44 protein-coding genes and 11 pseudogenes (1 of these 55 running past the window's edge) are annotated in these 57,671 nt (G+C 59.2%); 48 read left to right on the top strand and 7 right to left on the bottom strand.

Annotated elements, in window-relative coordinates; translation table 11 throughout:
* From NKJ78_RS25440 to NKJ78_RS25425, 4 genes and pseudogenes are all read left to right on the top strand, one after another.
* Positions 1–1,319, top strand: partial view of a hypothetical protein gene (locus NKJ78_RS25440; RefSeq protein WP_352562694.1) — the 3' portion only. The gene continues 232 nt to the left of window position 1, outside the view; only the last 1,319 of its 1,551 coding nucleotides appear in the window; its start codon lies beyond the left edge, outside the window; it ends in the stop codon at positions 1,317–1,319.
* Positions 1,316–2,218, top strand: a complete 903-nt coding sequence (locus tag NKJ78_RS25435; protein WP_023708849.1) for a terpene synthase family protein — start codon at positions 1,316–1,318, stop codon at positions 2,216–2,218. The genes NKJ78_RS25440 and NKJ78_RS25435 overlap by 4 nt, the downstream gene beginning before the upstream one ends.
* Before the next feature lie 85 nt (positions 2,219–2,303).
* Positions 2,304–3,350 (top strand): type 2 isopentenyl-diphosphate Delta-isomerase, encoded by a 1,047-nt coding sequence (gene fni / locus NKJ78_RS25430; RefSeq protein ID WP_352562723.1) that lies wholly within the window; start codon positions 2,304–2,306, stop codon positions 3,348–3,350.
* A gap of 478 nt (positions 3,351–3,828) precedes the next feature.
* Positions 3,829–3,952 (top strand): annotated as a pseudogene (locus tag NKJ78_RS25425) (IS256 family transposase); the annotation flags it as partial.
* 346 nt (positions 3,953–4,298) lie between these two features.
* On the opposite strand, the gene NKJ78_RS25420 reads toward NKJ78_RS25425, so the two are convergent.
* On the bottom strand, positions 4,299–5,009 hold the full coding sequence (locus NKJ78_RS25420) for a toll/interleukin-1 receptor domain-containing protein (RefSeq protein WP_352562693.1): 711 nt from the start codon (positions 5,007–5,009) through the stop codon (positions 4,299–4,301).
* Between the two features lie 863 nt (positions 5,010–5,872).
* On the opposite strand from NKJ78_RS25420, the pseudogene NKJ78_RS25415 reads away from it, so the two are divergent.
* From NKJ78_RS25415 to NKJ78_RS25360, 12 genes and pseudogenes are all read left to right on the top strand, one after another.
* Positions 5,873–6,740, top strand: a pseudogene (locus NKJ78_RS25415) (IS3 family transposase); the annotation flags it as partial.
* A gap of 211 nt (positions 6,741–6,951) precedes the next feature.
* Positions 6,952–7,278 (top strand): helix-turn-helix domain-containing protein, encoded by a 327-nt coding sequence (locus NKJ78_RS25410; RefSeq protein WP_023690557.1) that lies wholly within the window; start codon positions 6,952–6,954, stop codon positions 7,276–7,278.
* Complete coding sequence (locus NKJ78_RS25405; RefSeq protein ID WP_031196837.1) at positions 7,253–8,509, top strand: type II toxin-antitoxin system HipA family toxin; 1,257 nt, start codon at positions 7,253–7,255, stop codon at positions 8,507–8,509. Before NKJ78_RS25410 ends, NKJ78_RS25405 begins: the two co-directional genes overlap by 26 nt.
* A 474-nt stretch (positions 8,510–8,983) precedes the next feature.
* Positions 8,984–9,877: a nitrogenase iron protein gene (gene nifH / locus NKJ78_RS25400; RefSeq protein ID WP_023706403.1), complete on the top strand. Its 894-nt coding sequence runs from the start codon at positions 8,984–8,986 to the stop codon at positions 9,875–9,877.
* Between the two features lie 98 nt (positions 9,878–9,975).
* Complete coding sequence (gene nifD, locus NKJ78_RS25395) at positions 9,976–11,478, top strand: nitrogenase molybdenum-iron protein alpha chain (protein WP_352562692.1); 1,503 nt, start codon at positions 9,976–9,978, stop codon at positions 11,476–11,478.
* Between the two features lie 124 nt (positions 11,479–11,602).
* The gene (gene nifK, locus NKJ78_RS25390) at positions 11,603–13,144 is read left to right on the top strand and encodes a nitrogenase molybdenum-iron protein subunit beta (protein ID WP_352562691.1); all 1,542 of its coding nucleotides are present in this window, start codon (positions 11,603–11,605) and stop codon (positions 13,142–13,144) included.
* A 56-nt stretch (positions 13,145–13,200) separates the two neighbouring features.
* Positions 13,201–14,691: a nitrogenase iron-molybdenum cofactor biosynthesis protein NifE gene (nifE, locus tag NKJ78_RS25385; protein WP_352562690.1), complete on the top strand. Its 1,491-nt coding sequence runs from the start codon at positions 13,201–13,203 to the stop codon at positions 14,689–14,691.
* Positions 14,692–14,700: 9 nt separating this feature from the next.
* On the top strand, positions 14,701–16,083 hold the full coding sequence (nifN, locus tag NKJ78_RS25380) for a nitrogenase iron-molybdenum cofactor biosynthesis protein NifN (protein ID WP_352562689.1): 1,383 nt from the start codon (positions 14,701–14,703) through the stop codon (positions 16,081–16,083).
* Positions 16,049–16,546, top strand: coding sequence for a nitrogen fixation protein NifX (gene nifX, locus NKJ78_RS25375; RefSeq protein WP_352461208.1), 498 nt, complete (start codon positions 16,049–16,051; stop codon positions 16,544–16,546). Before nifN ends, nifX begins: the two co-directional genes overlap by 35 nt.
* Before the next feature lie 17 nt (positions 16,547–16,563).
* Positions 16,564–17,043 carry a NifX-associated nitrogen fixation protein gene (locus NKJ78_RS25370; protein ID WP_023690550.1) on the top strand — a complete coding sequence of 160 codons (480 nt, stop codon included), beginning with the start codon at positions 16,564–16,566 and terminating at the stop codon, positions 17,041–17,043.
* A complete protein-coding gene (locus NKJ78_RS25365; RefSeq protein WP_352562688.1) occupies positions 17,043–17,876 on the top strand; it encodes a response regulator transcription factor in 834 nt (277 codons plus the stop codon). The genes NKJ78_RS25370 and NKJ78_RS25365 overlap by 1 nt, the downstream gene beginning before the upstream one ends.
* 597 nt (positions 17,877–18,473) lie before the next feature.
* Positions 18,474–18,893, top strand: a complete 420-nt coding sequence (locus NKJ78_RS25360; RefSeq protein WP_352562687.1) for a universal stress protein — start codon at positions 18,474–18,476, stop codon at positions 18,891–18,893.
* A 272-nt stretch (positions 18,894–19,165) separates the two neighbouring features.
* Here NKJ78_RS25360 and NKJ78_RS25355 read toward each other — a convergent pair whose 3' ends face one another.
* A complete protein-coding gene (locus tag NKJ78_RS25355; RefSeq protein WP_352562686.1) occupies positions 19,166–19,342 on the bottom strand; it encodes a hypothetical protein in 177 nt (58 codons plus the stop codon).
* Between the two features lie 763 nt (positions 19,343–20,105).
* Between NKJ78_RS25355 and NKJ78_RS25350 the strand changes: the two genes are divergently transcribed.
* The 7 genes and pseudogenes from NKJ78_RS25350 to NKJ78_RS25320 form a co-directional block, all read left to right on the top strand.
* The gene (locus tag NKJ78_RS25350) at positions 20,106–21,275 is read left to right on the top strand and encodes a TlpA disulfide reductase family protein (protein WP_352562685.1); all 1,170 of its coding nucleotides are present in this window, start codon (positions 20,106–20,108) and stop codon (positions 21,273–21,275) included.
* Between the two features lie 329 nt (positions 21,276–21,604).
* The gene (locus NKJ78_RS25345) at positions 21,605–21,904 is read left to right on the top strand and encodes a hypothetical protein (protein WP_352562684.1); all 300 of its coding nucleotides are present in this window, start codon (positions 21,605–21,607) and stop codon (positions 21,902–21,904) included.
* Positions 21,885–22,070, top strand: a complete 186-nt coding sequence (locus NKJ78_RS25340; RefSeq protein ID WP_352562683.1) for a DUF269 domain-containing protein — start codon at positions 21,885–21,887, stop codon at positions 22,068–22,070. Before NKJ78_RS25345 ends, NKJ78_RS25340 begins: the two co-directional genes overlap by 20 nt.
* Before the next feature lie 25 nt (positions 22,071–22,095).
* Complete coding sequence (locus NKJ78_RS25335) at positions 22,096–22,299, top strand: CCE_0567 family metalloprotein (protein ID WP_352562682.1); 204 nt, start codon at positions 22,096–22,098, stop codon at positions 22,297–22,299.
* Positions 22,296–22,607 (top strand): ferredoxin III, nif-specific, encoded by a 312-nt coding sequence (gene fdxB, locus NKJ78_RS25330; RefSeq protein ID WP_352562681.1) that lies wholly within the window; start codon positions 22,296–22,298, stop codon positions 22,605–22,607. The genes NKJ78_RS25335 and fdxB overlap by 4 nt, the downstream gene beginning before the upstream one ends.
* 58 nt (positions 22,608–22,665) lie before the next feature.
* Positions 22,666–22,956, top strand: coding sequence for an exopolysaccharide production repressor protein (locus NKJ78_RS25325; protein ID WP_352562722.1), 291 nt, complete (start codon positions 22,666–22,668; stop codon positions 22,954–22,956).
* Between the two features lie 315 nt (positions 22,957–23,271).
* Positions 23,272–23,567 (top strand): annotated as a pseudogene (locus NKJ78_RS25320) (pyridoxal-phosphate dependent enzyme); the annotation flags it as partial.
* Between the two features lie 16 nt (positions 23,568–23,583).
* On the opposite strand, the pseudogene NKJ78_RS25315 reads toward NKJ78_RS25320, so the two are convergent.
* The 3 genes and pseudogenes from NKJ78_RS25315 to NKJ78_RS25305 form a co-directional block, all read right to left on the bottom strand.
* Positions 23,584–23,953: pseudogene (locus NKJ78_RS25315) on the bottom strand (transposase); the annotation flags it as partial.
* A 167-nt stretch (positions 23,954–24,120) separates the two neighbouring features.
* Complete coding sequence (locus tag NKJ78_RS25310) at positions 24,121–25,359, bottom strand: ATP-grasp domain-containing protein (RefSeq protein WP_352562680.1); 1,239 nt, start codon at positions 25,357–25,359, stop codon at positions 24,121–24,123.
* Between the two features lie 488 nt (positions 25,360–25,847).
* Positions 25,848–26,084: pseudogene (locus NKJ78_RS25305) on the bottom strand (transposase); the annotation flags it as partial.
* Between the two features lie 608 nt (positions 26,085–26,692).
* Between NKJ78_RS25305 and NKJ78_RS25300 the strand changes: the two are divergent.
* The 14 genes and pseudogenes from NKJ78_RS25300 to NKJ78_RS25235 form a co-directional block, all read left to right on the top strand.
* Entirely contained in the window at positions 26,693–27,412 is a 720-nt protein-coding gene (locus NKJ78_RS25300) for an SET domain-containing protein-lysine N-methyltransferase (RefSeq protein ID WP_352562679.1), read from the top strand.
* Between the two features lie 376 nt (positions 27,413–27,788).
* On the top strand, positions 27,789–29,048 hold the full coding sequence (gene ectB, locus NKJ78_RS25295) for a diaminobutyrate--2-oxoglutarate transaminase (RefSeq protein ID WP_352562678.1): 1,260 nt from the start codon (positions 27,789–27,791) through the stop codon (positions 29,046–29,048).
* A complete protein-coding gene (locus NKJ78_RS25290; protein ID WP_352562677.1) occupies positions 29,038–29,880 on the top strand; it encodes a 2OG-Fe(II)-dependent halogenase WelO5 family protein in 843 nt (280 codons plus the stop codon). Before ectB ends, NKJ78_RS25290 begins: the two co-directional genes overlap by 11 nt.
* A 124-nt stretch (positions 29,881–30,004) precedes the next feature.
* Positions 30,005–31,597, top strand: coding sequence for an ABC transporter substrate-binding protein (locus NKJ78_RS25285; protein ID WP_352562676.1), 1,593 nt, complete (start codon positions 30,005–30,007; stop codon positions 31,595–31,597).
* A 6-nt stretch (positions 31,598–31,603) separates the two neighbouring features.
* On the top strand, positions 31,604–32,542 hold the full coding sequence (locus NKJ78_RS25280; RefSeq protein ID WP_352562675.1) for an ABC transporter permease: 939 nt from the start codon (positions 31,604–31,606) through the stop codon (positions 32,540–32,542).
* Position 32,543: 1 nt separating this feature from the next.
* Positions 32,544–33,425 (top strand): ABC transporter permease, encoded by an 882-nt coding sequence (locus NKJ78_RS25275; protein WP_352562674.1) that lies wholly within the window; start codon positions 32,544–32,546, stop codon positions 33,423–33,425.
* 4 nt (positions 33,426–33,429) lie between these two features.
* Complete coding sequence (locus NKJ78_RS25270; RefSeq protein ID WP_352562721.1) at positions 33,430–34,431, top strand: ABC transporter ATP-binding protein; 1,002 nt, start codon at positions 33,430–33,432, stop codon at positions 34,429–34,431.
* A complete protein-coding gene (locus NKJ78_RS25265) occupies positions 34,428–35,435 on the top strand; it encodes an ABC transporter ATP-binding protein (RefSeq protein ID WP_352562673.1) in 1,008 nt (335 codons plus the stop codon). Before NKJ78_RS25270 ends, NKJ78_RS25265 begins: the two co-directional genes overlap by 4 nt.
* Positions 35,436–36,636: 1,201 nt before the next feature.
* Complete coding sequence (locus NKJ78_RS25260) at positions 36,637–37,797, top strand: M24 family metallopeptidase (protein WP_352562672.1); 1,161 nt, start codon at positions 36,637–36,639, stop codon at positions 37,795–37,797.
* A gap of 56 nt (positions 37,798–37,853) precedes the next feature.
* Positions 37,854–38,660 (top strand): aspartate/glutamate racemase family protein, encoded by an 807-nt coding sequence (locus tag NKJ78_RS25255; RefSeq protein WP_352562671.1) that lies wholly within the window; start codon positions 37,854–37,856, stop codon positions 38,658–38,660.
* Between the two features lie 182 nt (positions 38,661–38,842).
* A complete protein-coding gene (locus NKJ78_RS25250) occupies positions 38,843–39,949 on the top strand; it encodes an ABC transporter substrate-binding protein (protein ID WP_352562670.1) in 1,107 nt (368 codons plus the stop codon).
* 182 nt (positions 39,950–40,131) lie between these two features.
* Positions 40,132–41,952, top strand: a complete 1,821-nt coding sequence (locus NKJ78_RS25245; RefSeq protein ID WP_352562669.1) for an ABC transporter permease subunit — start codon at positions 40,132–40,134, stop codon at positions 41,950–41,952.
* A 43-nt stretch (positions 41,953–41,995) separates the two neighbouring features.
* A complete protein-coding gene (locus NKJ78_RS25240; protein WP_502901630.1) occupies positions 41,996–43,096 on the top strand; it encodes an ABC transporter ATP-binding protein in 1,101 nt (366 codons plus the stop codon).
* Positions 43,097–43,314: 218 nt separating this feature from the next.
* Positions 43,315–43,518, top strand: a pseudogene (locus tag NKJ78_RS25235) (hypothetical protein); the annotation flags it as partial.
* A 602-nt stretch (positions 43,519–44,120) separates the two neighbouring features.
* Here the strand turns inward: NKJ78_RS25235 and NKJ78_RS25230 are convergent.
* Positions 44,121–44,549: pseudogene (locus NKJ78_RS25230) on the bottom strand (transposase); the annotation flags it as partial.
* Between NKJ78_RS25230 and NKJ78_RS30830 the strand changes: the two are divergent.
* From NKJ78_RS30830 to NKJ78_RS25180, 11 genes and pseudogenes are all read left to right on the top strand, one after another.
* Positions 44,515–44,799: pseudogene (locus tag NKJ78_RS30830) on the top strand (helix-turn-helix domain-containing protein); the annotation flags it as partial. The pseudogenes NKJ78_RS25230 and NKJ78_RS30830 sit on opposite strands and share 35 nt — an antisense overlap.
* 17 nt (positions 44,800–44,816) lie before the next feature.
* Positions 44,817–45,659, top strand: a complete 843-nt coding sequence (locus NKJ78_RS25225; RefSeq protein WP_502901632.1) for a DDE-type integrase/transposase/recombinase — start codon at positions 44,817–44,819, stop codon at positions 45,657–45,659.
* 491 nt (positions 45,660–46,150) lie between these two features.
* Positions 46,151–46,891 carry a methyltransferase domain-containing protein gene (locus NKJ78_RS25220; protein ID WP_352562668.1) on the top strand — a complete coding sequence of 247 codons (741 nt, stop codon included), beginning with the start codon at positions 46,151–46,153 and terminating at the stop codon, positions 46,889–46,891.
* A 1,151-nt stretch (positions 46,892–48,042) separates the two neighbouring features.
* Complete coding sequence (locus NKJ78_RS25215; RefSeq protein ID WP_352562667.1) at positions 48,043–48,435, top strand: transposase; 393 nt, start codon at positions 48,043–48,045, stop codon at positions 48,433–48,435.
* Positions 48,419–48,976, top strand: coding sequence for an IS630 family transposase (locus NKJ78_RS25210; protein ID WP_352562666.1), 558 nt, complete (start codon positions 48,419–48,421; stop codon positions 48,974–48,976). The genes NKJ78_RS25215 and NKJ78_RS25210 overlap by 17 nt, the downstream gene beginning before the upstream one ends.
* Before the next feature lie 43 nt (positions 48,977–49,019).
* Positions 49,020–49,160: pseudogene (locus NKJ78_RS25205) on the top strand (transposase); the annotation flags it as partial.
* A 252-nt stretch (positions 49,161–49,412) separates the two neighbouring features.
* Positions 49,413–50,999, top strand: a pseudogene (locus tag NKJ78_RS25200) (ABC transporter substrate-binding protein).
* A 109-nt stretch (positions 51,000–51,108) separates the two neighbouring features.
* Positions 51,109–53,031: a S9 family peptidase gene (locus tag NKJ78_RS25195; protein ID WP_352562665.1), complete on the top strand. Its 1,923-nt coding sequence runs from the start codon at positions 51,109–51,111 to the stop codon at positions 53,029–53,031.
* Positions 53,031–53,993, top strand: coding sequence for an ABC transporter permease (locus tag NKJ78_RS25190; protein WP_352562664.1), 963 nt, complete (start codon positions 53,031–53,033; stop codon positions 53,991–53,993). Before NKJ78_RS25195 ends, NKJ78_RS25190 begins: the two co-directional genes overlap by 1 nt.
* Entirely contained in the window at positions 53,990–54,847 is an 858-nt protein-coding gene (locus NKJ78_RS25185; protein ID WP_352562663.1) for an ABC transporter permease, read from the top strand. The genes NKJ78_RS25190 and NKJ78_RS25185 overlap by 4 nt, the downstream gene beginning before the upstream one ends.
* On the top strand, positions 54,844–56,676 hold the full coding sequence (locus NKJ78_RS25180; protein WP_352562662.1) for a dipeptide ABC transporter ATP-binding protein: 1,833 nt from the start codon (positions 54,844–54,846) through the stop codon (positions 56,674–56,676). Before NKJ78_RS25185 ends, NKJ78_RS25180 begins: the two co-directional genes overlap by 4 nt.
* A 63-nt stretch (positions 56,677–56,739) precedes the next feature.
* Here NKJ78_RS25180 and NKJ78_RS25175 read toward each other — a convergent pair.
* Positions 56,740–57,372: pseudogene (locus NKJ78_RS25175) on the bottom strand (transposase); the annotation flags it as partial.
* Positions 57,373–57,671: the final 299 nt, after the last annotated feature.

Genomic DNA, 57,671 nt, shown 5'->3' with positions numbered 1-57,671 from the left:
CGCTGCTGGCATTGCAGCGTGCCGATCCTCTTCCCGGCGCCGCCGACGCAGTCCAGGCTGCAATCCGGTTCCTCGAGCGCCAGCCCGATCCCTACGCGCATGCGGTGCCGGAAGACGCGCCCATCGGCGCGGAGCTGATCCTGCCGCAGTTGTGCGACGAGGCCGCATCCTTGCTGGGCGCCTTGGCGTTTCCGCGCCACCCGGCGCTGTTGCCGTTGCGGCAAGCACGCCTGGTCAAGCTGGGGGCTGTGGCGACCTTGCCGAGCGGCCATCCGTTGCTGCACTCCTGGGAAGCCTGGGGGGCGTCGCCTGCCACCGCATGCCCGGACGACGACGGCAGCATCGGCATCAGTCCGGCGGCCACCGCCGCGTGGCGTGCGCACGCCGTGACACAGGGAAGAACGGCGCAGGTCGGGCGCACCGACGGGTATCTGCAGGCGGCATCGCGGGCGACGCGCACCGGCATCGAAGGTGTCGTTCCCAACGTCTGGCCGATCAATGTGTTCGAGCCATGCTGGTCGCTGTACACCCTGCATCTGGCCGGTCTGTTCGCGCATCCCGCGCTCGCCGAGGCGGTGCAAGTGATCATCGCGCAGTTCGACGCCCGCCTCGGAGTCCGCGGTCTGGGCCCTGCCTTGCACTTCGCGGCCGATGCGGACGACACCGCCGTTGCGTTGTGCGTCCTTCGCCTTGCAGGCCGCGACCCGGCGGCCGACGCGTTGCACCAGTTCGAAACCGGCGAGCTCTTCGTCACCTTCCCGGGCGAGCGCAATGCCTCGGTGTCGACCAACATCCATGCCCTGCATGCGTTGCGAATGTTAGGAAAACTCGCCGCCGGCACCAGCGCCTACGTCGAGGCCAATCGCAACCCGCACGGTCTATGGGACAACGAAAAATGGCACGTTTCGTGGCTGTATCCCACCGCGCATGCGATTGCTGCGCTCGCGCAAGGCAAGCCCCAGTGGCGCGAGGAGCGCGCGCTGACAGCGCTGCTGCAGGCGCAGCGCGATGACGGCGGCTGGGGCGCCGGTCGCGCGTCCACATTCGAGGAAACCGCCTATGCGCTGTTCGCGTTGCACGTGATGGACGGGAGCGAAGAGCCGGCAGGACGCCGGCGCATCGCGCAGGCGGTGGCGGGTGCGCTGAAGTGGATGCTCGCCCGCCACGCAGCGCACTCACTGCCCCAGACACCGCTGTGGATCGGCAAGGAACTGTATTGCCCCACCCGGGTGGTGCGCGTGGCCGAACTCGCCGGGTTGTGGCTGGCGCTTCGTTGGGGGCGGCGCGTCTCGGCCGAGGGAGCAGGAGCGGGGCCATGATCCCGACCCATCGCGCGCTGCAACAGGTGCTGGAGTGGGGGCGTTCCCTGACCGGGTTCGCCGACGAGCATGGCGTGGAAGCAGTCCGGGGCGGCCAGTACATCCTGCAGCGCATCCAGCCGAGCCTGCGCGACACCAGCGCCCGCACCGGCCGCGATCCGCTGGACGAGACGCTGATCGTGGCGTTCTATCGCGAACTGGCGCTGCTGTTCTGGCTGGACGATTGCAACGACCTTGACCTGATCGCGCCGGAGCAGCTCGCCGCGGTGGAGCAGGCGCTGGGGCAGGGCGTGCCGTGCGCGCTCCCCGGATTCGAGGGCTGTGCCGTGCTGCGCGCTTCGCTCGCCGCGCTCGCCTACGATCGTCGCGACTATGCCCAGCTTCTCGAGGATACCCGGTGCTACTGCGCGGCGCTGCGTGCCGGACACGCGCAGGCGGCAGGGGCGGAGCGATGGTCCTACGCCGAGTACTTGCAGAACGGCGTGGACTCGATCGCCTACACGAACGTGTTCTGTTGCCTGTCGTTGCTGTGGGGGCTGGACATGGCGACCTTGCGCGCGCATCCGGCGTTTCGCCAGGTCCTGCGGCTCATCTCCGCGATAGGGCGCTTGCAGAACGATCTGCATGGACGCGAAAAGGATAGGTCGGCCGGCGAGGGAGCTAACGCGGCGATCCTGCTGCTGCAGCGCTATCCGGCTATGCCTGTGGTGGAGTTCCTCAACGACGAGCTGGCCGGCCATACGCGCATGCTGCACCGGGTGATGGCGCAAGAACGCTTTCCCGCGCCGTGGGGACCGTTGATCGACGCCATGGCGGCCATCCGCGCGCAGTACTACGAGACCTCAACCAGCCGCTACCGCAGCGACGCTGCGGAGGGAGGCCAGCGTGCGCCGGCCTGAACGCGCGGGAAGCGGCGGCTTGCGCGCGCTCCCGTCGGTCCGATCCGACGCAACGCCGTCGCCCGATGCGGCGGATGGAGCGAGCATCAGCGACACCAACCTGAGCCGGCGCAAGGACGACCACCTGGACATCGTGCTGGATAGTCGAACGGCACGGGCCAAGGCCGCCGGCTGGGAGTACATTCGCTTCGAACACTGCGCATTGCCCGAGTTGGATCTGACGCAGATCGACCTCAGCGCCTCGCTGCTGGGCAAGACCATGCGCGCGCCTCTGCTGATCAGCTCCATGACCGGCGGCATGCCACGCGCCGAGGCCATTAACCGGCATCTGAGCGAGGCAGCGCAAGCCTTGGGGATCGCCATGTGCGTCGGTTCGCAGCGCGTGAGCCTGCAATCCCGCAACTCCCAGGGGCTGACGCGCGCGCTGCGCCGCCTCGCCCCAGACGTTCCCTTGCTGGCCAATATCGGCGCCGCGCAACTGCGCCAGCCCGACGGCCTGGACCTTGCCCGCCGGGCGGTGGATGCACTGGAGGCCGATGGACTCATCGTCCATCTCAATCCGCTGCAGGAAGCGGTACAGCCGGAGGGCGACCGCGACTGGCGCGGCGTCCTGGCCCAGATCGCTCGCGCCGCACGTAGCGTCGGCGTGCCGATCGTGGCCAAGGAAGTGGGGTCGGGCCTCTCTCCCTCGGTGGCTTGTGCGCTCGTTCAGGCGGGCGTGGCGGTGATCGATGTCGCCGGCGCCGGCGGCACCAGTTGGGCCGCGGTGGAGGGCGAGCGCGCCCGCGATGCCGCCGACCGCGCAGTGGCGATGGCGTTCGCCGATTGGGGGATTGCGACCCCGGCCAGCGTGCAGGCGGTACGTCGGGCGCTGCCAGCGGTGAAGCTGATCGCGTCGGGCGGGATCAGCGACGGCGTCGACGTGGCCAAGGCTATCCGCCTCGGCGCGGACATCGCCGGGCAGGCAGCCGGCGTGCTGCGCGCGGCTACGGTATCCACCGAGGCAGTTGTCGCGCATTTCGAGATCGTCATCCGCCAGTTGGCCGTCGCCTGCTTCTGCACCGGCTCGGCTGATCTGGGGGCGTTGCGCCAGGCCCGCTTATTGCCCTCGGCCCATCTGCCCGCCGGTTGATGCCGGCGTAGCCCGCAGGTGGCGGCGGGCGCATAGCCTTACTGAGTGAGAAAGTCTCGGAAGCGAGGACGCGCTGGTCACGGGCTTGTTCGGGTGCTGCTTCGTGATCAGGGAAGCGCCCCGCCACGCCCGACTGGACAGCCGAGAGTAAAGCGGTATTCGACGGCTATGTCGATGCTTGATCAGGGTGGTCACGCCGATCGAGCCGAGCCCCTGACAGGGCCGGAACACCAGGTGCGGCGGGAGACCGGCAGGAGCAGATGGCGCAAATCCATTGCAATGAAGGAGTATTCCTGCAAGCAACGGAGAAGGTAAGCCAGCCTCAATCCCTTGTGTTTGCTTGGCGTTATGCAAATTAGGCACCGATCCACATTGCCCCGATAGTGTGCTGAGAGTTCTGCAAATTCGCTGAGAGGGGGCCGTCATGGCAGGCTGGTGATTGTTCACGTCACCTGATTTCCCGCGAAGGAACGCCACCATGACCAAGACTGAAGTTAAGACCGCCAGCGCTTGCCGTCAAAGACATTTTGCTTTCGAACCCGGATGGATTGCACGAAGTTCTCCGTGCGGTGATGCAGGAGGTGCTCGAGGCCGAGATGGAATGCCGGGTGTTGGGCTGGGCTCCGAGAAACTCGTCACAGGCACCACACAGCGATGCTCAACCCCAACGGTACTGCTGCCAATGGCCGTGTTGTGGGTTGCGGATATTGGTCGTGCCGTAGTCGGCCTTGCCCTTGACCAGTTCGAGCGGTGTCGGCATTCCCCAAATCAGGTTGGCGACTTCACGTTGCCCGTCTGCCGCATTGCGGACCACCGGACCGGGCTGGTTGGGGGCTGGTTGGGGTAGATGTCGATGGACGGTTCAGGTTGCCTGAGATGGTCGCGCAGAGCCCTGGTGCACTGGCGTATGGCTTCTTGCGACGTGGTGATGTTGTGCAGATTGCACATCTAGGAAGGAGCAACCCCGTTCTTTTTGGCAAGCATGGAAAGGGCTTTTTCCTTGATATCTGCCGCGACCAAAGTCAGAGCTTCGTCGCGGTCCTTGAAACTTGCGATCGATGTACCCTTGAGGGTCGCCTGAAAAGACCCGAAGAGCTCTTCCTGCCACAGGCAATTTCTCGCGATCACTGGAATAACAACCGTCGTGTTGTTGGCCTCTCTCTCCATCGCGTGAGTTAGCTCAATCTGGTTGCAATAACGCGAGTTGATAAAGTCAACGCTTATCACGAGGATGATAATGTCGGCGCTCTCTAGATTGCCCTTGATGGCGTCCGCCCATTTGTCGCCAGTCTCGATTTCGCCATCGTGCCAAGCCTCGACAAGACCAAGTCGGCTCAGCGGCGTAAGGTGCTTTAGAAGGTCAACCTTGATAGCCGCATCTGCATGCGAGTAGGAGATAAACGCCTTGAGAGGCTTGGGACTGGGGCTAGCCGCATTTTGGGGGAGGGACATAGTCCCACCGGGACCTCCTCTTATCAGTCCATTCTTCCTCAGGCGGTCCTTAGTTGTCGTGTAACGTTCTTCTATCCAACCCAGTTTATTGAAAAGGGCTGCGTTCTTAACGCTCACTTTTCCGCCCCCCGACAATTCTCTAACGGCGTCCATAAACCGGTCTTCTAGAGTTCCAACGCGCTTCCGCGATTTTGCCTTGCTTGCCATTTTATGGAGCCCCCCGAATCTAGGTCGACACTTCCAGCGAAAGTCTTTTGCAGTCAAGTCGACGCTGGAAATTAAGCCGGGAAATCCTCTAATTGGGGAGCCGGCTTGTTGCCAGCAATAAACTCGAACGGTGCGTTGCGTCTTTCTGTTAGCTTGTCGGGTCGGAGGTCTAGCCAGCCTGAGTTAGAGCCTTCTCAAGCGCCGGTCTGGGCACCTCAAGCTGCGCCTTGTCGCCACCCCATAGTCGTCCCCGACGCTGCGAGCCGTCCAAGGGTTGTCAGCTTTGGTGATGCTGACACGGGGCCTAGCCTACGCGCTTACCGTCATCTCAGCCCCTGTCGGTTATGTCCAGGCCAAGGCATCGATATTCCCTCGAATTGCTCTCCCAGGTCGCACCGCTCCTTGGCTCATATCGCATCACCAAAGACTATCTCTGGAACGAGATTGACCGACCCGGGAACGCTCCAGGCCGATCCGAGCTAACCGGTCAATCCAAACAACTTCGAATTACCTTAGCGGGTATTATTCTAAAAATGCCCACGGTGCCCCGGTTACAGGCAGCCCGCGAACGCGGGCGAAAGGGTGGACGCCGTCCGAAACAAACCCAATCAGCGCTCCGAAATCGCTCGACTCAGCTAAATGAAGGCTGTGCGGCATCTGAAGCAGCCCGTCTCTTTCATAGGACCACCGTCGAGCGCATCGGCGCCGAGGTCAAATAGCCGTTGGCTGAATGTTCTTTCAGTTGGCCGTCTGCAGCGACGCATGCACTAGGCCTATTAGGAAGAAAAGCCGGTGGACGGTGGCCACAGCAGCTGTATGAACCGTGCTCGCCGGCGTGCCTTCGGACGTGGCAACCGCATCGGGTCGAGCCGATCTGGAAGGTGCTGCCGATCGCCCCGTCGAGCTGCCACGACCATGTCGCCAAGCGCATCGATCCTTCCCGGCTGTCGGCTCGGGCGAAGCGGGATGAGGCCCTGGCCTTGAAGGATGAGGTCCGACGCGTGTTCGAGGCCAACTTCCGCGTCTACGGCGTTCGCAAGGTCTGGCGGGAGTTACAGCGTGAGGGCTCGACGTCGCCCGCTGCACGGTTGCCCCACTGATGAGGGCCATGGGTCTTGAGGGCATCATCCGCGGCAAGCCGATCCGCACCACGGTGAGCGACAAGGCCGCACCTTGCCCTCTCGATCACGTTAATCGCCAGTTCCATGCCCCGGCGCCGAACATGCTGTGGGTCTCCGACTTGACCTGCGTCGCGACCTGGACGGGCTCTATGTCGCCTTTGTCATCGACACCTATGCGCGAAGGATCGTCGGCTGGCGGGTGAGCCGGACGGCGCATGCCAGCTTCGTTCTGGACGCTCTGGAACAGGCTCTCCATGATCGGCGGCCCGTGCAGGGGGGCAGGCTGATCCATCACAGCGATAGAGGCCGCCCAATACGACTCTATCAGATACACCGAGCGCCTGGCGGAGGCCGGCGTTGAGCCTTCGGTAGGCAGCGTCGGCGACAGCTACGACAATGCTCTCGCCGAAACGCTCAACGGCCTTTACAAGGCCGAGGTGATCCATCGACGCGGACCATGGCGCAACTTCGAAGCCGTCGAGTTCGGTAGCTCGATTGGGTCGATTGGTTCAACAATCGCCGGCTGCTGGAGGCCATCGGCAACATTCCGCCGGCCGAAGCCGAGGAACGCTACTACCCCATTCTGTATGACCCAGCCATGGCCGCGTGACTCAACGAAACGGCCTCCGGAAAACCCGGTGCGGTTCAGTTCTCGAGGAACGACGTTGCCGCGCGGCGCTAAAGAGAGAGGAAGATTGATCTCTTTCAATATCATTTTCTTCACATATGATATGTAAACAGATCATTGAATTGAAACTACTCGCTGGATGAGATACCTTTGCGTACCATCGCGCATTGGAATAGATCGTATAGGTTGCGTTATGGACTCTCAATCGGAAATTCTACGGGAAATCGGTGGGTTTTTCAGGCAGGCGAGGTTGGCCGCTGCGATGACGCAGGAGCAGGTCGCCGATTTGGCGGGTATATCCCGTCCCCGATATCGCGACATCGAAAAGGGAGCCGCAGCCGCGCGTGCGACGACGCTCATGAATATCGCTCGCGCGCTCGGTCTGGAAATGATGCTGGTTCCGCAAGCCATGGTGCCGGCTGTCCAGGCTCTATTGCGTCCGCATGATGATGACGATCGACCCGCCTTTGTTTCTCAACCTGACGATGACGATCATGGCTCCAGTCTTTCGCGCACCTAAGACGATCCCCTCACTGGACGTGCTCTTGAATGCAGTGAAGATCGGCACAATCGTCAGGACGCCGGGCGATTTCAATGCGTTCAACTTCGATGACGCCTACCGCGCGACGGGCGGCTTTCCGGTTCTCAGCCTGTCGTTCCGGGCAGCGACGGGAGGATTGCGGAAAGATCCAAAGCCTCTGGCAAGCGCCTTGCCCGCTTTCTTCGCGAACCTCCTGCCGGAGGAGAAATTGCGGGAGGCGATGGAAAGGCATCACGAAGGCAATGTGCGGCCAGGCAATGATTTCGATCTTTTAGCGGCACTGGGCGCCGATCTGCCGGGAGCCGTACGGGCGTTGCCCAGTGACGGCGCGATAACGGTTTCGAAGGATGGCTCAAAGGATCACCCCAAGGCACGGTTCTCGCTTGCCGGCGTGCAGATGAAGCTGTCGGTCATGAAGAACATTGGAAAAGGCGGCGGCCTTACCTTGCCGATGGACGACGAGCAGGGCCGGTACATTGCCAAGTTCCCTTCGACGGCGTTTCCGGGCGTTTCCGAGAACGAATTCGCCAACCTGGCGCTGGCAGCAGCAATCGGCATGGAGGTTCCTGAATGCGAACTGGTCGAGAAGTCCGATTTTGAGGGCGTTCCCGAAGAATTCAATACGCTGTCGGAGGGCAAGGTCCTTCTCGTCAAACGCTTCGATCGCGGCGCCGGTGGCGAGAGGATACACATCGAGGATTTCGCTCAGGTCTTCAGTGTCTACCCCTCGCGCAAATATGAGGGGGCCGCTTATCACGACATAGCCTTGGCTCTTGGCGTGGCCGTCTCGCCTACGGCGGCTCTCGATTTCGTCCGTCGCCTGGCACTGAGCGTCATCACCGGCAATGGCGACATGCACCTGAAGAATTGGTCTTTGATGTATCCCGGAAACGGCGACAAGCCGGCGCTTGCACCAATCTACGACGTCCTGTCCACTGTGCCATATATTCCCGCCGACGCCATGGCGCTGTCGCTTGGAGGAGAGCGCTCGTTCAAGGCGCTAGCAGCACCGCGATGGAAAGCATTTGCGAACCGCGCAAGGCTTCCGGAGCCGGCAGTCCTAAAGGCAGTGGTCGAGACGGTCAAACTCGTCAACGAGTACTGGTGGCATCTGCCTGAGCGCGACGTTGTCGCAGCGAAAGTGCTCGAGCGGATGGACGAACATGTGAAGGCGATGACGCCGATACTGAACTCCTGCGCCGATAAGTGAGCCGAGTCCCCTCGGGTTGCTGATATAGCGGAACTTTCGATCCGCGGCCCTATGGATGGCTGGATCGAAGGCATGCCAGCGTGGCGCAAGATTCCGCGGAGTGTCCACGATGACACGCGTGAGCAAGCACGTCAGCTCGCCGGAACAGACAGCATCCCGCAATTCACCCAACAGGATCGAGCTGCTGTTCGTCCACTTCAACATAACGACGCGGTTCAAACGAATTCGGTGACTGAGGATCGCGATCCGACGCTTTGTGTCGCCATTGTCGGGTCCGCTACACGGTCTGTTGCGACGATCCTTTCTTTGGCCCTCAGGCTAAACCCCTGAAAAGCAACCATTAAATTATTCTTCGGTTCGATCAGCCAAATTGGCACGAGTCTTGAGATCCTTAGGTGCGAGGCGGCTACAGCTGCCCGACCGGCATTCATGTCGCGGCAGCCGCGATGAATGGAACGAAGGAAGGAAAGCTACATGTCAGGTTTGCGTCAGATCGCCTTTTACGGCAAGGGCGGCATCGGCAAGTCCACCACCTCCCAAAATACGCTCGCCGCCCTTGTCGACCTCGGGCAGAGAATCCTCATCGTCGGCTGCGACCCCAAAGCCGACTCCACCCGCCTGATCCTGAACGCGAAGGCGCAGGATACGGTGCTGCACCTCGCGGCAGAGGAAGGTTCGGTGGAAGACCTGGAACTCGCGGACGTGCTCAAGGTCGGGTACAAAGGCATCAAATGCGTGGAGTCGGGCGGGCCCGAGCCGGGTGTCGGCTGCGCCGGCCGCGGCGTGATCACCTCAATCAACTTCCTCGAGGAGAACGGCGCCTACGACGACGTCGACTATGTCTCCTACGACGTGCTCGGGGATGTGGTGTGTGGCGGTTTCGCGATGCCGATCCGCGAGAACAAGGCCCAGGAAATCTATATCGTCATGTCCGGCGAGATGATGGCGCTCTATGCCGCCAACAACATCGCCAAGGGTATCCTGAAATACGCCCATTCGGGCGGCGTGCGGCTCGGCGGCCTGATCTGCAACGAGCGCCAAACCGACCGCGAACTCGACCTCGCCGAGGCGCTTGCTTCCAGGCTCAATTCCAAACTTATCCACTTCGTGCCGCGCGACAACATCGTCCAGCACGCCGAGCTCAGGAAGATGTCTGTGATCCAGTATGCGCCGGACTCCAAGCAGGCCGGCGAATACAGGGCGCTGGCCGAGAAGATCCATGGGAATTCGGGCCAGGGCACCATCCCGACCCCGATCACCATGGAGGAGCTCGAGGACATGCTGCTCGACTTCGGCATCATGAAGACGGACGAGCAGATGCTTGCCGAGCTTCAGGTCAAGGAAGCGGCTAAGGCGGCCGCACAGTAGCGACAACTGCCGACATGAGGCGCCGCCTGACCTGGTGCGTCTTTCAAAGAACGGCGCCTCGTCGGTGAGGCGTCACCCTGAACCTTGAAAGGGGTCCCATGAGCCTGGAATACGAGAATGACGGTGGCCTCCATGCGAGGCTAATCGAGGAAGTGCTGTCGCAATATCCTGACAAGTCGGCGAAGCGCCGCAAAAAGCACCTCAGCGTCGCAAAAAGCGGCGACGAGGCTGGCGAGGAAAGCGAGGTCCTTTCCGAATGCGAGGTCAAATCGAACATCAAGTCCATCCCCGGCGTGATGACAATTCGCGGCTGCGCCTATGCCGGCTCGAAAGGCGTGGTGTGGGGTCCAGTCAAGGATATGGTCCATATTTCGCACGGCCCGGTAGGCTGCGGGCAATATTCCTGGTCTCAGCGCCGCAACTACTACATCGGCACGACCGGCATTGACACGTTCGTCACCATGCAGTTCACCTCCGATTTCCAGGAGAAGGACATTGTTTTCGGCGGCGACAAGAAGCTCGAACGGATCATCGACGAGATCGAGGAACTGTTTCCGCTGAACAAGGGCATGACTGTGCAATCCGAATGCCCGATTGGCCTGATTGGCGACGACACCGAAGCTGTGTCCCGCAACAAGGCCAAGGAGCACGAAAAGACAATCGTGCCGGTGCGCTGCGAGGGCTTCCGCGGCGTCTCGCAATCCCTCGGCCACCACATCGCCAACGACGCGATCCGCGACTGGGTGTTCGAGAAGAAGGACCTCGAGTTCGAGGCCGGCCCGTACGATGTCAATGTGGTCGGCGACTACAATATCGGCGGCGACGCCTGGGCTTCGCGCATCCTGCTCGAAGAGATGGGTCTGCGCGTGGTCGGCAACTGGTCGGGCGACGCTACCCTGGTCGAAATAGAGCGAGCGCCAAAGGCGAAACTCAATCTCATCCATTGCTACAGGTCGATGAACTACATCTGCCGGCACATGGAGGAAAAGTATGGCATCGCCTGGATGGAGTACAATTTCTTCGGCCCCTCCCAGACCGAAGCCTCTCTGCGCAAGATAGCCAAGCACTTCGGGCCGGAAATCGAGGCCAACGCCGAGGCGGTCATAGCCAAATACCGGCCGCTGGTCGAGGCGGTCATAGCCAAGTACCGGCCGCGCCTCGAAGGCAGGACGGTGATGCTCTATGTCGGCGGGCTGCGCCCCCGTCACGTCGTCACGGCATATGAGGACCTGGGCATGGTGATCGTCGGGACTGGCTACGAATTTGGCCATAACGACGACTATCAGCGTACCGGCCACTACGTGAAGAAGGGCACTCTGATCTACGACGACGTGACTGGTTACGAGCTGGAGAAGTTCATCGAGGGGATCCGTCCTGATCTCGTTGGCTCCGGCATCAAAGAAAAGTACCCGGTCCAGAAGATGGGCATACCGTTCCGTCAAATGCATTCCTGGGATTATTCCGGCCCGTATCACGGCTACGATGGGTTCGCCATCTTCGCGCGCGATATGGATCTGGCCATCAACAACCCGGTCTGGAACCTCTACGACGCCCCCTGGAAGAAAAAAGCCGAGCCGTCGGCGGCGATCGCAGCCGAATGAAACCCTGGCCTCCCGGAAGCCGGGAGGCCATGAACGCCTGTGGCCGCTTGTCCGCGGGAGACCTGAAACTTTCGACGTCCCTGTGCCGCCGTATGGCGGACCAGATGCAAAGAGGTAACCGCCCATGCCGCAGTCGGCTGAAAAAGTTCTCGACCACGCGCCCCTGTTCCGCGAGCCGGAATACAGGCAGATGCTCGCGGAGAAGAGGCTGAATTTCGAATGTCCTCACCCGGACCAGATCGTTACCGACCAAGGCGAATTCACCAAGACGTGGGAATACCGCGAAAAGAACCTTGCTCGCCAAGCCCTGGTCGTGAACCCCGCCAAGGCCTGCCAGCCGCTCGGCGCGGTGTTCGCGGCCGCAGGCTTCGAGCGAACGATGTCCTTCGTCCACGGCAGCCAGGGCTGCGTGGCCTATTACCGCTCGCACCTTTCGCGCCATTTCAAGGAGCCTGCTTCGGCGGTTTCCTCCTCGATGACCGAGGACGCGGCAGTGTTCGGCGGCCTGAAGAACATGGTCGACGGGCTCGCCAACACGTACCAACTTTACAACCCGAAGATGATCGCCGTCTCGACCACTTGTATGGCGGAGGTCATTGGCGACGACCTGCACAGCTTCATCGAGAACGCCAAGGACGAAGGCTCGGTCCCGCGCGACTTCGACGTGCCCTTCGCCCACACGCCGGCCTTTGTCGGCAGCCATGTCGACGGCTATGACGTTGCGGTCAGGGGCATTTTGGAGCATTTCTGGAAAGGCGAGGAGCGAACGGAAGCCGAGGGGACCATCAACGTCATTCCGGGTTTCGACGGCTTCTGTGTTGGCAACAACCGGGAACTCAAGCGCCTGCTCGATCTGATAGGCGTGTCTTATACTTTCATCCAAGACGCCTCTGACCAGTTCGACACGCCGTCCGACGGCGAATACCGCATGTATGACGGCGGCACGAAGATCGCAGACGTGAGGAAGGCACTCAACGCCGAGGCGACACTTTCGCTACAGCATTACAACACCCGAAAAACACTGGAGTATTGCGAGGGGGTAGGGCAGGCGACTGCCTCGTTCCATTACCCGCTCGGAGTTCAGGCGACCGACGACTTCCTGACGGAGGTCTCCGCGATTTCCGGCAAGCAAATCCCCGAAGCACTCCGCCTGGAGCGCGGCCGACTTGTCGACGCCATGGCGGACAGCCAATCCTGGCTGCACGGTAAAAAATACGCCATCTACGGCGATCCGGACTTTGTCTACGCCATGGCCCGCTTCATCATGGAGACGGGCGGCGAGCCGACCCATTGCCTCGCGACCAACGGCACCTCGGCGTGGGAAGCGGAGTTGAAGGAGCTGCTTGCATCATCGCCCTTCGGCAACGGTGCTCAAGTCTGGGCGGGCAAGGACCTCTGGGCGATGCGCTCGCTGCTCTTCACCGAGCCGGTGGACCTGCTGATCGGCAACTCCTATGGCAAGTATCTGGAGCGCGACACGGGCACGCCGCTGATCCGGCTGACGTTTCCGATCTTCGACCGCCACCATCACCATCGGTTTGCGCTCATGGGCTACCAAGGCGGATTGCGCGTCCTGACGACGATCCTCGACAAGATCTTCGACAAGCTCGATCGCGAGACAAGCGAGACGGGCGTGACGGACTACTCGTATGACCTCACCCGCTAAGCATGACGGTCGGCTTTGGCCGGTCGTCTTCCCGAGGGACTTTGGAGACCGACGCAATGTCCTTGCTCAGAGCCAAAATCCAGGATGTCTTCAACGAGCCCGCCTGCGAGCAGAACCGCGGCAAGGATGCCAAGGCGCGCAAGGAGGGCTGTTCGAAGCCACTGACCCCCGGGGCGGCGGCCGGCGGCTGTGCCTTCGATGGCGCCAAGATCGTACTGCAGCCGATCACCGACGTCGCACACCTGGTCCATGGGCCGCTCGCCTGCGAGGGCAATTCCTGGGACAACCGCGGTGCGGCTTCGTCCGGGCCAACGCTGTGGCGCACGAGCTTCACGACCGACCTCACCGAACTCGATGTTGTGATGGGGCGGGGCGAGCGGAAGCTTTTCAAAGCGATCCTCGAGATCAAGGAAGCGTATGGGCCGCCGGCGATCTTCGTTTATCCGACCTGCGTGACGGCGCTGATCGGCGACGACATCGAGGCCGTCTGCAAGCGCGCGGCGGAAAAGTTCGGCTTGGCCGTTGTACCGGTCAATGCGCCGGGCTTCGCCGGCTCCAAGAATCTTGGCAACAAGCTTGCCGGCGAGGCATTGCTCGATCATGTCATCGGCACGGCCGAGCCCGACGATCCCGGCCCTTACGACATCAACATCCTTGGCGAATTCAACCTCTCAGGCGAATTCTGGCTGGTGAAGCCGCTGCTGGATCGGCTCGGGATCCGGGTGCGCGCCTGCATTCCGGGTGACGCGCGTTACTTCGACATTGCCTGCGCGCACCGCGCCCGGGCGGCTATGGTGGTGTGCTCGACCGCGCTCATCAATCTCGCCCGCAAGATGGACGAGCGCTGGGGCATCCCGTTTTTCGAGGGCTCCTTCTACGGCATCACCGATACCTCGGATGCACTCCGGAACATAGCTGAGCTGCTCGTGAAGCAGGGTGCTGATCCGGAGATCCTCGGCCGCACCCAGGTATTGATTGCAGAGGAAGAGGCGATCGCCTGGAAGAAGCTAGCGGCCTACCGGCCGAGGCTCGCAGGCAAGCGCGTGCTGCTCAACACCGGCGGCGTGAAGTCCTGGTCGGTCGTCCATGCGCTGATGGAGATCGGGATCGAGATCGTCGGCACCTCTGTCAAGAAGTCGACCGTCGAAGACAAGGAGCGGATCAAGCAGATCCTCAAGGACGACAACCATATATTCGAGCAGATGGCAGCGCGCGAGCTTTACGCCATGCTCTCCGAACACAAGGCCGATATCCTGCTATCAGGCGGGCGCACGCAATTCGTCGCTCTGAAGGCCAAGACACCCTGGCTCGACATCAACCAGGAGCGCCAACACCCTTACGCCGGCTATGACGGCATGGTGGAACTCGTACGCCAGATCGACCTGGCCATTCAAAACCCCATCTGGTGCCAGGTACGGGAGCCGGCACCATGGGATTGCCAGCCTGCGGTGGGGGAGGAACTGCCGCGCACGAAAAGCGAGAACGTGACCTTGCATGCTGTCCAGGAATTCTCCGGCACGACGGCCGCTGATTTCGGCGAGTGTTGAGGAAAGCCGATGGTCCGCATCCTTCCCCAGACCAAAGCGGCGGCGGTCAATCCGCTGAAGTCATCGCAGCCGCTGGGTGCCGCCTTGGCCTTTCTTGGCGTCGACGGCGCGATGCCATTGTTCCACGGCAGCCAGGGGTGCACCAGCTTCGCGCTCGTGCTCTTCGTGCGACATTTCAAGGAAGCCATTCCCTTGCAGACAACCGCGATGGACGAGGTGGCAACGATCCTCGGCGGGGCAGACCATCTGGAAGAGGCGATCCTCAACCTCAAGGCCCGCACAAAGCCAACGCTGATCGGGGTTTGCACGACCGCGCTGGTGGAAACCCGGGGCGAAGACTGCGCAGGCGATATCGCCAATATCGGGCTGAAGCGCACCAAAGAACTCGCGGGTACGGAGGTGGTGCTGGCCAACACACCAGATTTCGATGGTGCGATCGAAGAGGGCTGGGCCAAAGCCGTCACCGCGATGATCGAAGGGATTACACGGCCCGGCGAGCAGGCGCGGCAATCGAAGAAGATCGTGATCCTGCCAGGCTGGAACCTGACTGTCGCTGACATCGAGCATTTGCGTGAGATGGTTGAAAGCTTTGGACTGCAGCCGGTGATTTTGCCGGACGTCTCCGGCTCGCTCGACGGTACCGTGCCCGCCCATTGGGTCACGACTACTTATGGCGGCACCAGCGTGGAGGATGTCCGCGAGCTTGGCACGGCCGAGCAATGCATCGTCATCGGTGAGCATATGCGCCGCCCGGCGGAGGTGCTGCAGAGGTTGACCGGGGTGTCTTACGTGCTGTTCCGGTCGTTGACTGGATTGAGGGACGCCGATCGGTTCGTATCGCTGCTGTCCGCAGTTTCGGGCGAGGCGGCGCCGGCTGGGGTGCGCCGTCGGCGGGCGCAGTTGCAGGACGCGTTGCTCGACGGACATTTCCACTTTGGAGGCAAGAAAATTGCGATCGCTGCTGAACCAGACCAACTCTACCAACTCGCGAGCTTCTTCATCGGCATGGGCTCCGAAATCGCGGCGGCGGTCACAACGGCCGCTATGTCGAAAACTCTGGAGGAAGTGCCGGCGCAGTCGGTTCAAATCGGCGATCTCGGCGATTTGGAAGCGCTTGGCGCCGGCGCTGATCTTCTCGTTACTCATTCCCACGGCCGCCAGGCGGCGCAGCGCCTCGGCATTCCGCTCATGCGGGTCGGCTTCCCGATCTTCGACCGGCTCGGGGCCCAGCACAAGCTCACAATCCTCTACCAGGGGACCCGCGACCTGATCTTCGAGGTTGCCAACATTTTCGAAGCCAACGGGCGAGCGCCGACGCCTGAGGCGCTTGATCCACTCCGTAAGCGAGAAATCCCAGATGAGCTCCGTCCGTCGCCTCTCGCTCGTCACTGACGAGGTTCACGCACCGACGCCGGAACGCCAGGCGGGCGCATTGCGCGTGGCGATCGCCACGCAGGACATGAAGAACCTCAACGCCCATTTCGGATCGGCCAGGCGCTTTGCTGTCTACGACGTGATGCGCGAGGAGTGGAATCTCGTGGAAGCCGTGGCCTTCGATGACGTTTCCGACGAGAGCGGGAAGCATCGAATCGAGGGCGATGACCGCATCACCCCGAAGGTCGAAGCGCTAAAGGGCTGTCATCTCCTGTTTTGTCTGGCGATCGGCGGACCTTCGGCAGCCAAACTTGTTTCCGCAAAGATCCATCCGATCAAAGTGCCGCAGCCCCAGACCATCCAAGAGGTGCTGTTGCGCACACAGATGATGCTCAGGACGTGTCCTCCCCCTTGGCTGCGCAAGGTGCTGGCGCAGGCAGGTGTCGCTGAACAGAAACCGTCCTTCGAGGACGAGGACTGAAATGAGGAGTGGGCGAAATGTTTGAAGCCGCTGTTAGCCCTGCCGCCACCGAGGACGAGGCGGCCCTTGCCACCCCGTTCGTCAAATGCCTCGTGCGGCTGATTCGTGCCAATGATTCCCACGGGTCATGGGAAGGCAAATCGGACGCCGAGCTGCTGGGCGACTTCATCATCACCAGGGAACAGCGCCGTGCAATTCCAATCATCGGCGATCCCGATCCGGACGTGCTGTGGAGGCTCGACAAGTTCTACACTGCCGTCGGGCTTGCGATTGAGGAACGCTCCGGCCTGATGGCATCGCCGATGATGGAGATAAGCCACGAGGGCTTCGGGCGCGTGCTCTTCACGGCCGGGCGACTGGTCGTTTTGTCCAAGACCCTGCGCGACGTCCATCGGTTCGGCTTCGAGACGTTCTGGAAACTCGCCGCGGCCGGTACTCAACTGGCCGGCGATGCCACCGCAGCCATTGAGGCTTATCCCGAGGTGGCGCGGGCGTGATGGAACCGATTTTCGATCAAAGGGATCATGTCAGGCTCGAGGACATGCGATCGCCAGCCCTCTCAATCGAGGCAGTCGAGGCCGATGTGGTTCTTGGGGTAGCGCTGATGAAGCCACTGGTCCTGATCTGTTCGCAAGATGCGGAGTTGTGTCTGTACTACAGCCACATTCTGGGGGTGGATGGCTTCAGGATTGAACTGGCCAGAAGCGTGGAGGAAGCGCTGGCATTAGCCAGTGAACGGGAGCCGCAGGCCGTGGTGCTGGACTGCCAGCCGGCAAGCTCGTCAGGGTCCACCATCTGTGCCCAGCTCAAGGCGGAGTTCCGGAACAGAGGCCTGCTGGTTATTGCCCTGATCGCGCCCGGCGCCGAAAACCAGCACCTCGATCTATTGAAGGCAGGTATTGACGAGAGCTTTGTGCGGCCCTTCGGGCCGGCGATGCTGCTCGACTGTCTACGGACGAAGCTGGCGCTGCCAAAGCCGGGTTCAAACGGGATCGAAAACGACAGCTGCCTCCGCTGTGGCAGGCTAGAGATGAACGTCGATGCCCGCCGAGTCCGTGGTAACGGCCACGACATCCACCTTGGACCGATCCAGTTCAAGCTGCTGCGGCATTTGCTCGAGACTCCCGGCATGGTGTTCAGCCGATTCGAGTTAAAGAACGCAGCTTGGGGGGAAAAGATCCATGTCGGTGAACGCACCGTCGATGTCCATATCAGCCGGATCAGAAAGGAGCTGGAGAGGACGTCGGCCGGGATCGTCATTCGAACCATCAGGTCCGACGGCTACTCGCTGGAGGAGGCGGACGTTGAGCCTGAAGCTGACGGTGAATAGGCATCGGTGCGCTGCCACTCGCTCGAGTGGCCGGACGGCTGAACAGCGAACCGATGTAGTGCCACCCCCATCTTTATCGTGCTGAGGGCAAGTCTTGCGGCTTCGAAACGCGCCTACAGATACGACATACCTAGAAAGAAGCAGTCAGATGGCCTTCAAAAGCGTACTCAGTGTGACGGGAGTTGACCACTCCGATCAGGATGTCAGGACAGCTGCCGGCTTGTGTGCCGAAGTCGGCGCGTATCTTTCCGTACTGGTGATGTCGCCTCCGCCGCTCGTGATGGTCGCCTCGGCCGCTAGGCGGTGGCATCCCCGAGTGGCCTGGACAACGCGCACACGCCATTGCCGCACTGGAACAACGGTACAGGCAAAGAGATTTTCACAGGACACGGCCAGTTCGGAAAAAACATCCAGGGAAATCCACAAACTGCTGAAACGTGGCGGTGCTATGATGTCGATATTGCGAATGCGATCAGGCCAGCATCGGTGACGCGGTGCGACACCGGGCGCTCTGCAATGATCTGACAATCGTCGGCCGCGCACTTCAACACACTAGCTCTGTTACCAACGGCAGCCCTGTTCGACACCGGAAAGCCGGTGCTTGTCGTGCCGGAGGGCGCTGAGGCGACTCTGTCTCCACGGCATGTGCTGGTCGGCTGGGATTCGCGAGTCGAGGCGTCCCGTTCGATTCGGGAAGCGCTGCATCTGCTATCCAGTGCTGAGGAATCTCGCGTCTCACTAGTGGATCCGGAGGCGACCTGCACCGGAAATGGAACCGAGCCGGGAGCTGATATCGATGCGTATCTCACTCGGCACGGTGCTCGGGTGTCGGTTGACCTGCTGGCGAGCGCCGGAAAATCGGCAGCCGCGGTGCTCGCGCTGCACGCAGTCGACACGTCTGCCGATATGATAGTCATGCGCGCTTGTGGCAATCGCCGGCTGCGTGAGCGGCTCTTCGGCGGTGTCGCGAGATGGATAGTTGGCAAGCCGCCATACCCGCTCTTTTTGGCTCGCTGACTGGTTCTGAGGCAGCAGCGTTGCTTTTCGTTCTACTCACCTGGCCTGATGCGAAGTCGGAAAAGGTGGCGGGAACGCGCAGGTTTCGGGAAGCTCACGAGCAACTTGCAGACGCCATAGCGAAGAACATTCCCGGACGCCTCTACGCGCTCGGTGTCTGCTCGCCCAGACAAGCCGTAGCGCGCAAACAAACGGTCGGGCAGAAGCCCAGGCGTCCTCATGCGCTCAAAACACCGATACTCAAGCCGCGTCAGGTCGAGAAGAGAGCGGTTTCAGCGCGGCAGGCCGCGTTCGTACCGTAGACTCAACGTGTTGGCGTTCACGATTTCCTTCACCACTGGCCGGGAACGGAACACGGCAACGATCGTGCAGCGGCCAACGCACCGACCTTCGAGTCCGACGGTCGGGCTCTTGCCGGCCGTCGGCGCGCGAACGGTGGCATCAATCACGTGTCATCGCCCTGGGATGGTAGCCGCGTCAGCGGCGAGGGCGGCCGCATCTTCAGCGTTCTAGTCTGCCCGGCCCACCGCGTGGCGACGGAGCGGCCTTGAGGCTGGTCAAATTTCGACAACGCTCACATTCGCACCAGGCAGTCCCTGTGGGACCTGTGCACGGGGATACAGAACAACAAAAGCAGGAATCCGGGAGAGTTCACCGGCCCGGCACATGCCGACGCGTTGCGAGCCAGGCATTCAAGCGCAAAGCGGAAGAGGTAGGGCAGAGGCGATGCTCGGAGGGAGCGGCCCCTGCAATTGCAATGGCGTTCCGCTGAGCGACCGGAACGGCAAGAAGCTCAAGCAAGGCTTGAGGCGGACGATGATGACGTGGCTGGCGCTAGCCAACGCAGTTATGATGTCCATCTGTTCGTCCCCTATATGTCGAGACGTCCGGGCCACGCTTCTGTGCCGACGCGAAGCGGGTGATGCGTGTCCAAGACATGACAATGGCAGAAAACACTGTCGCGACTAGTACACCCGGCTATCTGAGCGCCCCGGAAGCTTTTTAAGTATAATCAGCATTTACTGCACGCCGAGCGCGTTGGCACGACCTTTGCGAATTAACTTTCAGCAACACTGAGTGAAGGCTGAATGCACGCAGATGCGCAAGACGAGCGATGCTCTCCCTTCGTTGAACCCTCGTGCCACGGTCTCAAAGGGAAACAAGCTTGCCCATAAGGTCACGCAACCTTTGTCAACAGCTTTGGAGGGGAAGATGATGTTGCGGATGGGGTCACCGGCTCCTTCGATCAAAGTGGAGGACTGGCTGCGTGGCGAGCCCCTTGCGGACTTCCAGCCCGGCAAAGTCTATATCGTCGAATTTTGGGCAACTTGGTGCGAACTATGTGCGGCGGAGATGCTCGAGCTGATGCGGGTACAGGAGAAATACAAGGACAGCGGACTTGAGGTCGTCGGGATCGCGGCTGATGAAGACGCTCAAACGGCCGTCGAGGCCCGGACCAAGTTGGATGCGTGGTTGGTCGAAAAGTGCCCGGATCTGAATTATCGGATTGGGTTCGACCTCACAGGCGAAATGAAGAAGCTTTGGAGGGAACCCAGCTTTTGCGTCGGGCTTCCGACCTCGTTCGTAGTCGAGCGAGACGGCTGCATCGCCTTTATCGGTCATCCGAGCCAACTAGGTGAGGTTTTGCCGAAAGTGCTCAAGGGCAGCTGGCGTACCAGCAACAAAGCGAAAGCGGCCGATCAGGAGCGGATCGCAACAAGCGAACCCCTGGCGCGCGGACAAGCGTTGAAGAAGCCGATCGATGACAGGTTCTGGGCGGCGGTGAAGTTGGAAGATTGGAAGACAGCGCTCTGGGCTATCGAAGAGGGCATTGCCTTGATGCCGGACGACCTCAATTTCCGCCTGGCTCATGCGCATCTGTTGCTTCACAAAATACAAGACATGTGGACCGGCTTGCCCGTGATGCGGCAATTGGTCCGCGACGCGATCGACAAAAATGCCGAGGATTGGATGGTTTCGGCGCTAGACCAACTTTTCCATCCGGCCAATGACCATTCGCGCCTTCCCCCTGCTGAGCGCTTCGCGATGGGCAAGGAGCTGTCCGAACACATCCTGGCGCTGAATCCCCCGCAAGGCGCCAGTCCTAAGTTCCGGTCCTATCCCGCGGTCGCCCGGTACTATCACGAGAACGGCAACAATGATCGCGCGATCGAGTTGGTCGAACTGGCACTGACGTCGCTGGACCGTCCGGACCCTATCCCAGCCGAATTGAAAGAGCAGCATCTGCGGGATTTGCTGCAGGCCCTCGCCAAGTACAGGGGTGCGAAGGCTTGTTGCGGCGCTCTCTTTGCCGCTGAGCAAAACAGTTTCCCGAAGGTGCCAAAGCGCAGTCGGCCAAGGAAGAAAGATAAAAAAGGGTGATTGGTCGAAATGGCTTACTGGCCAATTCGTCCATTTCCCTCGCTTGACCGCAGCATGGAGGGTCCATGCAGCACTTGGTCGATCGTTTGCAGCAGGATCGAGGCTCGAATTTTCATGGCCTCCGGCATTGCGGCGGAGGCGATGTTCGACGCGAATTCGCGTGGAAGACTTCGGAGCCGAGGACGTGTTGAAGGTCGGCCGAGGACATCAATCGTGTGGAATCAGCGGCGCCGAGCCAGGCGTCGGCTGCGCAAGTGTGCCCGAAGTAGGCGTCCCAGAAAACAGACGTCGTGCTTCGAGGAAGAGGACTGAAATGAGGAGAAGGCGAAATGTCTGATGCCACGGTCAGCCCGGCTGTCAACGAGGACGAGGCGGCCCTTGCCACGCCGTTCGTCAAATGCCTGGTGCGGCTGATCCGTGCTCAAGTCTCCTACGGCTCATGGGAACGCAAATCGGACGCCGAACAGCTGGCGAACTTCATCGCCACCAGCAGCATCGCCGTGCGATGCTGCTGGTGGCGATCCCGAGCTCGACGTGCTGGGAGGCTCGACCTGCTCTACACTCCGTCGGGCTCGCGGTCGAGAAGCGCTCCGGTCTACGACATCGCCAATGACAAACATGAAAGCTAGGGGGCTGCGGACGATTGCGCTTACGGCCGGGCGGTTGGGTCGCTCTGTCGAGACATCCACCCGGTTCCGCTTCAAGACGCTCAGGCAGCTAGCAGAGGCCGGTACGAAACTGATCGACGATCCGACTGCGGCCATCGAAGCCTATCCCGAAGTGGGACGGGCGTGAACAAAAGGATTTCGGGGAAGGATCTATGTCAAAGCTAGATCAGATGGGGACGAAAGTCCGAAAGTTTCAGCTGCGCGCGGTAATTGGCAAGATGAAATTGCACGACCTTGCAGAGGATCTCCCAGGAAAGTCGACCGAGATAGGGGAAGTTGCCGAACAAGCGTGGGCCGTTTTTGCCGAGTTGGATGGTGCCAGGAGAGAGCTCGCTGCCATGAAGAAGTTACTATGAGGAGCACATTCACCACCCGCGACGGCTCCGGATGGATGCCGGAATATCTCGCCGCTATAGACGGCACGACCTGCATCGGCTGCGGCCGCTGTTTCAAAGTCTGCTCGCGCGAAGTCATGCATCTTTATGGCGTCGACGACGCGGGTGAAGTCATCCGCGCCTGCGACGGCGAAGACGACGATGGCGAGCTCAATCGCATAATCATGGCCGTCGATCATCCTGGCCGCTGCATTGGCTGCGGAGCCTGCGCCCGCGTCTGCCCGAAGAACTGCCAGACCCATGTTGCGGCCGACAATGTCGCTGCATGATGGTGGATAATCCAGGAGAACGGCATTGCCCTTTAGAACCTTCTGTCGCGTCCTGGGGATGGTCCTTTGCAGCACCGTTCTGACCGTCTACTTCGCTTCTCATTCCATCGGCACAGTAGTCCTCACGTCGCTGGCGTGTTCGCTGCTCCTTCAGCTGGCGTATTTCGCAAGCGTGCTCTTTCTGATCTGGCGGTCTGGCCGCGTTAGCCGAGCTGGCCAAAGGGCTGAGCATTTCGACAGTTGCAAGGAAGTAGGGTACGAGCCGCCAGACCTTGATGAGGTGACGCATGAATCTGCAGATTTGCTCCAGCGCGATGAAATGCTGGCCATATCGCTGCTGCTGCCTTGAGGCGACATGACAAGGTCAGTGCTCAAGTTAGCACAACTTTGGGGCAACCATAGACATTGAGCAGACAATAGAAGGAATACTATGGTTGAGCTGGTGACCCGCAATGCGCTCATTTTAGACAATGAGGAGACACAGTTCTTGAATGCCAACCGCATTGGTCTCTCTCAAGCCGGCGTTCGGTTGCGATTCTCAATGCCGAACGAGGCTGGAATAGCGTGGGACTGGCGCCGGACAACGCAGGTGATGCCAAATCAAAGACGCCTCTAGAATGATTGTGAATGGCTAATTCAGCTCCATCGCGTGTGCCGGAGAAAAATGCTGGAAAAGTTCGAGCGTTATCCTCTTACATTTGGACCGACACCCATCGAGAAGCTCGACCGCCTCTCCAAGCATCTTGCGGGCAAGGTGGAAATCTCCGCCAAACCCGAGGACTGCAACTCCGGTCTCGCGTTCGGCGGAAACAAGCTCCGCAAGCTCGAATACATCATCGCCGACGCAATAGCATCAAATGCTGATACGCTCGTCACCGTCGGCGGCGTGCAGTCCAACCACACGCGGATGTCGCGGCAGTCGCCGCCAAGATCGGCATGAAATGTCTCTTGGTTCAGGAGAGGTGAGTACCACATGGAGGCCGGTCTCATCGATAAACACGAGCTTCGCTGGATCGAGATCGAGCTGGCCCTCGAACCAGTCCCGGCGCCGCTTCAGGAAGTCGGGGGGGCTGGCGTGCGCAGACTTTTGAATGTCCAGCGTGGCCGCGAAGCCAAGCGCTCAAGGCGCTGCGGCTGATCCGCACCGACTGCTCGGCGACGAGCCGCTCCCACCTCTTTCAGCGTCAGTCCTTGCGCTCCCCGATGAAGGCTTATGCGCATCGAGGCCGGAGGCGGGGCGGCGGCCCTGCGGGCGTGACGCCAGTTCGCCGATCTTCGCCCGCAGTCCAGCGGATCGCGCTGGACACTCCCACGCCAACCCGCGCCGCCGCTTGCCGCGCCGACATGCCCTCGTCCGAAGTCTTCAAGACCCCGACCGAAGATCCACGCTAGCTAAATGCTCTTCCCATCGTCAACCTCCATCGAGGGCGATGTTGAATCTGCCCAAAAACGCAGCCGTCACATCACAATCGATTCGTCGATCACAGGACGTCTCCAGACTAGCTGATCCTGCCTATTCGCCAACCGTCGGAAAATGCTTGATCGACCAATGGAGTGAATCGACCGCACGTTGGAGTATCTCTTCGACCTGAGTGTGCCAGGGCGAGGTGGCGATAATATGCCCGATCCAGTCCCGGTAATCGCCTTTCCTAACGATCGAGGTCTTAGGTGGAATATAGAATTTTACCTCGGCAACGCCCGGTACAGCAGTTCCTTGACTGCCGTCGGCGATCATATCAAGGATGCCATCGCGATCAGCAACTAGGAACCGCGCGGCCGCAACGTGCGAATGCCTTCTGCGCAAATCGCATTCTTTGCCAGTAGCAATGTTGATATGCTCGGTGACGAGATCGATACCGTAAGCCAGCTGAAGCAGTTGGGGAGTGGGCGCGCCATGAAGTCGCGGATTAACTTCAATGACGACTGGGCCACGCTTCGTCCACCGGAATTCGATGCCGGCCGGCCCCCAGCCAAGCCCAAGAGCTCGCAAACAACTCAGCGAAGCATCGGCGATACGTTCATGCTCGTCATCAGTCAGCGGGGCCGGAATGGTGCACGAACGGCAGACGAAATGCGGGGGAGGGCCGTAGTCAGCGGTCCCAATTCCAATGATCTGATCTCCCATTGTGTCTGCCCAATAGTAAGTACCTTTTGCGAATTCCTCGACCAGCATCCTAGGCGAAGATCGCCATTTGTGCTGCCCACCCAACAAATAGGCCGTATGTTTAGCCAACTCGTCGAGGTCGCGGCACAATCGAACACCCATGCTGCCGCTGCCTACCGCCGGCTTAACAATCACTGGCAATCCGATCTCTGCGGCAGAGCATTCTACGTCCGCCATGTTCGCTGCCAAGCGATAAGCCGGTACCGGAATGCCGGCATCCGAGAGAAGCTGACGTTGGATGAATTTGTCGTGACATTGTTCGACCGATTCGGGGTTCGGTCCCGGTAGATCAAAATGCCGGCAGAGCTTACCAACTGTTGCATAGACGGACTCATCCTCGCCCGAAAAGCCAGCAATGCCAGCAATCTCATACATCTCTCCTAAATGGGAAAATTCACGGATCAGAGCGTCGAGATTGTCCGTATCGACAGCGATTGCCTCCATCGCTTCCGCCGCGAGATAGTCGTACTGAGCAGGATTGGTCGACAAGGTGATTGGATAAAGGCCAAGACGCTTAGCCGCTTCGACGTATAGCAGGCCATTGCCCCTTGAATGACCCTCAAGGAGGATGAATGCTCTTTTGGCCATTGGTTGTGCTCCCGATTTTCGGTGCTGTGCCAAGGTCATGGCACAACTGCATCGGTGCCTGATCTGACACTGGGGGTGAACGTACCCTAGTTAGCGATCTGCAGCCGCAAAGGTTCGGTAAATTCATTTGAAAGTTCTGTTGCAGCCAATGAATTTAACGCAAGGGAGAAGGTTGGCTTGGGGGCATACGAACTGCTCTGCAAGTCAGAGATTTTAAGGGATTCGTACTTCGCCCTGCCGAGACGAGATCGTCCACGTCGGTGCTTCGCTGAACCGAGACTACGCAAGCTGGGACAGCTTGGCCTTCTTGGCGTTGTCGATGCTTTCACTGACGAGAGCATGCGAACGGCGACTCACCAACAGGAAGTCCTACATATTTCAAGATCGTGTCCCGCGGCGTGGTGTAGCTGGCGGCATTAGTCGCCGTGCTCTCCGGCATGGGCCGGGCTGATCAGCGCGCCACGGCTGGCAGGCTGATCAGGGGATCATCGCTCATTCGGGATGCGCAGCTCGACCGTGCCGGCCCGCGTCTGCCAGTCGCGGTCGCGGTAGCCATTGCGCTGAGCGAGCCGCAGCGGGTTCTTCTCGCCATAGCTGGCGCCGGTGGCCGCGCCCACCTCCATTTCCATCAGTCGCTCGGCGGCAAAGCCGATCATCTCCCGCAGCAGATCGGCATCCGGGGTCTTCTCCACGAGCGTGCGCAGGTTCATCATGTCTTCGGTCATCGGTGGTCCTTCCGAAATGGGTTGGCGTCAACAACCAAACCCTACCGGAAAGCGCCGATGACCACCCACACGCCGTTCGCTCGCTACAGCGCTACTAACGGCGCGCTCGTGAGCGGCTTCGCTACCGCCGAGCTACACCACCTGATGGGACACGACCTACTTCAAAATGAACCTGAACGAAACTCTATCCGGCCGCAGAAGACCAAGCTAGGCAGGCAGAGCGCTTCATCCAGACGGAGTTCGCGAATGGGCCTATGCCATCCCTATTCGACTTCAGATCACCCCGCCGCAGAGTCGGTCTGTGCGATGCTGGACCGGGAGCGAGCTGGGGGCGAGCCAGGTCCCACAGCGCCGCCCGGTCGAAAGCTAGTGGTCAAGCTCGCAGCGGAAACGACAAGGTACGACGCCGGCCGAGAACATTGTTAGGCGCCAGTGCCATCGCCGTCGGATACGAGATGGGAGGCTGTTGTGGCACCGGACGCCAGCCGACTTCCGACATTTGTGTCGGGTTTGTCGGGTCCGCCGCATCGTTTGGGCAGCCTTTTCGTGTCATGCGTCGACAAAATTGCTGCTTCAGCTCGTGCCAGCTGAATTGGCACAAATGTTGAATGTTCTTCGTTGCCGAACCGCTCCTCCACCCGCCATCGATAGGGGCTCGACGACCGCAAAAGCTGCTCACGACAAATGCCGCGGGTCCTAACGGCCAGATTGCGGAAAGCTTCGCTACTGTAACTAAATATGTGAAAAGGACAGCCACTATGCCAAATAATAGAATAAAGAAAGGTTATTCTATATTGGAAGATGACGCTGCATGTTCGAGAACACTAAATAAGGAAAGAGTAAAGATCGAGAATACCGGAGTCGAACGAGGGCGAGGCGTCTTTTCTTCCCGTGATTTCCTCCCGGGAGAGACAGTCATGACTGGTCTAATTGACAGATTTGAGGAAGAGAGAACAATATATAGCATTCAGATTGACTGGAACGTCCATGCTACATTCGAGGAGCCCGCTGTCCTTTCGAATCATTCTTGCAATCCAAATCTAGCGATCGTGCCTAACCGATTCGGCGCCTATGATTTCATTGCTATTCACGAAATCGCTGAAGACGTCGAAGTGACCTGGGATTACGCTACCACTGAATTCGATTCGATCGCGGTTCAAGTTTGTCTTTGTTCCTCGAAAAATTGCCGAGGTGCAGCTGGGGGGTTCTCCACGTTGCCTCCTGATCATCCGATGCTCTCGGCAGGGTTTTACGCTCCGTATCTGCAGCGGCCCTCCGGACGCTTTCCGAGGGGGATAGGAATGTTTGGAAGGTTGGTTGGCTCCTAGAGCACGACCTGTGATCAACTGGTCGGTTGTGATGTGACAGCAGCGTTTTTTACTGATTCGACTGCCGTCTGAGGGAGCAGACGCCGGTAGTCGGCGCTTGTCGGACAACTCTAGAGACGAGCTCGTGTAAACGTATTCACCGACCGGGATGCAGTGCAACGTAACTACGCTGGAGATCTCAGAGTAACCTCATCAGCATACGAGCCGGCGCAGGACCGGTCTGAAGTGCAGCTGTGCAGCAGACAAAACGCAGCGCCTAGATCCGCCACAACCAGATTTTCGCTCGGACTGCGTGGTCTTCTTGTGGAATGAAAAACGACCGACCAAAGGCATTAATCGCTCTCTATTGAACGCGACGCTTACACAGGGACCCCAAATGAACACCGACGCTTTTACGGCTCATGAGTCTAACGTTCGTCGCTACGGGCGGTCGTTTCCTGCAGTCTTTAAGAGGGCTCTCGGGGCGACAATCTGGGACGAAGGCGGTAAGCCTCATATCGATTTTCTCGTAGGCTCCGGCGCCCTCAACTACGGACACAACAACCCCAATATCGTTAAACCTGCAGTTGAATATCTCGGTGGCGAGAACATCCTCCTATCTCTTGACATGTATACGGTGGCAAAGCGCGAATTTATTGAAACGTTTGTGGATTCCATCCTGAAGCCTCGGGGGCTTTCGTACAAGATACAGTTTCCTGGGCCGACTGGGACAAATGCTAACGAAGCGGCGCTGGCGCTGGCCCGAAAATATACTGGCCGCTCGAGCGTCATGGCGTTCACAAATGCCTTTCATGGCATGTCGCTTGGGTCTCTGGCGGTTTCAGGTTCGGCATCGACTAGGGAATTGGGCGGTGTTGCTCGCCACGATGTGATCCGTGTCCCCTACGACCAATACCCGAACCAAGATTTCGATTCCGCGACCTACATAGACTTCGTATTGGGCGACCCAGGCAGCGGCATTGAAAAGCCCGCCGCAATCATCCTGGAGACCATCCAGGCAGAAGGCGGCATGAACACTGCATCCGCAGCTTGGCTCATGGAAATTCAGGGCATTTGCCGCAGGCACGGCGTTGTTTTGATCGTCGACGACATCCAAGCGGGCGCAGGACGAACGGGTGAGTTCTTCTCATTTGAGTTCGCGGGCATTGATCCCGATATCATATGCCTTTCAAAGTCTCTCAGCGGATCAGGAAGCCCGTTCTCCATTGTTCTGATTCGGCCCGCCCTGGATGTTTGGAATCCCGGAGAACATAGCGGGACCTTCAGAGGCAACAATCTCGCCTTCGTGACTGCAGGGGCTATGTGCAAAATGTGGTCAGACGGGCAGTTTACTGCTGGTGTCGAGCGAACCGCCGCCAAACTGCAAAGACACCTCGATTACCTCGTTGCGAAATTTCCCAAGTGCATCGAACAAAAGCGCGGCCGGGGTCTGATGGCCGGCCTCAAGTGCCGCTCGCAGGCCGTTGTCGGCCGTGTGCACGATGTCGCGTTCGAAAATGGCCTGCTCATCGAATCTTCAGGACCAAATCGCGACGTCATCAAAGTCCTCCCACCGATAACCATCACCGATGACGAACTCGATCAGGGCATCGCAATCCTTGAGCACGCACTAAAGGAGCAAGCTAATGGAAACTAATCAAGTATCCAAAGCCCCAGCCACCTCGCCAGTTACGATCCGAGAACGAACCGGTTCGATCAGCACTGCGGACATCATCTTAGTTCTGAAGGGTCAGATCACCGCTCTTCACATTAGGCAAGCTTTCAGCACCGAACTGGCCGAGGTGATCACCGCGAACTTCAGCTGCAGTCCCGGTCTGAAGGAGCGCAAGGATGGCGTCCCCGGACAATATGTCGGGGCATCCCACTATAGAAAGGATGCAGCCACATATTTCGCAGAGGCGGAAACTGTGCGACCCTACGTCCACGCCCTTTTTGAGAATCTGGTTGATCCGGTCCGAGCGTTGTTCGACGCGTTGAAGCGCGACCTTAGCAAACAGGGCATTGAATTGCGGCTGGCCCGTTCGGAGCACGGTCAGGCCAATGTTTGTCGCGCTCTAAGTTGGTCTGGCAGCGGCACGTTCTCCTTGGACCCCCACGACGACGTCGCTCAAGTGTTATGTGCTGGCAAGGATTACGAGCTTTCTGCGGTGGCGCACAACACCGTCACAGCACTCAACTTCTATCCCAGCATGCCCGAGGAAGGTGGCAATCTGCGGCTCTGGAGCCACAAGCCGACATCCACCGATCGAAAGTCTCAAGGTGTGGAGACTACGGGTTATCCCTATTCGGCAGCCTATCTCGAGGGCGTCCCTTGTCGCGACTTCCAGCTCAGGGCGGGGGATATCGGCGTGATCGATGGCGGTTTCGTTCACGGAGTCACCGGTCAATCAGGCAACGGAAAGCGTCGCTTGGTGCTTAACAGCTTTTTCGGTTTTGCTCGCCCGGATCTTGTTCTCTGGTGGACCTGACGTTGGATGTCGCAAATTCCGAGCGGCTCCGCCTGGGGTTGAACGTCAATATCTTAGCTAGCGGGTGGGGGTCGGTCCACGGCTTGGATCCGCGCTCGCCTGGGCTAAAGCGAGGGCCGAAGGCATGAGAATCTCTCGACGAGGGCTTGTGAAGACCGGTTTGGCCTTCGGAACGGTGTTGTCAACCCCTTCCATCCTTCGCGGTCAAACATCACCAACCCCCGACAGGGTGGTCCGCATGGTGATGGGTAGCCTCAGTGTGTTCGACCCGGTCCTTTCGACTTCAACCACCACCCTTAATCATGCCTTAGCTGTGTACGACACGCTGTTCGGGGTCGACTCGAACTTTATCCCGCACCCCCAGATGACAGGAAAGTGGGGTGCATCGGGTGATAAGAAGACCTATGCCTTCCAGCTCCGCGATGGTCTGGGGTGGCACGATGGCACCTCTGTTTCGGCGGCAGATTGTGTGGCCTCGATCCGCCGGTGGGGCCAAATTGCCCCAGGCGGGCAGTTGCTACTAGAACGAGCCAAGGACATCTCAATAAAAGATGACAAGACTTTCACAATTACACTCAAGGAACCGCTGGGGGCTCTCATCGATATCATGTGTTTCCAAGGTCCATTTATCATGCGCGAGAGCGACGCCCGTCTCTCTCCAACGGACCAGGTGACCGCAAATATCGGGTCGGGGCCTTTCAAGTTCAATCACGCTCGCGCTAAGCCGGGCGCGAGCTTCACTTACGACCGCAACGGGAAATACGTACCACGTTTCGAGGCGCCCGATGGTCTAGCGGGGGGGAAGATCGCAAAGGTCGATCGTGTCATCTTGGAAATGATCGGAGATCAACAGACTGCTCTCGCTGCTTTACAAGCAGGTGAGGTTGATTTCTTGTCAACGCCGCCGGTGGATCTATTTCCGGTTATCGAGAGCGATCCCAACCTTGAGCTGCAAGTTCTGGATAGGAGCGGGAGCGACATGTTCATACGCATGAACTGTTCCCAAAAGCCATTCGATAACGCGAAGGCGCGCTTAGCGATACTTCATTTGGTCGATCAAGAGGCAATGATGCTCGCTGCTTATGGCGATCCGAAGTACTTCCGCATCGTTACATCGATGTTTGGGAACGGAACGCCGTTTTCCAACGACGAAAATACGGGATGGTTCAGAAATGGCAACAACGAAGATAAGGCAAGGCAACTCTTCAGGGAGGCGGGATATGCGGGCGAGAGAGTTGTCATCCTGCAGCCCACTGACTGGGCAGAGGCGAGCAATGCCTCTCAGTTTTTGGCAGCCACACTACGAAAGGTAGGTGTTAATGCAGAGCTCGCGCCGAGTGACTGGGGGGCGCTTGTCGTCCGTCGCGCGAACAAGGGCTCTATTGAGGACGGTGGCTGGAACATCTTCATAACTATCGAAGCTGAAACAAGTCTCGGCATGGTTGTCACCAGTTGCACTCTGCCCATGAATGGCGAAAAAGGTTGGTTTGGCTGGCCGCAGAACGAAACATATGAAGCTCTTCGCATCAAATGGGCGGAGGTCGAATCGGTTGAGGAGCGCAAGGCACTGGCCCGCCGAATGCAGGCGATATGGTGGGACTATGTTCCCGAGGTTCTGTTAGGCCAAGTTGTAACGCCAATCGCGCGCCGCAAGACGCTTACTGGCCTCATCGGCCTGGCAGACACAGTCCCCATGTGGAACATGCAGAAGGTCTGACGCGCGATGGTCCAAATTCTTCGCAGGCTGGTCTCGGCTATCGCCGTCATGGCGATGGTCGGCGTCTTCGTCTTCCTGCTGCTCAGGCTGGCACCCGGCGACCCTGCGGCGACTATCGCCGGCAGATCGGCCTCGGCGGAGGTGATCGCCGACATCCGCGAGCAGCTGGGCCTGAACGATCCCCTGCCGGTTCAGTTCATACGTTGGGTCCGCGACATGCTCAGCGGCGACTTCGGCACCTCGATCTTTGCGGGACGACCGGTGGTCGAGCTCATCTCGCAGCGGCTTGAGCCGACTCTTTCGCTGTCGATCCTGACGATGATGCTTTCAGTGACGGTCGGGGTCTCTTTTGGCATCCTTGCCGCCTGGAGAAGGGGCGGCCTCGTCGACCGCCTGCTCGCTGCCTTTTCGGCATTTGGTTATTCAGTCCCGGTCTTCGTCATCGGCTATTTCTTTGTCTATTTCTTCGCTATCCAAACACACTGGCTACCAGTCCAGGGATATAAGCCGATCGTTAGCGGCCTCGTGCCTTGGTTCGCGCATCTGGTCCTGCCCACAGTGCCCCTAAGTCTTGGCTATATCGGATTCATCGCGCGGGTTACGCGGGCAAGCATGCTCGAGGTCCTGTCGGAAGACTATATGAGAACGGCCGCTGCCAAAGGCGCTTCATCCTATGCCATGCTTTTCCACCATGCCTTGAGGAATGCCGGGGTCCCCATCCTGACCGTCATCGGCATAAGCTTCGCCTACCTGATCGGCGGGGTTGTCCTCACGGAAACTGTGTTCAACATACCCGGTATCGGACGTCTGGTCGTGGATGCAATCAACAACCGCGACTATCCGATCATCCAAAGTGTGCTCATCCTGACTTCGGGTCTGTACGTTCTTATCAACCTGACGGTCGATCTGGCGTACACGCTGATCGATCCCCGCATCCGGTACTGATATGACGCTCCTCTCCGCACCAGTTGAAGCCCAGCCGATGGGTCGGTTCCACCTATCCGATCTTGCCCGTCTGGCAAGGCGGCATCCGCTCGTCCCTGCAGGCGGCGGCCTGTTGGCGCTCCTCATCATTCTGGCGCTGGCCGCCCCGCTTTACGCCGGCGATCCGGTGAACATAGATCCATTCAAGCGCCTCCAGCCGCCGTCCGCCGAGATGTGGTTCGGGAGCGACAATCTGGGCCGGGATGTGTTTGCGCGAACCATCTTCGGCGCCCGGATCTCCCTCCTGGTCGGGCTGCTGTCGGCAGCAAGCGCGGCCGCGGTCGGGCTCCTGATCGGTGTCATCGCAGGTTACAGCCGCAGCTTCGACAATGTCGTCATGCGGGTCATGGACGGCCTTATGTCGATCCCGACGATTCTGCTGGCGATTGCGCTCATTTCTCTGACAGGATCGGGGATCGGCATCCTCATCGTCGCCATCGCAATCCCTGAGACGCCAGCCGTCGCGCGGCTGGTTCGTTCTGTGGTTCTGGGGGTTCGCGAGCGTCCCTATGTGGAGGCCGCGCTCTGCGGCGGGGCGCGCCTGCCGAAACTGCTGTGGCGACATATCCTGCCGAGCACCGTTCCGGCGCTCATGGTCCAGGGCGCTACCGTCTGCGCCAACGCGATCCTGACGGAGGCGGGGCTGAGCTTCCTCGGCGTCGGCGTGCCGCCCGATATTCCGAGCTGGGGCAACATGATCGCCAGTTCGCGCCTGTATCTCGCCATTGCTCCATTGACGATCTTCGCCCCCGGAATCTGCCTTGCGGTCACAGTCCTTGCCGTTAACCTGCTCGGGGACGGCCTGCGCGACTTGTTCGATCCCCGCGCCAAGCAGAGGCGCTAACATGATGCATCAAACTGTAGGGAACGACTTGCTTCTCGACGTGCGAAACCTCGAAACGCATTTCTTTGGCGAAGAAAGCGTCACTCGTGCCCTCGGCGGCATCAGCTTCCAGGTGAAGAAAGGCGAGACGCTGGGCGTCGTAGGCGAATCCGGATGCGGGAAGAGCGTCACCGCCCTTTCGATCCTTCGCCTGCTGCCGAAGCAGACCGCCAGGACCGTCGGCGGCGAGGTTCGCTTCCAGGGACGCGACCTGCTTGAGCTGTCCGATCGAGAGATGCGACAGATCCGTGGCGACCAGATCGCCATGATCTTCCAGGAGCCGATGACGAGCCTGAATCCGGTCTATACGGTCGGCCACCAGATCGCCGAGGCGGTGCAGATCCACACGAAAGCGTCCCGTTCGGCGGCCATGAAGAAAGCTGAAGAGATGCTCCGTCTCGTCCGCATCGCGGACCCCGAGCGTCGCGTCAGCAACTATCCTCATGAAATGTCGGGCGGCATGCGCCAGCGCGCCATGATCGCCATGGCCCTGGCCTGCTCGCCGGAACTGTTGATCGCTGACGAGCCGACGACCGCGCTTGACGTCACCATCCAAGCACAGATCTTGCAGCTGATCGTAGATCTCAAAGAGCGCACGGGAGCGGCCGTCATGTTGATCACTCATGATGTAGGAGTTGTAGCCGAAGCGTGCCAACGGGTGATCGTTATGTATGCCGGCCGGATCGTAGAGCAAGCGAGCGTGATAGATTTGTTTGCGCGTCCAGCGCATCCCTACACTCAGGGCCTCCTGCGCTCGGTGCCTGATCGGCGGCGAGGCCGTCAGCGCCGCCTTCCAGAAATTGCCGGCATCGTGCCATGTTTGCGCGAACCTATTGTCGGCTGCAGTTTTGCCCCTCGCTGCCCCTTTGCGATAAACATTTGCCGCGAGAAGACACCCGCTCTGCGCGATGTCGGCTCAGGCCACACCGCAGCTTGCTGGCGCGCCGAAGAGGTGATGGGCGCATGAACTTTCCTCTCCTGCAAGTCGACAATCTGACCAAGCATTATCCGCTCGCTGCTGGATTTCTGAAGAAGACCATTCCGGTGATCAGGGCGGTGGAGGATGTTTCCTTTTCAGTCGAGGCGGGCGAGACGCTTTGCATCGTCGGCGAATCCGGTTGCGGCAAATCCACCGTGGCGCGGCTCCTGATGCGACTAACGGAGCCAACGGCTGGACGCGTGCTAATCGAGGGCACCGACATTGCTGGTCTTAAGAAGGGCTCGCTTCGCGCCTGGCGCCGACGAATGCAGATGGTCTTCCAGGACCCTTACTCCTCGCTGAATCCACGCCTTAGCGCCGAAAGGATCATCACCGAACCCGTGGAGAATTTCGAGCGCCTCAGCCGCAAGGAACGTCGAACGTTTGCCGCGGACCTGCTCCATAAGGTCGGCATGTCGCCTGAGATGATGGACAGGCTTCCGTCCGAGTTGTCAGGAGGGCAACGGCAACGGCTCGGCATTGCGCGGGCGCTTGCTCTCCAGCCCTCGCTCATCATTGCTGACGAAGCTGTGTCAGCTCTTGACGTCTCCGTGCAGGCGCAGATTTTGAATCTGCTTCTGGATCTCCAGCAGCAGATGGGCATCGCGTACGTCTTCATCTCCCATGACCTCGGCGTGGTCGAGCATATCGGCCACCGCGTGGCTGTGATGTATCTCGGGCGGATCGTCGAGCTCGCCCCATGCGAGGCGCTCTTCGCCAAGCCGATCCACCCGTACACCGAGGCGCTGATCGCCGCGGCACCTGTGCCCGATCCCACGCAGGTTCGGCTCCAGGCTGCCGTCGAGGGCGAGGTGCCAAGTCCGAGCAACCCGCCGGGTGGGTGTGCGTTCCATCCGCGTTGCCTGCGCGCAGTCGAACATTGCCGAATTTCCGTGCCGTCTTTGGTGCAGATAGCAAACGGGCGCGAAGTGGCTTGCCACACGCGCCCACCTGCGGGGGCAGCTTTGCGCGTGGGGCGCAGTATGGGCTGACTGCGTGGCGACCACCAGAGCGGGAGAGCATACACAAGCACATGGACGAAGGAAGGGGCGCCAGCCGGTCGGCATGGACACTCACCATTTTCCGGATATTGCCAAGTGCGGGCGCTCGCCGAAGCGCTGGCCGCTTACGCGCTGGGCCCACAATTTTCAAGTACACCGCCTAGGGCGCAGGCGGCTAGGAATTCGTCGACATCGCATTGGCGGCACGTCACGCCCAGCAGCAGATTAGGATGATCTTGATCATCAAGGCTTATCACGGTCAACACTAGGTTGGCGCTGAAGACCGGCGGTTCCTGTCGGAGGACGCAGTCGGCAAAATTCAACTAGGTCCCCCCTTCAACGATCTCAATGCGATGGAGCATGCGCGTCGTGACGTCGCTGCGGTGGTCCTAATAGAAACCATTCCGCGGCCTCCGGGGTCCGATGCGCATGAAGGCGTCCGCCTCGGTCAACAAGGCCGCATCGCAGAGCTGAGATGTGGGCCTGCATGCATTACGGCGTGGTGCCTAACAACTGGTGACCGGAAAGGGCATTTGGTGGTATGGATCCGTTCGCCTTGCTTGTGCCAGCGAGAAGTGGCGGCTGGCTAAAGAAGCACGGCTTGGGCCACATCTCCACCATCGGTGCTGCGGAACTCGGCTGCTGTACTGGAGATGGTCCAACGCCGTGAGGTGAGCAATATGGTCGGCTTCATAGCCGACAACCTTCGTGCCCGTCTCGAGGGACGATGGCGCGGCACCGAAGAACTGCTCCGCTGCGTTGAGATCACCACATCGACTTATTGAGCGGCGAAGTCATGGGTGGGCCGCAGGGTGAACTGATGGAACCGCAAAATAGGCCACTCGTCGGCAAGCCGGCACGTTCGCCGACGTGCAGGGCCCAGGCTAGCATGATGCCGAATGTTGACGCGGTGCCCTCCTTACGCCAATGCCGAGAGGTGTCCTAACTGGACGGTGGAGGAGAATGGCTTCGGCGTTGCCACAAGAAGATTGAGTTGGAAGGGACAGCCCTCCCGAGTCCATCTCGCTTACAGATGGCGACGATACAAAAACTGCATTTGACAGCACGCCGCCGGCCTTCGAATGTTCGATCCCATGTGCAGCGAACGTTGGCAAGCGGTGTGCCGTTGTAACAGTCGCGGAAGGCTTGCTGTGGGCGGTAGCCTAGGCAGGCTTATGAGAGGTAGTTCTGTATGGCAGTGAAGGGCCCACAGGTTTTCCCCCGCTCAGAATACATGCGCAGGCTCACTGCGGTTAAAACGAAGATGACTGAGCGCAATATCACTGCGGTTATGATCACTGAGAGCCCTCATATCACCTACCTGACGGGCGCGATCGCTCCATGTGACTTGCGCGGCCTTATTGTCCTGCTATCGCAAGAAGAGCCCGTTTTCATTCTGCGTTGGCTGGACGTCGCTGTCGCAGTTCAAGAGGCTTACCTAGATCGCGACAACATAATCAGCTACTCTGAGGAGTTTGTGGGGAATCCCAACATTAACGGGTACGACGCCGTTATTGACTTTTTGCTGGAGCTGGGCCTTGGCAAGGCAGCAATCGGCTTGGAGTTATGCAACTTAACGGTCAATTCTGTTGAAAAGTTCAAAACTCGCCTCCCACATAGTCGAATCAAGGACTTTTCACATGAAGTGGAGCGAATCCGTACGCTCAAGTCGAACCTAGAAATTGAAGTCATGCGCCAGGCGGCAGCTATATCCGACGCCGCGGTTCTTCGTGCCTCAGAGGTGATGCGTCCTGACGTCAGGGAGGCTGATGCCATTGCAGAGATCGTGGGAGCCCTTGCTCGCGGAGCAAATGGCTATGTCGGAACGGGAATAGCAGCAGTCTACCTGGCTGCAACCTCGCGCGTCGGAAACCCGCACACCACTTGGAGCGAAGACTCTTTTCAAAGGCGATCGCAGATAAATCTTGAGGTCGCCGGGGTCCGGCACGGCTATCACGCTCCCATCTGCCGCACATATTCTCTTGGCAAGCCATCCGATCGCTTGCGGCGTATGCATGAGGCTCAGCTCGCAGGCTTGGAGGCTGGGCTGAACGCTATTCGAGGTGGAGCCATTAGCGGCGAAGTAGCAAAGGTCATCCACAGTGCCACGGAAAAACTCGGGTTCGAAAAACGTTCGCGCGCCGGGTACGCGATCGGTATCGACTGGATGGAGTCGACCAGCCTCAAACTGGGCGACAGTACAATCTTGCAGCCTAACATGACATTCCACCTGCATCTCGGCTCATGGGTCGAGGAGGATTTTGGCTGCGTAGTCAGCGAGAGCATCCGGGTTACCGAGACCGGAGTGGAGGTACTAACGAAGGCGCCTCGGAAGCTTTTTGTGATTGGCTGACCTCAGGTTCTGCGCGAGAATTGTTCCCGCGACGGTCTTTACAATTGGGTGAATGAATGGGTTCTCAAATCGTTGGTGCTCTGGGCATTCTGGAATTGCAACAGGGTGCAACACCACGCGAGTCTCCCGAGCCCCACCCTGAGAATGTGGAGCTCTACGGTGGGGTTCCTCTTATTTCGGAAGTAGTCGCTGGAGCCTGGGCGGAGGACGTGATACGGGGCAATCCAGGCATCGAGGGAGCCTGTATTGTCGCTGCCCGACGCTTGGTGAACCGAGGCGCCGCAGCAATTACCTCAGACTGCGGTTTTTTTGTTCGCCATCAGAATGCGGTGGCTGCTTCAGTTCGCGTTCCGGTCGTGATGTCTAGTCTACTACTAGCCCCAATGCTGCTTCGACAACTGCCACGTGACGCCAAGCTGGCTGTCCTGACCGCCGATGCGAGACATTGCTCGGTAGAGTTACTTGGGCTCAACCCTCAAAATGACAGGGCGCGCGTGGTCATTGGGGGTATTGAAGGCAGCAAGGTGTTGGATGAGTTGAACCGGCCATACATGCCGAAAAGCCAGATCACAGACACACCACAACTAACGAACGCAGCGGCACTTGAAAAAGAAGTCATTGCTTCCTTGGACCGCCTCCGCGCCGAACATCCTCAAGTCAGCGCAGTACTCCTGGAATGTACGGCGTTCTCCTTGGTCGCACCGTCTATCCGCAGTTTCGCCAAGCTACCCGTTTACGACATTGGCGATCTATGCCGCATGACTTTATCAACTGCGTACAGGGGAATTGGTGGAGGCGAAGGTCGGGCCTTAACTTCACTCCTACCAACGCAGTTTCCGGTGGAGTTTGGGCTAGAACAGTAGCGTTCGGTTGCGCGACGTCGAGGGAGTTCGGATTAAGATTTCCCATGTTTGGGATGCCGGACAGAACTTCGGCGAGAAACGCCTCAAATTGGCTGAGAACTCTTTTGAACTTCATAGTACATCAAAAAAAATATCAGTTCCAGCCAGTCCTGGCCATAGGAACCAAGCAAGGGAACAGTACAATGAGCCTTATTCTGAATCGTCGTCGTCTTATTCAGGTGAGTTCGTCCGCTCTTATCTTGGGCGCTTTGAATTCCACGAGTGGCCCAGCTTCGGCTCAATCCTCTAAGGAGTTGCGCGTGACGCTCTATGGCGGAGATACGGGAAAGGCGAACATCGAGGCTTATGTGAAGCCATTTCAAACCTCGACCGGTATCAATGTGTCTCCTATTACTGACGATGCTACGTTGTCGCAAATAGAATTGATGGTGACCACAAAAAACGTTACTGTAGACGTTTGCGGTCTAGATGCGGTAAGCGCCCACATCGCGGCCAGCAAGGGCTACCTAGAGGAGATCGATTACTCCATTTACAAAAAAGAAAATATAGATGGCCTGGTAGAGATTTGCAGGAAGCCTTTCGGAGTCAGCGGATTATTCTATTCTGTGTTGACCTTTTACAACACCGAAAAATTCAAGGCTGGCGGACCTCAGCCGACCTCGTGGGCCGATTTGTGGGATGTCGCCAAATTTCCTGGGATACGGACCCTTGAGTCCGGAGCATGGGGAACCGAAGGTCCTTGGGAAGAAGCTCTGTTGGCCGACGGTGTGGCTCCGGATGCGCTTTACCCGATGGATGTTGACCGCGTTTTTGCAAGTTTGGACAAAATCAAGCCGCATGTTCGTAAATGGTGGGAATCTGGGTCGGAAAATCAGCAGATGATTCGCGACCAAGCTGCTGAACTGGGAAGTTGCTATGATGGGCGCGCACAGGTGTTAATTGATGAAGGAGTCCCTATCGCAATTAACCGGAATCGAGCCAAATTGTTCTGTGACTACTGGGTGATCCCCAAAGGTAGCCCCAATGTGCAGAACGCACAGAAGTTCATAGAATTTGCCACTCGCGCAGACCGTCAGGCAGAATTCGGCAAGCTCGTGGCCTTCGGCCCAACCAACCTTGAGGCTTACAAGATGATGCCGCAGGAGGTAGGTGCAAAACTTACGAGCTATCCTGACTACATGGCCAATTCTATTCCGGTAAATATTGAGTGGTATACCCAGGTTGGATCCGACGGTCTAACGAACAACGAGCGCCTGATGCAGCGCTGGAACGAATGGATCCTTCGCTGAAATTCAGCTAGTATTTCCGTCAGAGACGAAGAGCCGGCATGGCGGCTCGCTGCCGCCACAAAGTTCTTAAAGGATCATTGGTCTGTATCGGCACAACGCGCAAATAGGTGCACACTGAGTGGTCATGCGCTTCGGGACAACAGTTATTCCGACCATGCCCACGACGGGAGGCGGTTTGCTTCATGGTTAAGCTGCGCCAGGCTCATGATACAAAAAAGGGAAAGCGGCTTGAGATGTTTCGGAAACTGGGGCGAATGCCCATCGTTCTCACCTTCCCGGTTTTCGCGATCCTGATCATCGCCTTCGGCATACCGATCACTCAGCTTTTCCTAAGCAGTTTCAACGCGCCGGCATTCTCGGTTGTCAACTATCAAGCTTTTTTTGGGCAGTCGGCAAACGTGCGCGTACTCTACCAAACCGTCGAGATCAGCGTCGTGGCCACGGCGATCTGCCTCGTTATTGGGTATCCTACGGCCTATCTGATCGTGGCTGCGCCAAAGTACCTGCGCGTTGCGCTCATAGTGCTTGTCGTCATTCCATATCTGACCAGTGGCTTGGTCCGCACTTATGCGTGGATCGTGATCCTAGGCGATCGAGGCCTGATCAACAACGTGCTGCTCAACGTCGGGTTCATCTCGAGCCCGCTGCCGCTCATCTACACCCGCATGGCGGTCTATATTGGCATGGTGCACATAATGCTGCCGACCATGATCCTGCCTCTCGTCAGCGTTATGTTCAGCATCGACAAGTCACCAATGGCGGCCGCCCGTAGCATGGGGGCACCGCCTTTTGTCTCCTTCTGGCGGGTTTTCTTCCCACTTAGCCGGCCAGGCGTGCGCAGCGGCTCGCTCTTGGTGTTCATTATTTGCCTCGGCTTCTATATCACTCCGGCCGCCCTCGGCGGTTTGGGAGACGCCATGCTATCGACGTTCATCGCGGCCCAGGTCAAAACATCCTTTAATATAGAGCGCCTCGCTGCATCTGCCTTTATCCTTTTGACGGTTGCTGCTGGCCTTTTGTCTATGCTGGGACTTGATCTTTCCGGAAAGCAGGCTCACGCGGCACAAGTCCCGCGTAAGCCATGGCTGTGTCGGCTGCGTTTGTACGGCGTGCTGAAACTTTATCTCGCCGAGCTTCTCGCTTCTCGGCGGGCTAAGCTCTGGACGACACAACTCTATAAAGCCAGCAGTGATCATCGGTGGTCCAAAGCGTTCGGAGCTATGTTCCTTTTGCTGGTCATGCTTTACTTATTGTTTCCAGAGCTCCTTGTTGTCATGATGTCGTTCAGCGCCGGGAAGTTTCTCGCGTTCCCCACCTCAGGCCTTTCGCTGCAGTGGTACCGCGCATTTTTCAACGACCCGTCCTGGTACGATGCCGCCTGGAATACAATTCAGATCGGCGTTGTCGTCGCCATCCTGTCGACGATCGTCGGTACGCTCGCGGCGTACGGGCTTGACCGCACCCATCCGCAGCTGCGCAGCCTTCTAACCTTCCTGATACTCGCGCCGATCACCTTCCCGGTTATTGTCGTAGGCATTGCGGCTTATCTCGGGATGGCAAATCTCGGGCTGATTGGTACGAAGACTGGTATAGTTCTCGCACACAGCATCGGTGCTATCAGCTACGTGGTCGTTATTGTCTTGGCGACGTTAGCCAATTTCGACAGACGTTTGGAACAGGCTGCCATGAGCATGGGGGCTGGACCATTACGAACCTTCATGCGTGTGACTCTCCCCTTGATTAGACCGGCCATTATTGGTGGCGCGGTGTTCGCGTTCCTCGCCTCCTTCGACGAAGTGGTGATTACATCGTTGGTAGCGGGATTTTCTGTCCGAACACTGCCGCTGAAGATGTGGGAAGATGTTCGCCATCAAATCGATCCGACGATTGCGGCGGTGGCATCGCTGCTCATTCTTATTCCCGTCCTCTGCCTAGTCGCGCTGTATGCCGCCGGATGGCGATCGTTGATACACCGAGCGCCTGCGGCACCCCTTGGCAACTGAGCTCCCGGGCAGTCTTGAACCTGGCAGTCATTTTGGAGCATCCATGACCCTAAACGTCAGAAATACGGCCCCGCGTGAAGTGGGCCATATTGAGGACCCAAGCCACATTCCAGCTCACATTGAATTTCGTGGCGTTACCAAGATGTACGGTGCGGTCGCCGCGGTCAGAGATTTGTCGCTGACCGTGCGTCGCGGTGAGTTCCTAACCATTCTAGGCCCCAGTGGCTCGGGTAAGACCACAGCGCTGATGCTGCTCGCTGGGTTCACGGCGCCCAGTCATGGCGAAATCCTGATTGCTGGTACTTCGGTAGCAGCTGTTCCTTCCTACCGCCGTGACCAAGGCATTGTTTTCCAAAGCTATGCGCTCTTCCCCCACCTCACCGTTGGGCAGAACCTTGAGTTCCCACTTGAAATGCGCGGCATGAGGGCTGCCGACAGATCAGTGCGGGTGAGCCGTATGCTTGATCGTGTACACCTTAAGGACTTTATTGGCCGCATCCCTTCCCAACTGAGCGGCGGTCAACAGCAGCGCGTGGCGCTTGCCCGCGCGCTGATCGCCGAGCCGCCATTCCTGCTGCTCGATGAGCCGCTCGGCGCACTAGACCGCAATCTTCGAGAGCAGATGCAGAGCGAGATTAAGAACCTGCACGCAGAGTTTGGCGTCACCACTATCTGCGTTACTCATGACCAGGAGGAGGCGCTCACGCTGTCCGACCGAATCATTGTGATGCGTGGCGGTCGGATAGTGCAGACCGACACGCCAGAGGCCCTCTACGACCGGCCAGAAACGTCGTTCGTGGCAAGCTTCCTAGGAGAAGCCAATATACTCGAAAATCCGAACTTCAAGGTCGAATCAATCCACCAGCCGCAGTCTGGCACGGTGGCTATGATACGGCCGGAGCGCATCTGCGTCGCCGATCGCGCGTCCCCGAAGCGCGCCGATGCGGATCAGCGGCAGTTCGTCACAGGCACCGTCGATGCCATGATCTACGCTGGGCCAATGCGGAAATACCACGTCCGCATCGGGAGCAACATGCTTGTCGTGCGTGAACATGTCGCCGCAGGGCAGCAGGTATTCCGACCGGGCGACGATGTGCGGCTCGACTGGCTCCGGTCTGATATTCGCTTAGTGACGTCTGAGTAAAACAGCTAAGGATGCAGATCTCTTTTTGTCAGATCGATCGAAAGCTCCTGCTATGAAATCTGTGATTCAAGCGGAGTTCGACACTGAGCGAAACACCCCGCCTGAGATTGATCTGGACAAGCGGTGAGGAGCCAGAACATCTCGTGGTCCCAAGAGGCGACACTACCAAGCTCTGGCCTAAGATTCGAAAGCATCAATAAAGGTGAGGGCCGCGTCCTCTTGTCATTGGAGGAATACATCGCAACGAACTGGTAGGGCCAGTTGTCGCACGGCGACTTGTTAACTGGCTGCTTGAGACGCAAACTGGTGGAAGGGTGATCATAGGACCTGAGATCAATCCGCAGGCCGTGCAATCCCGCACCAGCAACAACCCGATCGATGGCCAGAATCTTTGTATTTGCAGCCCGCGGACGGCTCGGTAAGCGAAGAGCGCGCATGCCGTTTCGCGCCTGGTGTGCTGGATGAAGTAGAGAAGGCGACCTCATAGGCGTCCTGCATCGGACGGGTTCGCTGTCGGCGGAGTCACCGGTATTTCCGCGCAAACCACGTCCATTGTCTGCGGCATTCGCTCCGCAGGGCTTGTCCAAGTCAACGAACGGCGTCTCGTACCTTCCGCGATCCGATGGACTTCCAATGTACCTCGATTTCAAGCCGTTAGGCTTGCTGCATGTCAAGCGGGTCGTCGTCGCGATGGCAATTGCGAAGCGCAGACGACGGCCTTCACGAACTGCGCTGATGTGTGAACGGCCCGACCTCTCCGAGGGGGTGCGGGGGGATCTGGCCCAGTGCCTTGCACGGACGGCCTCAGCGTGGAAAGGGCTTACTCAGATTGATGACAGGTCGGTAGGGTGCAGGCATGTATTCGCCATTGAGTGCAGGCCTGTTCATGCCCATGGCCCTGATGAAGTCCGCGGACCGTACCCCAGACAAGTCGCGCTTTTTTGAGCGGCAGCCACCGAGCGGGTTTGTCCGATCCCGGTTCGTCCGTTCACCATCACACCATCAGCACCTCACCAATATGTGCTTATCCCTTGCAACTAAGTCTCGCTGCTGACGAGGTTGCGAAGGGCTTGCGCGAGTTCATCAGGGCCCAGACGCCCGTGCCATCTTTTTCGCAAGAGCAATGGCGATGCATATAAGGGCTTCTTCCTCAGAAGCTCGGCAGCCCAGCTGCTACGCGCTGCTTTGCCCTTGCGACTGAATCTCAGGACGGTATGGGCATCTGAGGACGGTATGTGCGCCAACACAAATGGTCGACAGATATTTGGATCGCCCTGCTTGCTGATCCGGCCGACCCTATCCTTTCCTCCGGCCGAGTTCTGTCGCGGCACGGAAAAAGCCAAAGCGAGTTACCGGCCGGATTTGAACAGGGAGGCGTCTGTCGCGGTTGCAACATCGCCCTGGCGGTGATTGGACCGATGCCGGAGATCGTTTCCAGTATACCTGTGAGCTTCGGGAGGTTGTCCATGACCGGACCGGGGAGACTGGAGTTACCAAGATTCAGCACTCACCGGAGGTTCCGAATGAACATCCACAAGAATGCCCGTCTCACGCCGCTGCGTCGAGAGAGATGGCGCTGTCGGTTGATAGAAGGGGCTTTTTCCCAAGCCCATGCGGCCCGCGTTTACGGCGTGTCGGCCAAGATTGTTGCGCGCTGGGTCGAGTGCTATAAGGCCGCAGGGCGGGCAGGCATGATCGACCGTTCCTCGCGTCCGCCCATATGCCACAGACCACCTCTGCGTCGATCGCCGAGCGTATCGTGGCGTTGCGGCGGCAACGCTGGACCGGCAAGCACATCGCTTATGAGGTCGGCGTCTCGCCCTCTACCGTCAGCAGGGTTCTCAAGCGTGCCCGACTGTCGCGGCTGAGCGACATCGCGGAGCCGATCCGACGCTATGAGCGCGAGCATCCCGGCGAGATGATCCATATCGACATCAAGAAGCTCGGTCCCTTCAGCCAGGTCGGCCATCGCATTACCGGCAAGCGCACCGGCAATGCCGACTCGCGCGGCAGCAGTTGGGAGTTCATCCATGTCTGCATCGACGACGCCTCCCGCATCGCCTTCTCGCAGATCCTGCCCGACGAGAAAAAGGAGAGCGCCATCGCTTCCTCAAGGCGGGGGTCGACTACTACGCAAGCCTCGGCGTCGCGATCGCCCGTCATGAGCGACAACGGCTCCTGCTACAGATCGAAGGCCTTCGCCAGGGCCTGCCGTGATCTCGGTCTCAAGCGCGTCAGGACAAGGCCCCAGACGCGCAAGACCAATGGCAAGGCCGTGCGCTTCATCCAAACGGAGCTGCGCGTAGGGCCCATGCCATCGCCTATCAACTTCAGATCACCGCGCCCCCAACTGCCTGTCTGGCTGCACAGATATAATTGGCATCGCCCCCGCGGGAGCCTAAATCTTAAAGTCCAAAACATCTATCAGTTGCCTCTCCCTAACCCTGGACAACCTGTTGAGGCTCCACGCGCCGTCGCCGGCGCAGTTCATCCCAGCGGTGCTAAAAAACTAGGCCTGAATGTGATGATCGAGCTCACGGACATTCCCGTGCGCCGCCCGTAGCTACTCGACCAAGGGAATAAGCGTATGACCCAGCCCATCCAGGCCTAGTGATGGCTCGCTGCGCAGGCTTTAATGCCGATAAGACATGCCGGAAAAGAGCCAAAGAATGTTCATGGAAGCTTCGAAGTCCTGCTTGGTGCCGGATCGTCGAGCGTCGCTAAGCTTGAATCATGACCAAGGTTTAGCCGGAGCCAATAGGCAACCGACTTTAAAACCGGTGTCATAGACGCGATCGCTTTCCGAATGGTTGGAAGTCGACAAAGTTGACGAGAAAGCAACAAGCAATTCAGACGTGCACCCGGACGCATTGAAGTTATACAGCTTTTTGATTTGGCACGCATCTTGATTGGCCTGCGGAAGGAAGGCTTATGTTCGCGACCAACGGGCGGATTTAAAGCCCATGGTTGTATAAGTTACAGCTGTTGGATGGAATACTAGATGTACTCCAATGGCACGAAAGTAAGTTGAAGCTGTAGGTAGGAGAATTGAACATGTCCAACGATACAACGTATGGTGAGATTTACGCTCCGGTCTACGAAGAATACTCCCTTGTGCAAGGCAAAATTGCTGAGGTGGGCGAGACGGTCGCCTTTCTTGAGCGATATTGCCGCGACGGTAGCGCCCTTGAGTTGGGTATCGGCGATGGGCGCGTGGCGGTGCCATTGAGCGAGACCGGAGTCAAGGTTGAAGGCATCGATAACTCATGCAGCATGTTAAAGCTTCTTGCCAAGCGCACCGATCAGATCAAGGCGTGGGAAGGAGATATCTCCGATTTCAGATCCGAGCAAAGCTACAAGTTGGTGTATTGCGTTTATTTCACCTTCACACTGCTTTTCACACGCGAAGCTCAAATAGCCTGCCTCCGGTCTGCCGCGGAGGCATTGGATAACGAGGGAGTTCTAGTGATAGAATTGGGCGTACCAGGCTTGAACCCTCTTGTAGGTGGCCAGCAAACCACAAAAGCGCGTCTGGTGGACGATGAGAATACAATCGTCAATGTGGCAGTCCACGACCCATTAAATCAGAACTTGGTTTCCACCCTTCTCTGGTTTTCTGGTACGTCGGTCAGACGTTTGCCGCAACGTGTTCGTTACGTCTATCACCAAGAACTCGATACTATGGCCCAATGCGCGGGGTTGGAGCTAATGGAGCGATGGGGAGATTGGACGAGAGGTGCGTTTACAGAACGATCCGACCGTCATATATCAGTGTACCGCCGAAGCAGCTCTTAGACGCGGGTGACCATACTAGCTGAGATCAGTCCCGCCACACGCCGGTCGGGTGTTTAAGGGTAGGCCTCCGGCGAAGCCGCCTTGGGCGAGTATTGCGTGGAAGCGAGGCTGCGCGCTTTACGGTGGTCCTTGCGAGTGCAGCTAGCACAGCGTGAGCCATGTAACTTAATTAACTGGGCCGGAGCGTCGTCCCCGTTGCGTGTAGAGGATCAGTGCAGCTACTGGCCGCGGCATTCGCGCCCGTGGCCTGTAGCGGCGGTGGCGAGTTAGTACGATGTCGCGACCAGCGTGCCTATAGGTGGCGCCGCACGGTGACAGCCCGCGAGATGGGCTTTGCCTAAGTCGTCCTGACTAGCTGCAGCTCTGGCGGGCGTCGGCCGGACCGATATGCGTCGCACAATGCAAGGCCTCGCTCTGCAGGTTCCAGTGACGATGGGCCGGGATCCGCATGCGGCGATCTTCATGTCTTCCGCCGCTGCAGCGCCATTCTGATCAAGATTATCCCGCATGATGGGCTCGGGTATGTCGCTGCATACAAAACGGCTGGAGAAGGGCCGGTACGGTTTACGCCAGCGATTGAAGCCGTGAAGCGCGTCAAATCAGACGGGTAGCGCTTGGTCCTTTTTGGCGATCTGGGCCATCCGGCCACGGCTCAGCTTTGTCCACATCTAAAAGCTTGAATCATAACCCAGCCTCAGACGAAACCCCGGCAAGCCGATTTTCAAACCGGCCTCTTAGCTTTCCCCATGATGCTTTCCCGCCAAGCGCCAACAACTAAACTCGTCCCGCCGGGAAATGATGCGGCCACGCCCGGACTGTGCTATTCTGATTGGATGGCAAGCTGGTCGATCCGCCAGTGGTGCGTCGCGCCTGGCCCAGTAATAACAAATTCGTCAGACATTCCACTGATCCAAGGCAATACCTTGGTTTTCGCCTGTTTTTCCCTTCGGGACCCGGCTGCGCTCAAAGGCGCAGCGTTGGACATTGGAGGACACAGACCTTCATCGCCGGCCAGCTGTCATGGGTTCACGTCCCCTTTAGTCATCGACATGCTGATGAACCGGCGCATACTCGAAACCTCGCGATTTAAGGGATTCAGGTTTTCCCCTTGATTTGAGTTCGTGATTCATTGCGGTTGAAAGGAGACCGCGATGGGCAAGCCGCTACCGCTTGAGTTGCGTCGGCGTGTTGTTGCGTATGTCGATGAGGGACATGGTCACCGCGATGCTGCACGCCATTTCCGCGTTTCGCCTCGCTTTGTGAACAATCTGATCAATCTGCGCCGGCAGACCGGTTCGCTTGAAGCCCGCCGGCAGGGCCATGTGGGCGGCGGCAAGCTTGAGCCGCATGCCGAGTTTGTGCGTTTGCGATTGGCCGAGACCGGCGAACTGACGCTGGATGAGCTTTGCGTCGAACTGGAGGAGCGCGGGGTGAGCGTGCACCGCTCCAATGTCGGGCGCCTGCTCCAACGCCTGGGGCTCAGTCATAAAAAAAACTCTACAGGCCAGCGAGCAGCAGAGGGCCGACGTGCGCCAGGCGCGTGAACTATGGATGGGGCGGCGAAAGCGCTTCTTCAACAAGGCTTTGACGCGGTTGATCTTCATCGATGAGACGTCGACCAACACCAAGCTGACCAAACGCACAGGCTGGGCGCCGAAGGGCAAGCGCTTCAGGACCCATGCACCATTCGGCAAATGGCAGACGCAGACCTTTATCGCCGGGTTGCGATGCCACGGTCTTGTCGCGCCATGGATCGTCAACGCGCCGATGAATGCCGCCATCTTCGAACGCTACGTCGAAACTCAGCTCGCTCCCGAACTGTCGCCCGGCGATGTCGTCATTCTCGACAATGTCGGCTTCCACAAGAACGAGCGCGCCGCACAACTGGTTCGCCAAAGGGGCGCTTGGCTCCTGTTCCTGCCGCCATACTCACCCGATCTCAATCCGGTCGAGATGGCCTACTCAAAACTCAAGGCGCGGCTGCGAAAGAAAGCGGCCAGAACCTTCGACGCACTCTGCCACCACCTGTTCGAGCCAGCCGAATGCAGAAACTTCTTCAAGGCTGCCGGATACGAGGCTAATTAATCGCGACACGCTTTTTAGTCGAAACGCAGCTCGCTCCAACGCTGGCAATGTCGTGATCCTCGACAATCTTGCTGCGCATAAGAATTCAGCCGCCGAGGCCGCTATCCGGGCCAGGTGCGCCTGGATGCTCTTTCTGCCGCGCTATGGCCCCGATCTCAACCCTATCGAAATGGCCTTCGCCAAGGCTCCGACATCGCTTATACGGCGCTAGCGAGGATCATGCGCCAAGACGCGCTGTGACCATGCAAGGATGGCCGTAGTGGGCTGCCCGCCGGGATAAAACATGTCGTCTGCGGTCACTGCGTAACGCAATCGCAGCCTTGAACGGACTGGGTCCATCTCCCTTCCAGATGATTTCAATACATAAACTGAATTTGACACCGGCCGAAGCGATAAACAAAAGTTCATTTAAGAAAGAGCAAGAGGCTTCACGATAATGACGACAATGTCCCGCCGATGGTTTCTGGCGTTGAGTTCGGGCGCGGCTTTGGCTTCCACGCCCGGTATCATCAGAGCTGCCAATGGGCAGGAGATCATCGACGAGATTACCTGGGCACTCTCTAGCATCCCGGAAACGCTTTTTGTGCCGCACGCCTGGTCTAGCTCCGCCGGTGTGATCATGTCGCTTGTGCAGGAAGGTCCGCTCTTATTCGGCGATGACCTCGCCCTGGTCCCTGGCCCAGCGGAAAGGTGGGAACTGACTGACCCCACCACCGCAGTCTATCATTTGCGATCAGGGGTTACTTTCTCCGATGGCTCGCCGCTGACTGCGGACGATGTGGTCGCGACTGTCAAGTACCATTTGAGCGCGGATAGCGCATCGCAGGTCGCGTCCTTTTACTCTTCCGTGGTTTCCGCCGAGGCGACCGATCCGGCCACTGTCACCGTCAAACTCAAGTCGCCCAACGTGCAATTCCGGTACTGGGCCGCGCTTATGGCCGGATTTCTATTCAAGAAGGACCAATTGGGGAACGATGATCTCGGAACGCCCGATCTCCTGCCGCTCGGAACTGGTCCTTATAGACTAGTGGAATTCATCCCGGCAGAACGTGTTGTGCTCGAGGCCCGCGATGACTACTGGGGCGGCAAGCCGATTATCAAGAAGATCACGATTGTTGCCATCCCGGAAGAGCAGACGCGACTCCTCGCCATGAAGAACGGCGACATCAACGGTACCTTCGATGTCTCGGTTTCCGACATGGACCAGTGGAAAGCGCTGGGCAATGTAGATGTCATCACGCAGCCATCGCTGGCCGTGTACCTGCTGACCCTCGACCAGTCCGCGCCGCCATTCGACGACATCCACGTTCGCAAGGCGATCTAGTATGCTATCGACCGGGAAGGCTTAGTGAAGGCGTTGCTGAAGGGAAAAGGCGAGCCCGCGACTGCGCTCAATCCGCCGGGGATGTGGGCCGGTATCATGCCGCCGGACGAGGTGCGCGAGTTCTATGACACGCTGCCGACCTACCAATTCGATCTGGAGAAAGCCAAGGGGGAGCTCAAGCAGTCGAAGTATCCAGACGGATTCGAGGTCATTGTCACGAGCTCCAATACAGATCCCTACCATATCAATATCCTTCAAAGCGTGTCTGAGAACCTCAGGCAGATCAGCATCGCTGTAAAGGTGCAGCAGACAGACACCACCCAATGGTTTGCTGATTATTTGCGGCATGAAAAACTCGGCATGCAAATTATGGGATACTCCCCTGACTTCGCTGATGCCTCGAACTATCCAACCCTGTTCTTGGGGAGCGCCAACGCGGCCAAGGACGGCATGAACGCCTCCAACTTCAAAAATTCCGAGGTCGATAAGGCGCTTGCCACCGCGAACGAGAAGTCGGATCCCAAGGAGCGCGGCGAAGCGCTGAAACAGGTATTCAGGATTGCCAACGAGGACGCGGCGGTGGTGCCGATCTTCTGGCCGGATTCGGCCATGGCTATCAGCAACAAATACAAGCTGACCGGCTACAATGCGCTCTACTACAATATTCCTTGGGCCTTACGCGGTTTCGTTCCGAAGTAGCCCGTGAGTCGGCACTAGGGGGTGCCGCGAGAAGTCTCATTCATTCCCGCGTGCTTCTGACCCGTCGCCGCCGGCACTTTCCTATCTCATATGCAGTCAGGTTTCTCCTATGGACAAGCTTAGCGCACACGTCCGCCGACTCGACGATGTTCGCTGTGCGTCTGATATTTCGTGGCACCGTAGTGGCAAGATGCTGGTTACCGCCATTCGGGGCGGCCGTGAAGCTAACGAAAGCAGTAAAAGCCGTATCTGGCGCTTCGGCCTCGACGGCGCTGCGGCGCAACTGACACATGGCCCGAACGGCGACTACGCGCCGCGCTTCTCGCCAGTCGACGATAGGGTTGCCCTGACATCCGACCGCAAGACGCGAAACAAGGCCGACCTGTTCATCCTTGCGGGCAGCACGGTGAACCCATTGGGCGATATTCCCGGCACCATCGAAGACATTCGCTGGACCAGCGACGGCAGCGCCCTGATCGTGCTGGCGGCCGACCCCGGTCTGGATAGCGGCGCGACCAAGGGCGCCATGCGCATCTGGTGGGACGGGACCGAAGATCCGGTCGTTACCAACCCGAGCGACGCACGCCGGCGACTGTTCAGGGTATCGACGTCTGACGGCAAGACCCTTGAGATCGGGCCCCTAGGCGCGACGGTTTGGGAGTTCGACCTCTTTGGTGATAATGGCGCCGTGGTGCTCATCTCCGCCGATGCCAGCGAGCGCGGGTGGTACCGTGCGAAGCTGGCGTTGCTGGACTTCGCAACGCGCGTGGTCGCAGTACTACATGAGCCGCGTTGGCAACTGCAGGGGCCAGTCGTGTCGCCGTCGCGGACCATGGTCGCTTTCCTGGAAGGCTGGTCGAGCGACCGGGGGCTGGTTGCCGGCGAGATGCGCATCTTGGATCTCGCTACCCGCAAGGTCACGTCGGTGGCTGCCGATGAACAGTCCAGCATTACGACACTGTGCTGGCGCACGGATGAGAGTCTGTGGTTCGCGGGCTGGTCGCGTCTTGGTTCCATATATGGCGTGGTCCGATTGGACGGCACATTTGAACACATTGCCCGCGAGGATGCGGTCGTGGGCCCCGACAGCTTACTCGCGACGATTGCGCCCACGCCGGACCATACTGGTTTTGCCGCGATTCGCGAGGCGGTAAGCGGGCCGCCAGAGATCGTGTTTAAAGCCAATCCCAGGTCCGACTGGCTGCCCGTGACATCGCTCAACGCGAAGGTCATGGCGGACTACTCTGACTATCCGGACGTGCGCGAAGTGCATTGGAAAGGTAAGGATGGCCTTGAGCTGGAGGGCCTCCTGCTGCTGCCGAAGAACCGCAAGCCCGGACCTCTGCCCGCCATCGTGGATATCCACGGTGGACCGACCTACTCAGCCAAACATTCGTTCAATCCAGGCTTTGCCCTGCATGCTGCGGCTGCGGGCTATGCCGTCTTCCGAGCTAACTATCGCGGAAGCGCAGGCTGGGGACAACCATATTCGCAGCTCATTCTCGGGGACCCTGGCGGCGCCGAATGGAACGACATCATGTGCGGAGTCGATCACTGCATCGCCGAAGGCATCGCGGATGCGGACCGGCTCGGGGTGACCGGCTCCAGCTATGGCGGCTACATGACCGCTTGGACGGTGGCGCGCACGAACCGTTTCAAGGCGGCGGTGATGGTCGCTGGCATCTCCAACCATTGGAGCTGCCATTATTCCGGCAACCACGATTTCGTCGAGTCCATCGTCGGCGGATCGCTCAAAGACGAGCGCTATCGTAAGCTTGCGATCGACCGCTCGCCGATCGTCCGGCTGGATGGGCCTACGACGCCGACCCTAATCATCCATGGCGAGCTCGACCGCTGCACACCGCTAGGCCAAGGCCAGGAATTCTACAGCGCGCTGTTGGAGCGCGGCGTCCCGGCCGAGCTCGTAGTCTACCCGCGCGAAGGGCACAGCTTCGAGGAAAGTGCGCACAGGCTTGACAAGGCACGGCGCACGCTGGGTTGGTTCGATCGCTATGTGAAGGCTGTGTACTGATGCAGTCAAACGTGGTTCGCCTCATCCTCATCCGGTTAGCTCAGGCCGTCCCCCTGCTGATTGCTGTCTCCGTTATCGTCTTCGGCTTGATCTATCTCGCACCAGGCGACCCAGTGCGGACATTGCTTGGCGCCAAGCCCATGACACCCGGGGCGATCGCCGTCTTGCGCCAGCGCTACAACCTCGACGATCCCTTCATCGTGCAATACCTCAAATGGCTATGGCAGGTGCTGCAGGGGGATCTCGGCCGTTCGATCTCTGGAAATCGTCGCGTCATCAATATTATCGCCGACCGCCTTAGTATTTCGGTGTTCCTGGCGGCCATGAGCGCGGTGATCGTTCTCGGCGCTGGCGTAGGGTTGGGTACCTGGGCCGCGCTACGGCGCGGTCGTTGGATCGACCGGCTGACCGTCACCTTCGGCCTACTCGGTATTTCCTCACCTCCCTTCGTCACTGGCTTGTTCCTACTTTATCTATTCGGCGTCATCCTTGGCTGGTTCCCCACCTTTGGTGCTGGCGATGGATTTTTGGATCGCCTGTGGCACCTCACACTACCTGCTTTTGCTCTGGCCTTTTCGGTGATGGCGATCGTCATGAAGATTACCCGCGCCGCCATCCTCGAGACAATGGCTAAGGATTACGTGACCTTCGCGCGCGCCCGTGGGCTCTCATCGCGACGCGTGTTGCTGCACTACGTCCTGCGCAACGCACTCGTACCGGTGACCACAGCAGCCGGTCTCGTCATCATCAGCCTCGTCGCAGGCTCCGTCTATGTGGAGGTGACCTTCGCGCTCCCTGGTCTCGGCACCCTTGTAGTCGATGCAGTATCGAAGCGCGACATTCCGCTCATTCAGGGCACGACCCTGGTCTTCTCTCTCTTTGTCGTGGTCGCCAATCTTCTCATCGATATACTTTACACTTTCATAGACCCACGCATTCGCTTTGAAGGAATCAAGGCATGACGCTTTCAGAGGCCATCGAAGCCCACCCAGTTCGGCGCATCTCACGCCGCCTTGCACAGATGCCGCTGCTGGTGTTTCTGGCTTTCGTCGTGATAAGCGGAGTGGTGCTGTGCGCAGTACTTGCGCCCTGGATCGCACCCTATGATCCATCACTGCAGCGGCTCGAGGTTGGCGTCTCGCTTCCCGGCTCCCACTTGATTTTCGGCACCGATTCGCTCGGTCGCGACATCCTGTCCCGCACCGTCCACGGGGCTTCGACGGCGCTCGTTGGCCCCATGGTGATCGCTGCCGGCGCCTTCGCGATAGCGACTATTCTCGGCCTGCTCGCGGGCTATCTCGGCGGATGGATTGACATCCTCATCATGCGCTGGGTTGACTTCATGCATGGACTGCCATCCACGCTCATCGTCATTGTCGTGGTCGGAGTCATGGGCGGTGGCTACTGGGTGGCTGCCGCGGTGCTGCTCATCACCTTTGTTCCGTCTGATACACGCATTGTGCGCTCCGCAGTGCTCGAGCAGCGCCCGCGTCCCTATGTCGATGCGGCCCGAACCCTCGGCATTAGCAAACGTCGCATCCTTCTCGTTCACATCCTCCCGAATATCCTGCCGATCATCGTCGCTTATGTTGCGATCGACTTTGCCTTCGCGCTGGTCAATCTCGCTGGTCTTTCCTTCCTGGGCCTGGGGGTCGAGCCCGGCACTGCCGACTGGGGCCGAATGCTGAGCGAGAACCGAAACCTGCTGTTTGGCGGGAATCCGCCAGGCATAATGGCCCCTGCTTCCGCCATGATCCTCACTGCCATCAGCATGAACCTGATCGGCGACTGGCTGTTCGAGGAATTCACCGGATGACGGTATCGGATTCTCAGTACTTCCTCACCGTTCAGAATCTCGCCATCTCCAGTGGCCATCTTATGATCACGATGCCGACCAGCTTTCACGTCGGACGAGGCGAGACTCTCGCCATCGTGGGGGAATCCGGCTCGGGAAAGTCGCTGACAGCCAAGGCCATCGCCGGCTTGCTGCCTCCCGGCGTCACTGCCAAGGGCTCGGTGAAGCTCGAAGGTTGCGAACTCAACGGCCTTTCCGAGCGTGAGTGGCAAAGGCTGCGCGGCCGCCGTGTCTCGATGCTTTTACAAGACCCTTTCACCATGCTGAGCCCCGTGATGCGGGCCGGCCGGCATCTAGATGAGATGCTTAGGGATGATCCCATGTTCCACGATCGCGGGGCACGGCGCGCTGAAGTCGAGCGCCGCCTTGCGGAAGTAGGTATCAATAATCCCGACGTCGCCGATCACTTTCCATTTCAGCTTTCAGGAGGCATGAGCCAACGCATCGCGCTTGCCAGCTCGCTCGCCCGCGACCCCGAAATCCTCATCGCCGACGAACCCTCAACCGCCCTCGACGTCACCACCCAAGCCGAGATCATGCAACTCTTGAAGCGCGCCCAGGCGCTACGCGGCATGAGTCTTATCCTAATCACTCACGACCTGCGTCTCGCCTTTTCCATTTGCGATCGCGTGCTGGTGCTATATGCTGGCTCGGTCGTCGAGATCGGCCGGGCCGGCGATCTCGGCTCCGGCCCGTTCCATCCCTATTCCGCGGGCTTGCTCCTGTCCGAGCCTTCGGCCACCAAGCGGGTCAAGCGCCTCATCGCCATGCCAGGCCGAGTCCCGTTGGCCCATGACGTCGTAGGACAGTGCGCTTTTGCAGATCGCTGCGATTGGGTCGAGGAGCGCTGTCGCGCGGCTCGCCCCGCACTTGAGCAGCGCGCCCCTGGCCGCTTCACCCGGTGTCTACGCCAGCCGGAGATCCAGGGCGAACTCGACGCGCTTCGCGACCCGGCATTGGAAGTCGCCACCAGCATCCTAGTGCGTCCGCCGAACGAGCGCCCGGCGATAAAGGTCAATGCTATTACTAAAGTTTTCCCCGGCCACCCCGCAACGCACGCGCTCAAGGGCGTGAGCCTCTATATCGCCCCCGGCGAAAGCGTCGGCCTCATTGGCGAGTCCGGTTCGGGCAAGAGCACGCTCGGACGCTGCCTGGTTGGTCTCGAATCCCCGACAGCTGGCAAGATCGAGATCGATGGCATCGACGCGCATGATTTCAGGGCCCTGCAGCCCAAGGACCGGGCTTATTTGCGCCGTACGGTGCAGATGGTCTTCCAGGATCCATACTCAACGCTCAATCCGCGCCACTCTGTCGGCAAGACCCTTGCGGAAGCGCTACGCGTCGGGCAGTTCTCAGTTGATATCAATGTCACGATTGCTCGGCTTCTGACAGAAGTAGGCTTGACAGCGGACTACGCGAAAAGGCTGCCTGCGCAACTCTCGGGGGGCGAGCGCCAGCGCATCGCAATCGCCCGCGCTCTCGCCGTCTCGCCGCGTCTGCTCGTGTGTGATGAGCCCGTTTCTGCGCTCGACGTCTCGGTGCAGGCGCAGGTGCTCAATCTCTTCAAGGATTTGAAGGCTGTGCGCGGCCTATCGTTCCTGTTCATCACCCACGACCTCGCGGTCGTGCGACAGATCGCCGACCGTGTCGTCGTTCTTTTTCTCGGCGAAGTAGTGGAGGAAGGCCCAGTCGACCAGGTCCTGTCTGAGCCGCAGCACCCCTATACAAAACGCCTGATCGCCTCAATTCCGGCCTCAACAAGGCAAATCCGCAAGGAAACGTGCCGATAAGGGTGAGCTGCTCCCGGAGCGGCAGAGCTCTAGAGGAATAGAAGCATATCCAGCGTTGGTGGATTAGCTTGTGCGTTCGTTTGGTTTGATGGTGCCGAGATGGCGCCATGTGCCGATTGATCTGTGCGTATCGCATCCAATGCTTGATCTTGGCGCCCGCGTGATCGGGTTGAGATCGGGCGAGTGTATGGCGGCAGGAGCCTTACGCCGGCGGCCGCATGACGGATGGCGCGGATTTATGGCTGCCCAAATTGTCAACGGATCACGATGTCGCCGCCCCGCAGGATCGGGAGCATTGCTGGCGGACATAGGCGTGGAAGCATTCCCGCTGATAGATCGGGTCCGAAGACACACGTGCGGCGAGGTCGTCACAGCGCAACGCGCCCAGGAAGCTCAGTGTTCACAAATGGCCAAGATGGGCGAAGCCGCGCAAGCGCCGTCCCATCAACTCCCCGCCGCGAAGCGGGGCCATGTTGGTCTTGATCCATGTCTCGTTGACGAAGACCAGGCGCGCCGGATCGAGGCAACCCTACCACACTTCCAGCGCTGGCGGCCAAAGCACGGCCCGGCCTTCTCCAGAGCTAACAGCGTTTGTGAAACTCAGGCCCTGGCGCCTCAACAACTCCAGACCGCATTGTGCGAGACCGTCACCCCGCGTGCGACCAGCTCGTCCTTCACCCGATGCAGCGTGCGATGGCACGCGTCATGACCGACAACGGCTCCTGTTATAGATCGAAGGCTTCGCAAACCGCGATCTCGGCCTCACGACAAGCCTTACACGCGCAAGACCAATGGCAAGGCCGAGCGCTCCATCCAGGCGTCACTGCGGGTCGTGTCCCATCAGGTGGTGTAGCTCGGCGGTAGCGAAGCCGCTCACGAGCGCGCCGTTAGTAGCGCTGTAGCGAGCGAGCGGCGTGTGGGTGGTCATCGGCGCTTTCCGGTAGGGTTTGGTTGTTGACGCCAACCCATTTCGGAAGGACCACCGATGACCGAAG

This window comes from Mesorhizobium sp. M0037, assembly GCF_040323635.1.
GTDB lineage: Bacteria > Pseudomonadota > Alphaproteobacteria > Rhizobiales > Rhizobiaceae > Mesorhizobium.
This window is presented reverse-complemented; position numbering and strand designations above follow the sequence as displayed.

Excerpts from the sequence above, each read along its gene's own strand:
- NKJ78_RS25340 (WP_352562683.1), top strand. The coding sequence starts at position 21,885 with ATGACAAACATGAAAGCTAGGGGGCTGCGGACGATTGCGCTTACGGCC.
- NKJ78_RS25180 (WP_352562662.1), top strand. The coding sequence starts at position 54,844 with ATGACGGTATCGGATTCTCAGTACTTCCTCACCGTTCAGAATCTCGCC.
- NKJ78_RS25215 (WP_352562667.1), top strand. The coding sequence starts at position 48,043 with ATGGGCAAGCCGCTACCGCTTGAGTTGCGTCGGCGTGTTGTTGCGTAT.
- NKJ78_RS25325 (WP_352562722.1), top strand. The coding sequence starts at position 22,666 with ATGGTCCTTTGCAGCACCGTTCTGACCGTCTACTTCGCTTCTCATTCC.
- fdxB (WP_352562681.1), top strand. The coding sequence starts at position 22,296 with ATGAGGAGCACATTCACCACCCGCGACGGCTCCGGATGGATGCCGGAA.
- NKJ78_RS25335 (WP_352562682.1), top strand. The coding sequence starts at position 22,096 with ATGTCAAAGCTAGATCAGATGGGGACGAAAGTCCGAAAGTTTCAGCTG.
- NKJ78_RS25185 (WP_352562663.1), top strand. The coding sequence starts at position 53,990 with ATGACGCTTTCAGAGGCCATCGAAGCCCACCCAGTTCGGCGCATCTCA.
- NKJ78_RS25300 (WP_352562679.1), top strand. The coding sequence starts at position 26,693 with ATGTTCTTCGTTGCCGAACCGCTCCTCCACCCGCCATCGATAGGGGCT.
- NKJ78_RS25255 (WP_352562671.1), top strand. The coding sequence starts at position 37,854 with ATGGGTTCTCAAATCGTTGGTGCTCTGGGCATTCTGGAATTGCAACAG.
- NKJ78_RS25190 (WP_352562664.1), top strand. The coding sequence starts at position 53,031 with ATGCAGTCAAACGTGGTTCGCCTCATCCTCATCCGGTTAGCTCAGGCC.
- NKJ78_RS25405 (WP_031196837.1), top strand. The coding sequence starts at position 7,253 with ATGGCTCCAGTCTTTCGCGCACCTAAGACGATCCCCTCACTGGACGTG.
- NKJ78_RS25435 (WP_023708849.1), top strand. The coding sequence starts at position 1,316 with ATGATCCCGACCCATCGCGCGCTGCAACAGGTGCTGGAGTGGGGGCGT.
- NKJ78_RS25345 (WP_352562684.1), top strand. The coding sequence starts at position 21,605 with ATGTCTGATGCCACGGTCAGCCCGGCTGTCAACGAGGACGAGGCGGCC.
- NKJ78_RS25280 (WP_352562675.1), top strand. The coding sequence starts at position 31,604 with ATGGTCCAAATTCTTCGCAGGCTGGTCTCGGCTATCGCCGTCATGGCG.
- nifN (WP_352562689.1), top strand. The coding sequence starts at position 14,701 with ATGGTCCGCATCCTTCCCCAGACCAAAGCGGCGGCGGTCAATCCGCTG.
- nifK (WP_352562691.1), top strand. The coding sequence starts at position 11,603 with ATGCCGCAGTCGGCTGAAAAAGTTCTCGACCACGCGCCCCTGTTCCGC.
- NKJ78_RS25240 (WP_502901630.1), top strand. The coding sequence starts at position 41,996 with ATGACCCTAAACGTCAGAAATACGGCCCCGCGTGAAGTGGGCCATATT.
- nifX (WP_352461208.1), top strand. The coding sequence starts at position 16,049 with ATGAGCTCCGTCCGTCGCCTCTCGCTCGTCACTGACGAGGTTCACGCA.
- NKJ78_RS25250 (WP_352562670.1), top strand. The coding sequence starts at position 38,843 with ATGAGCCTTATTCTGAATCGTCGTCGTCTTATTCAGGTGAGTTCGTCC.
- NKJ78_RS25365 (WP_352562688.1), top strand. The coding sequence starts at position 17,043 with ATGGAACCGATTTTCGATCAAAGGGATCATGTCAGGCTCGAGGACATG.
- NKJ78_RS25290 (WP_352562677.1), top strand. The coding sequence starts at position 29,038 with ATGGAAACTAATCAAGTATCCAAAGCCCCAGCCACCTCGCCAGTTACG.
- NKJ78_RS25220 (WP_352562668.1), top strand. The coding sequence starts at position 46,151 with ATGTCCAACGATACAACGTATGGTGAGATTTACGCTCCGGTCTACGAA.
- NKJ78_RS25275 (WP_352562674.1), top strand. The coding sequence starts at position 32,544 with ATGACGCTCCTCTCCGCACCAGTTGAAGCCCAGCCGATGGGTCGGTTC.
- NKJ78_RS25245 (WP_352562669.1), top strand. The coding sequence starts at position 40,132 with ATGGTTAAGCTGCGCCAGGCTCATGATACAAAAAAGGGAAAGCGGCTT.
- NKJ78_RS25260 (WP_352562672.1), top strand. The coding sequence starts at position 36,637 with ATGGCAGTGAAGGGCCCACAGGTTTTCCCCCGCTCAGAATACATGCGC.
- NKJ78_RS25195 (WP_352562665.1), top strand. The coding sequence starts at position 51,109 with ATGGACAAGCTTAGCGCACACGTCCGCCGACTCGACGATGTTCGCTGT.
- NKJ78_RS25270 (WP_352562721.1), top strand. The coding sequence starts at position 33,430 with ATGCATCAAACTGTAGGGAACGACTTGCTTCTCGACGTGCGAAACCTC.
- NKJ78_RS25265 (WP_352562673.1), top strand. The coding sequence starts at position 34,428 with ATGAACTTTCCTCTCCTGCAAGTCGACAATCTGACCAAGCATTATCCG.
- NKJ78_RS25410 (WP_023690557.1), top strand. The coding sequence starts at position 6,952 with ATGGACTCTCAATCGGAAATTCTACGGGAAATCGGTGGGTTTTTCAGG.
- NKJ78_RS25225 (WP_502901632.1), top strand. The coding sequence starts at position 44,817 with ATGCCACAGACCACCTCTGCGTCGATCGCCGAGCGTATCGTGGCGTTG.
- NKJ78_RS25310 (WP_352562680.1), bottom strand. The coding sequence starts at position 25,359 with ATGGCCAAAAGAGCATTCATCCTCCTTGAGGGTCATTCAAGGGGCAAT.
- NKJ78_RS25350 (WP_352562685.1), top strand. The coding sequence starts at position 20,106 with ATGATGTTGCGGATGGGGTCACCGGCTCCTTCGATCAAAGTGGAGGAC.
- NKJ78_RS25370 (WP_023690550.1), top strand. The coding sequence starts at position 16,564 with ATGTTTGAAGCCGCTGTTAGCCCTGCCGCCACCGAGGACGAGGCGGCC.
- ectB (WP_352562678.1), top strand. The coding sequence starts at position 27,789 with ATGAACACCGACGCTTTTACGGCTCATGAGTCTAACGTTCGTCGCTAC.
- NKJ78_RS25285 (WP_352562676.1), top strand. The coding sequence starts at position 30,005 with ATGAGAATCTCTCGACGAGGGCTTGTGAAGACCGGTTTGGCCTTCGGA.
- nifH (WP_023706403.1), top strand. The coding sequence starts at position 8,984 with ATGTCAGGTTTGCGTCAGATCGCCTTTTACGGCAAGGGCGGCATCGGC.
- nifE (WP_352562690.1), top strand. The coding sequence starts at position 13,201 with ATGTCCTTGCTCAGAGCCAAAATCCAGGATGTCTTCAACGAGCCCGCC.
- nifD (WP_352562692.1), top strand. The coding sequence starts at position 9,976 with ATGAGCCTGGAATACGAGAATGACGGTGGCCTCCATGCGAGGCTAATC.
- NKJ78_RS25420 (WP_352562693.1), bottom strand. The coding sequence starts at position 5,009 with ATGGCAAGCAAGGCAAAATCGCGGAAGCGCGTTGGAACTCTAGAAGAC.